Source organism: Paenibacillus alkalitolerans, from assembly GCF_016482785.1.
In the GTDB taxonomy this organism is placed as follows: Bacteria; Bacillota; Bacilli; order Paenibacillales; family YIM-B00363; genus Paenibacillus_AE; species Paenibacillus_AE alkalitolerans.
Genome location: NZ_JAEMXM010000008.1, coordinates 78,898 through 136,568, shown reverse-complemented (window position 1 = coordinate 136,568; position 57,671 = coordinate 78,898). Strand labels below are relative to the sequence as shown.

Annotated in this window: 54 protein-coding genes and 1 other annotated feature (1 of these 55 running past the window's edge); of the genes, 21 read left to right on the top strand and 33 right to left on the bottom strand. The window is 50.0% G+C overall.

All coding sequences use genetic code 11. The annotated features are described in order from the left end of the window. From JET16_RS14860 to JET16_RS14845, 4 genes are all read right to left on the bottom strand, one after another. Positions 1–922, bottom strand: partial view of a tripartite tricarboxylate transporter substrate binding protein gene (locus JET16_RS14860; RefSeq protein ID WP_199617073.1) — the 5' portion only. The gene continues 104 nt to the left of window position 1, outside the view; only the first 922 of its 1,026 coding nucleotides appear in the window; it begins with the start codon at positions 920–922; its stop codon lies beyond the left edge, outside the window. A gap of 546 nt (positions 923–1,468) precedes the next feature. Continuing rightward, positions 1,469–2,692 (bottom strand): response regulator transcription factor, encoded by a 1,224-nt coding sequence (locus JET16_RS14855; RefSeq protein WP_199617072.1) that lies wholly within the window; start codon positions 2,690–2,692, stop codon positions 1,469–1,471. Positions 2,693–2,716: 24 nt separating this feature from the next. Next, positions 2,717–4,528, bottom strand: a complete 1,812-nt coding sequence (locus JET16_RS14850; protein WP_199617223.1) for a cache domain-containing sensor histidine kinase — start codon at positions 4,526–4,528, stop codon at positions 2,717–2,719. 21 nt (positions 4,529–4,549) lie between these two features. After that, positions 4,550–5,560: a substrate-binding domain-containing protein gene (locus JET16_RS14845; protein ID WP_199617071.1), complete on the bottom strand. Its 1,011-nt coding sequence runs from the start codon at positions 5,558–5,560 to the stop codon at positions 4,550–4,552. Between the two features lie 242 nt (positions 5,561–5,802). Between JET16_RS14845 and JET16_RS14840 the strand changes: the two genes are divergently transcribed. Then, complete coding sequence (locus JET16_RS14840; protein ID WP_233531609.1) at positions 5,803–6,714, top strand: RluA family pseudouridine synthase; 912 nt, start codon at positions 5,803–5,805, stop codon at positions 6,712–6,714. Positions 6,715–7,037: 323 nt separating this feature from the next. Here the strand turns inward: JET16_RS14840 and JET16_RS14835 are convergent, their stop codons facing one another. Continuing rightward, the gene (locus tag JET16_RS14835) at positions 7,038–7,403 is read right to left on the bottom strand and encodes a hypothetical protein (RefSeq protein WP_199617070.1); all 366 of its coding nucleotides are present in this window, start codon (positions 7,401–7,403) and stop codon (positions 7,038–7,040) included. 188 nt (positions 7,404–7,591) lie between these two features. On the opposite strand from JET16_RS14835, the gene JET16_RS14830 reads away from it, so the two are divergent. Then, complete coding sequence (locus JET16_RS14830) at positions 7,592–7,777, top strand: YfhD family protein (protein WP_199617069.1); 186 nt, start codon at positions 7,592–7,594, stop codon at positions 7,775–7,777. 112 nt (positions 7,778–7,889) lie between these two features. Then, positions 7,890–8,351 (top strand): hypothetical protein, encoded by a 462-nt coding sequence (locus JET16_RS14825; RefSeq protein ID WP_199617068.1) that lies wholly within the window; start codon positions 7,890–7,892, stop codon positions 8,349–8,351. A 37-nt stretch (positions 8,352–8,388) separates the two neighbouring features. Here the strand turns inward: JET16_RS14825 and glpK are convergent, their stop codons facing one another. Together glpK and JET16_RS14815 are read right to left on the bottom strand one after the other, a co-directional pair. Then, on the bottom strand, positions 8,389–9,876 hold the full coding sequence (glpK, locus tag JET16_RS14820) for a glycerol kinase GlpK (RefSeq protein ID WP_199617065.1): 1,488 nt from the start codon (positions 9,874–9,876) through the stop codon (positions 8,389–8,391). A gap of 596 nt (positions 9,877–10,472) precedes the next feature. Next, positions 10,473–11,828, bottom strand: a complete 1,356-nt coding sequence (locus tag JET16_RS14815; RefSeq protein WP_199617063.1) for a dicarboxylate/amino acid:cation symporter — start codon at positions 11,826–11,828, stop codon at positions 10,473–10,475. Positions 11,829–12,059: 231 nt separating this feature from the next. On the opposite strand from JET16_RS14815, the gene JET16_RS14810 reads away from it, so the two are divergent. Next, entirely contained in the window at positions 12,060–12,947 is an 888-nt protein-coding gene (locus JET16_RS14810) for a serine/threonine protein kinase (protein ID WP_199617061.1), read from the top strand. Here JET16_RS14810 and JET16_RS14805 read toward each other — a convergent pair. The 3 genes from JET16_RS14805 to JET16_RS14795 are packed head-to-tail and all read right to left on the bottom strand — an operon-like array spanning position 12,944 to position 16,342. Then, positions 12,944–13,132 (bottom strand): hypothetical protein, encoded by a 189-nt coding sequence (locus tag JET16_RS14805; protein ID WP_199617059.1) that lies wholly within the window; start codon positions 13,130–13,132, stop codon positions 12,944–12,946. The genes JET16_RS14810 and JET16_RS14805 overlap by 4 nt on opposite strands. A gap of 50 nt (positions 13,133–13,182) precedes the next feature. Next, complete coding sequence (gene fdhD, locus JET16_RS14800) at positions 13,183–13,986, bottom strand: formate dehydrogenase accessory sulfurtransferase FdhD (protein ID WP_199617057.1); 804 nt, start codon at positions 13,984–13,986, stop codon at positions 13,183–13,185. Position 13,987: 1 nt separating this feature from the next. Further along, positions 13,988–16,342: an FdhF/YdeP family oxidoreductase gene (locus JET16_RS14795; protein WP_199617055.1), complete on the bottom strand. Its 2,355-nt coding sequence runs from the start codon at positions 16,340–16,342 to the stop codon at positions 13,988–13,990. A 248-nt stretch (positions 16,343–16,590) separates the two neighbouring features. Here JET16_RS14795 and JET16_RS14790 point away from each other — a divergent pair, with 248 nt between their 5' ends. Beyond that, on the top strand, positions 16,591–18,018 hold the full coding sequence (locus JET16_RS14790) for a S41 family peptidase (RefSeq protein ID WP_199617053.1): 1,428 nt from the start codon (positions 16,591–16,593) through the stop codon (positions 18,016–18,018). A gap of 241 nt (positions 18,019–18,259) precedes the next feature. Here the strand turns inward: JET16_RS14790 and mnmH are convergent, their stop codons facing one another. Continuing rightward, complete coding sequence (mnmH, locus tag JET16_RS14785) at positions 18,260–19,297, bottom strand: tRNA 2-selenouridine(34) synthase MnmH (RefSeq protein WP_199617051.1); 1,038 nt, start codon at positions 19,295–19,297, stop codon at positions 18,260–18,262. A gap of 751 nt (positions 19,298–20,048) precedes the next feature. Then, positions 20,049–20,849, bottom strand: a complete 801-nt coding sequence (locus JET16_RS14780) for a helix-turn-helix transcriptional regulator (protein ID WP_199617049.1) — start codon at positions 20,847–20,849, stop codon at positions 20,049–20,051. Between the two features lie 462 nt (positions 20,850–21,311). On the opposite strand from JET16_RS14780, the gene JET16_RS14775 reads away from it, so the two are divergent. From JET16_RS14775 to JET16_RS14765, 3 genes are all read left to right on the top strand, one after another. After that, entirely contained in the window at positions 21,312–21,992 is a 681-nt protein-coding gene (locus JET16_RS14775; protein WP_199617048.1) for a class I SAM-dependent methyltransferase, read from the top strand. Beyond that, a complete protein-coding gene (locus JET16_RS14770) occupies positions 21,979–23,235 on the top strand; it encodes a helix-turn-helix transcriptional regulator (protein WP_199617046.1) in 1,257 nt (418 codons plus the stop codon). The genes JET16_RS14775 and JET16_RS14770 overlap by 14 nt, the downstream gene beginning before the upstream one ends. 356 nt (positions 23,236–23,591) lie before the next feature. Then, positions 23,592–24,614, top strand: coding sequence for an ATP-grasp domain-containing protein (locus JET16_RS14765; protein ID WP_199617044.1), 1,023 nt, complete (start codon positions 23,592–23,594; stop codon positions 24,612–24,614). Between the two features lie 186 nt (positions 24,615–24,800). On the opposite strand, the gene JET16_RS14760 is transcribed toward JET16_RS14765, so the two are convergent. From JET16_RS14760 to pdaA, 3 genes are all read right to left on the bottom strand, one after another. Continuing rightward, positions 24,801–25,046, bottom strand: a complete 246-nt coding sequence (locus tag JET16_RS14760) for a hypothetical protein (RefSeq protein WP_199617042.1) — start codon at positions 25,044–25,046, stop codon at positions 24,801–24,803. Between the two features lie 69 nt (positions 25,047–25,115). Continuing rightward, positions 25,116–26,855, bottom strand: a complete 1,740-nt coding sequence (locus JET16_RS14755) for a glutamine--tRNA ligase/YqeY domain fusion protein (protein ID WP_199617040.1) — start codon at positions 26,853–26,855, stop codon at positions 25,116–25,118. Between the two features lie 239 nt (positions 26,856–27,094). Next, positions 27,095–27,877 (bottom strand): delta-lactam-biosynthetic de-N-acetylase, encoded by a 783-nt coding sequence (pdaA, locus tag JET16_RS14750; protein ID WP_199617038.1) that lies wholly within the window; start codon positions 27,875–27,877, stop codon positions 27,095–27,097. A 152-nt stretch (positions 27,878–28,029) separates the two neighbouring features. Between pdaA and JET16_RS14745 the strand changes: the two genes are divergently transcribed. Then, positions 28,030–28,854, top strand: coding sequence for a DUF2935 domain-containing protein (locus JET16_RS14745; protein ID WP_199617036.1), 825 nt, complete (start codon positions 28,030–28,032; stop codon positions 28,852–28,854). A gap of 642 nt (positions 28,855–29,496) precedes the next feature. Here JET16_RS14745 and JET16_RS30150 read toward each other — a convergent pair. The 3 genes from JET16_RS30150 to JET16_RS14730 form a co-directional block, all read right to left on the bottom strand. Further along, positions 29,497–29,835: a hypothetical protein gene (locus JET16_RS30150; RefSeq protein ID WP_325176696.1), complete on the bottom strand. Its 339-nt coding sequence runs from the start codon at positions 29,833–29,835 to the stop codon at positions 29,497–29,499. Positions 29,836–29,847: 12 nt separating this feature from the next. Continuing rightward, positions 29,848–31,044, bottom strand: coding sequence for a ParM/StbA family protein (locus JET16_RS14735; protein WP_199617034.1), 1,197 nt, complete (start codon positions 31,042–31,044; stop codon positions 29,848–29,850). A 198-nt stretch (positions 31,045–31,242) separates the two neighbouring features. Further along, on the bottom strand, positions 31,243–31,758 hold the full coding sequence (locus tag JET16_RS14730) for a DUF2179 domain-containing protein (RefSeq protein ID WP_199617032.1): 516 nt from the start codon (positions 31,756–31,758) through the stop codon (positions 31,243–31,245). A gap of 116 nt (positions 31,759–31,874) precedes the next feature. Here JET16_RS14730 and JET16_RS14725 point away from each other — a divergent pair, with 116 nt between their 5' ends. Continuing rightward, positions 31,875–33,428 carry a glycine betaine uptake BCCT transporter gene (locus JET16_RS14725; RefSeq protein ID WP_199617030.1) on the top strand — a complete coding sequence of 518 codons (1,554 nt, stop codon included), beginning with the start codon at positions 31,875–31,877 and terminating at the stop codon, positions 33,426–33,428. Here the strand turns inward: JET16_RS14725 and gntK are convergent. After that, positions 33,425–34,963: a gluconokinase gene (gntK, locus tag JET16_RS14720; RefSeq protein ID WP_407673147.1), complete on the bottom strand. Its 1,539-nt coding sequence runs from the start codon at positions 34,961–34,963 to the stop codon at positions 33,425–33,427. The two genes, JET16_RS14725 and gntK, sit on opposite strands and share 4 nt — an antisense overlap. A 128-nt stretch (positions 34,964–35,091) precedes the next feature. On the opposite strand from gntK, the gene JET16_RS30605 reads away from it, so the two are divergent. The 3 genes from JET16_RS30605 (at position 35,092) to JET16_RS14710 (ending at position 36,854) form a co-directional block, all read left to right on the top strand. Continuing rightward, the gene (locus JET16_RS30605; RefSeq protein ID WP_267908701.1) at positions 35,092–35,223 is read left to right on the top strand and encodes a hypothetical protein; all 132 of its coding nucleotides are present in this window, start codon (positions 35,092–35,094) and stop codon (positions 35,221–35,223) included. Positions 35,224–35,420: 197 nt separating this feature from the next. Then, complete coding sequence (locus tag JET16_RS14715) at positions 35,421–36,293, top strand: RNA polymerase sigma-70 factor (RefSeq protein ID WP_199617028.1); 873 nt, start codon at positions 35,421–35,423, stop codon at positions 36,291–36,293. 102 nt (positions 36,294–36,395) lie between these two features. Beyond that, the gene (locus tag JET16_RS14710) at positions 36,396–36,854 is read left to right on the top strand and encodes a carboxymuconolactone decarboxylase family protein (protein WP_199617026.1); all 459 of its coding nucleotides are present in this window, start codon (positions 36,396–36,398) and stop codon (positions 36,852–36,854) included. Between the two features lie 22 nt (positions 36,855–36,876). On the opposite strand, the gene JET16_RS14705 is transcribed toward JET16_RS14710, so the two are convergent. After that, the gene (locus JET16_RS14705; protein WP_199617025.1) at positions 36,877–37,260 is read right to left on the bottom strand and encodes a winged helix-turn-helix transcriptional regulator; all 384 of its coding nucleotides are present in this window, start codon (positions 37,258–37,260) and stop codon (positions 36,877–36,879) included. A gap of 132 nt (positions 37,261–37,392) precedes the next feature. On the opposite strand from JET16_RS14705, the gene JET16_RS14700 reads away from it, so the two are divergent. From JET16_RS14700 to JET16_RS14690, 3 genes are all read left to right on the top strand, one after another. Next, entirely contained in the window at positions 37,393–38,055 is a 663-nt protein-coding gene (locus tag JET16_RS14700) for an NAD(P)H-dependent oxidoreductase (RefSeq protein ID WP_199617024.1), read from the top strand. A gap of 176 nt (positions 38,056–38,231) precedes the next feature. Beyond that, on the top strand, positions 38,232–38,561 hold the full coding sequence (locus tag JET16_RS14695) for a PadR family transcriptional regulator (protein WP_199617023.1): 330 nt from the start codon (positions 38,232–38,234) through the stop codon (positions 38,559–38,561). Positions 38,562–38,578: 17 nt separating this feature from the next. After that, a complete protein-coding gene (locus JET16_RS14690; RefSeq protein ID WP_199617022.1) occupies positions 38,579–39,295 on the top strand; it encodes a pentapeptide repeat-containing protein in 717 nt (238 codons plus the stop codon). Positions 39,296–39,486: 191 nt separating this feature from the next. Here the strand turns inward: JET16_RS14690 and JET16_RS14685 are convergent, their stop codons facing one another. Next, positions 39,487–40,377, bottom strand: coding sequence for a LysR family transcriptional regulator (locus JET16_RS14685; protein ID WP_199617020.1), 891 nt, complete (start codon positions 40,375–40,377; stop codon positions 39,487–39,489). A gap of 109 nt (positions 40,378–40,486) precedes the next feature. On the opposite strand from JET16_RS14685, the gene JET16_RS14680 reads away from it, so the two are divergent. Next, on the top strand, positions 40,487–40,654 hold the full coding sequence (locus JET16_RS14680) for a hypothetical protein (protein ID WP_199617018.1): 168 nt from the start codon (positions 40,487–40,489) through the stop codon (positions 40,652–40,654). A gap of 24 nt (positions 40,655–40,678) precedes the next feature. Here the strand turns inward: JET16_RS14680 and JET16_RS14675 are convergent, their stop codons facing one another. Further along, entirely contained in the window at positions 40,679–40,981 is a 303-nt protein-coding gene (locus JET16_RS14675) for a putative quinol monooxygenase (protein ID WP_199617016.1), read from the bottom strand. A gap of 409 nt (positions 40,982–41,390) precedes the next feature. On the opposite strand from JET16_RS14675, the gene JET16_RS14670 reads away from it, so the two are divergent. Together JET16_RS14670 and JET16_RS14665 are read left to right on the top strand one after the other, a co-directional pair. Then, positions 41,391–42,638: a stalk domain-containing protein gene (locus JET16_RS14670; protein WP_199617014.1), complete on the top strand. Its 1,248-nt coding sequence runs from the start codon at positions 41,391–41,393 to the stop codon at positions 42,636–42,638. Positions 42,639–42,701: 63 nt separating this feature from the next. After that, positions 42,702–42,922 (top strand) — a binding site (T-box leader). A gap of 40 nt (positions 42,923–42,962) precedes the next feature. Then, positions 42,963–44,828, top strand: a complete 1,866-nt coding sequence (locus JET16_RS14665) for an arginine--tRNA ligase (protein ID WP_199617012.1) — start codon at positions 42,963–42,965, stop codon at positions 44,826–44,828. A gap of 32 nt (positions 44,829–44,860) precedes the next feature. Here the strand turns inward: JET16_RS14665 and JET16_RS14660 are convergent, their stop codons facing one another. The 4 genes from JET16_RS14660 to JET16_RS14645 all read right to left on the bottom strand — a co-directional run bounded on the left by JET16_RS14660 (position 44,861) and on the right by JET16_RS14645 (position 49,409). Continuing rightward, a complete protein-coding gene (locus JET16_RS14660; RefSeq protein WP_267908700.1) occupies positions 44,861–46,507 on the bottom strand; it encodes an MFS transporter in 1,647 nt (548 codons plus the stop codon). A gap of 3 nt (positions 46,508–46,510) precedes the next feature. Continuing rightward, positions 46,511–47,776 (bottom strand): RCC1 domain-containing protein, encoded by a 1,266-nt coding sequence (locus tag JET16_RS14655; protein ID WP_199617008.1) that lies wholly within the window; start codon positions 47,774–47,776, stop codon positions 46,511–46,513. A gap of 3 nt (positions 47,777–47,779) precedes the next feature. Then, entirely contained in the window at positions 47,780–48,511 is a 732-nt protein-coding gene (locus JET16_RS14650; RefSeq protein ID WP_199617006.1) for a dioxygenase family protein, read from the bottom strand. Between the two features lie 151 nt (positions 48,512–48,662). Then, complete coding sequence (locus tag JET16_RS14645) at positions 48,663–49,409, bottom strand: YceI family protein (protein ID WP_199617004.1); 747 nt, start codon at positions 49,407–49,409, stop codon at positions 48,663–48,665. A 205-nt stretch (positions 49,410–49,614) separates the two neighbouring features. On the opposite strand from JET16_RS14645, the gene JET16_RS14640 reads away from it, so the two are divergent. Together JET16_RS14640 and JET16_RS14635 are read left to right on the top strand one after the other, a co-directional pair. Then, a complete protein-coding gene (locus tag JET16_RS14640; protein WP_199617002.1) occupies positions 49,615–50,298 on the top strand; it encodes a response regulator transcription factor in 684 nt (227 codons plus the stop codon). Next, the gene (locus JET16_RS14635; protein ID WP_199617001.1) at positions 50,283–51,677 is read left to right on the top strand and encodes a HAMP domain-containing sensor histidine kinase; all 1,395 of its coding nucleotides are present in this window, start codon (positions 50,283–50,285) and stop codon (positions 51,675–51,677) included. The genes JET16_RS14640 and JET16_RS14635 overlap by 16 nt, the downstream gene beginning before the upstream one ends. Before the next feature lie 74 nt (positions 51,678–51,751). On the opposite strand, the gene JET16_RS14630 is transcribed toward JET16_RS14635, so the two are convergent. The 7 genes from JET16_RS14630 to JET16_RS14600 form a co-directional block, all read right to left on the bottom strand. Then, on the bottom strand, positions 51,752–52,258 hold the full coding sequence (locus tag JET16_RS14630; protein ID WP_199617000.1) for a tetratricopeptide repeat protein: 507 nt from the start codon (positions 52,256–52,258) through the stop codon (positions 51,752–51,754). A gap of 32 nt (positions 52,259–52,290) precedes the next feature. Further along, positions 52,291–52,440 (bottom strand): hypothetical protein, encoded by a 150-nt coding sequence (locus JET16_RS14625; protein WP_199616999.1) that lies wholly within the window; start codon positions 52,438–52,440, stop codon positions 52,291–52,293. A 101-nt stretch (positions 52,441–52,541) separates the two neighbouring features. After that, positions 52,542–53,453, bottom strand: coding sequence for a dihydrodipicolinate synthase family protein (locus JET16_RS14620; protein WP_199616998.1), 912 nt, complete (start codon positions 53,451–53,453; stop codon positions 52,542–52,544). 38 nt (positions 53,454–53,491) lie between these two features. Further along, on the bottom strand, positions 53,492–54,778 hold the full coding sequence (locus JET16_RS14615) for a TRAP transporter large permease (protein WP_199616997.1): 1,287 nt from the start codon (positions 54,776–54,778) through the stop codon (positions 53,492–53,494). After that, positions 54,775–55,269, bottom strand: a complete 495-nt coding sequence (locus JET16_RS14610) for a TRAP transporter small permease (protein WP_199616995.1) — start codon at positions 55,267–55,269, stop codon at positions 54,775–54,777. Before JET16_RS14610 ends, JET16_RS14615 begins: the two co-directional genes overlap by 4 nt. 65 nt (positions 55,270–55,334) lie before the next feature. Then, positions 55,335–56,405: a sialic acid TRAP transporter substrate-binding protein SiaP gene (locus JET16_RS14605; RefSeq protein WP_199616993.1), complete on the bottom strand. Its 1,071-nt coding sequence runs from the start codon at positions 56,403–56,405 to the stop codon at positions 55,335–55,337. 19 nt (positions 56,406–56,424) lie between these two features. Next, positions 56,425–57,489: a LacI family DNA-binding transcriptional regulator gene (locus JET16_RS14600; protein WP_199616991.1), complete on the bottom strand. Its 1,065-nt coding sequence runs from the start codon at positions 57,487–57,489 to the stop codon at positions 56,425–56,427. Positions 57,490–57,671 lie beyond the last annotated feature (182 nt).

Sequence of the window (57,671 nt, the reverse complement as noted above, 5' to 3'; positions counted from 1 at the left end):
TCATCGACTTGAGCTTGTCCTGGAACGCCGAATCCTCATGCATCTTCTGAATCGACGATTCCCATTTCTTCACTGCGTAGTCCGGAACGCCCGCAGGCATAGACACGCCGACCCAGAACGATGCGGTTACGCCCGAAATGCCTTGTTCCTCCAACGTCGGCACGTCCGGGAAGAACGGACTTCTCTTATCCGAAGCGATACCAAGAATTTTCAGCTTGCCCGCCTTCACGAGATTGGACGCTTCGCTCACGCCTTGCACGCCGAGGATGATATGTCCGCCGGCAACCTTCGGAAGCGCATCGGCCGAACCGTTCGTAACGACAAGCTTCGCCTTGGAGTAATCCGCCCCGATGCTGTCCATCCATTGGATGACCCCGAACGAAGCGATCGCCGTAGGTCCGTTGCTTGCGAAAGTGAGTTGATCCGTGTTGTTTTTCGCCCATTCGCTGAACTCTTTCATGTCTTTCCAAGGAGCATCCGCTTTTACAATGTAAGCGAGCGGGTCGTTCGTCGTTCTTGCTATGAATTGATAATCGTCTATCGTGAACGGCAAATTTTTCTGGCCGGCGATGAGGCCCGACACAGCGGAAACGCTTTGCACGATCACCGAATACCCGTCCTTCGTCCCTTGCTTCAGGACGGCTTGCGTCGCCGTCGCGCCGCCTGCGCCCGGCTTATTGACGACCACCAGCGGCTGTCCCCATTCCTTGCTTAAATACTCGCTCATGGCGCGCGCGTACAGATCGGTTCCACCGCCTGCCGCGAACGGTACGGTTACCTCGATTTGCTTCGTCGGATATTCCGGTTCCGCATTCGCCGGCGCCGCCGCCGTTCCTCCCGTCTTCCCTCCGGAGGCGCAGCCGATCACCGTGCTTGCCAGCAATGCCAATGATAATAATGCTCCAACCGCATTCCTCTTCATGCCGAAATCCCCCTATACATTTGTCGCTTGTGTATAAGCGCTTTCAGTAAGCGCTTTCACAACTCGTAATTTCAATTCTATTTCCTTTTGCGCAAATTACAATCCATTCGGTCATATTGTTACTTTTGGTCTTTTTGGTCGTCGTGGCAGCACACCCGGTCAGCGGCACCACGTTGAGGTGCAATAGTCACTTTTCCTGACAAATAAACATACTTGTCCCGACTAATTGTTCGGACTGGCTGACTAACGGGCAATTTCGGCGAGTAATTGGCGAAAATAAGCAGCTTGAGCCTGACTAATAGTCAGGAAAGGCGATTATTAGTACGGGTAAAGCTGACTAATTTGCAGCCAAAACGCCGATAACGAATGCATTAGTCGCCAAACCCGACAAATAAGACGAGTCAGCCTGCCTAATAAGCCGGTTTTCCTGACTAGCGCTTAGTCCGGTAAGCATCCGGTCCGGAAGGTACGGCTAAAAAATACAAGAGCCGTCCTAAAGTCACCTGGTGATGACTCTTAAGACAGCTCTCGCATCCTTCGCCTGCGCTAATCCGTGCCTTCCGCTCCCGCTGCCGGCCCCTTGCGGTATTGAATCGGCGGCACTCCGACCACCTTCTTGAATGCGGTGCTGAAATAATGCTGCGACTCGTAGCCGACCTGTTCCGCAATTTTGTGAATCGGCCAATCGGTCGAGTTGAGCAGTTGAATCGCCCTCTGAATGCGCAGCTGCGTTACGAACGCCACGAAAGAGACTCCCAGCTCGTTCTTGATCACGCGGCTTAGGTATACCGGAGACACGTTCAAAAGCTCAGCCAACGATTCCAAGGTGAGCGACGCATCATGCAGATGGGTCTGAATATACTGCTTAGCCCTCTTCGCCACCGGTGATATTTGCGTTCCTTGATATACCGCAGTCTTACAAGTTTTATAAGCAGCCGGAACAGCAGCGAGCCCGCCGCTCACCTTCTCGGAATGGAGCACGACCGACAGTTTAAGATAGCCTTGAACCGATTGCTCGATCCTGGTCAACACCTCCAGCGGGCACGGGCCCCAAACCATTATAAATATCAAGTCGGAATAACTGCGGAATATGACGGAAGGATAAGCTTCCAGCAGCTCCCCGGCAATATTCTCAATGGCGTAAAGGAGCAGCTGGCGATCCCTCTCCTTCATCAGCGATTGATTCGGACTAAGCTCCGGCCAACGGATGACGGCAAGGATGTCCGGAGCGTTGTCCGGCAAGCGCAAAAACTGCAGCTGCTCGCGAATTTCTTCGTACGACAAATGCCCCTCCATCCACTCCAGACAAAACCGTTCGCGAAGCATGTGGAGATTTTTCATAATCTGCTCCGAGGCCAGCTTCAAATGCCTGCTCTGGTGCATAGAGTTTTCCAGCTGCTTCACCGTTCTGGAGAGCACCGAATGCAGCTGCTTCGGCTGAGCCGGCTTCAGGATGTAGTCGTCGACTTGAAGCCGAATCGCTTCCTGCGCATAGCCGAACTCATCGTGTCCCGTAATGATGATGATCCGGCATTCCGGCAGCAGCTTCCGCACCTCCTTGATCAGCTCCATCCCGTTCATGATCGGCATGTTCAGATCGACAAGGAGAATGTGGATTTGATGCCGGAGCGCGAGTTCCATAGCCTCTTCGCCATCCTCCGCCTCCGCCGTCACTTCCATGTGCAATGCGCTCCAGTCGACGGCGTTGCGAATACCCTCCCGTATGATCGGTTCATCGTCGGCAATAATGACTTTCCATACCTTTTCCATGCAGACATCCCCTAATATTCGTCTCTATTCTTTCTTACGGTCCTTCTCCGTTAACAGCGGATGCAAAATCGTTACCGTCGTCCCTTGTCCTGCTTCACTCTCCATGGAAATGCCGTACGCGTCCCCGAACGTCAACTGCAGACGGGCATGAACGTTGCGAAGGCCGTATCCTGGCGGCGGCGGATAACTGCCCTCCCCTTTCATCGCCGTATCGCTTAATGCCGACCGCAGCTCCGCGAGCTTCTCCCGCGTCATTCCTTTGCCGTCGTCATGCACGCGAATGATCAGCCGGTCCTTCTCCTCTGCCGCCTCAATATGAATATGCCCCGGGCCTCTGCGTTCTTTGATCCCGTGGTAAATCGCATTTTCCACAATCGGCTGCAGCATGAATTTCATCACATGCCGATGCTGCACATTCGGCGCAATATCAATCGAATAGTTCAACTTTTCTCTATATCTTGTCTTCTGGATAATCAGATAACTGCGTACATGCTCGATTTCCTCCGCAAACAGGATCATGTCCTGCCCCTTGCTCAGACCGATACGGAACAGCTTCGACAACGATGCGATCACATCGGCCATGTCGTCCTGACCCCGGTTTCTCGCCATCCAGTGCACGGTATCCAGCGTATTGTACAGGAAATGCGGCTTGATATACGCCTGCAAGCTGCGCAGCTCGGCTTCGCGCTGCTGCCTCTCCTGAATCTTCGTCAGGGAAAGCAAGCGGTTAATTTGCGCGAGCATTTTGTTAAAGCTGCGGCCGAGCATCCCGATCTCGTCGTCCCGCTTCCCGATGTAGCGAATGGCCAAATCGCCGGACTCCGCCTTGTTCATGAAACTCATGAGCTGGCCGATCGGCTTGGAAATCGAGTAAGACAAGTAGAGTGAAGCGGTCAGCCCGAACAAGCAGCCGAAGAAGACGAAGCTTACGAGATAAAACCGGATCTCCTGCACCTCCGGAACGGACTCCCTGGCCGAAAAGACGCCGACCGTCGTCCAATTGGTGAACGGCGACGTCCGGTATATGAACTGGTACGTCTTGTCCGACACCTTCTTGGAGAACGTACCGGAAAAATGATCGCCGATCCATTCCCTCGGAATTTCCCGCACCACAGGGTCCTGAGGCAAGTAAATATTTTTGCCGCTCTGATCGATCACCATAAGATATCCGGTTTTCCCCAGATGAACGTCCTTTACCGTTTCCGCTATGACGCGCATCTTGAGATCGATAAGCACGACCCCAAGCACCCGCTGCCTTGACGTATCGTATATCGCCCGGACAACGGACACGACCTCCGTGTCTTTGTAATTGTTATGATTCGCCAGGTTTCGCTCCACAGGGTGGCCGATAATTTTGAAAATCCCCTTGTTCTCCACCGCCTCGCGGTACCATGAATCCTCCGTCAAGGGAGAATCGGTGCGGGCATACATTTCGTTGCTCACGTACTCTCCGTCGGCGTTCGCCAGCAGGATACCTGCAATTTCGGGATAAAGCGTAATGAAATTTTGCAGAAACTTCCGAAGCTCGTAACGATCGTCCTGCGTTAACGCTTCCGTTCCGTCCTTCATAAAGCGCTGCACTTCCCGCTTATTCGCAGTAAAGTACGTTACGTTTTGCATATTGCCGGCATGGAATTCCAAAGCTTTGTTCACTTTGCCGATCAATTGAAACGTATTGTCGTTCGTCTGCTTCTCGATAATTCTCGCGGTCTGCCAATCGACCAGCAAACCGAGACCGACGGCGGGAATAATGCTGACAAGCAAGAAGAAATAAATGAGCTTATATCGAATCGGCACATTGTTAATGTTGAATCGCTGCCATCTTTCCATCTGCATCAAGTCCGTTTCGTCCGCAAATTACCTGGCGTAAAATTGATCCACATTTTCCTTCGTCACGATCGTAATGCCCGTATCGGTGAAAGGCGGCACAACGGGTCCGCTGCCGGATGCCGCGCCTCCCGCATCTTGAGCGATCATGTGATGCAGGTGGAACAGCTGCAGCAAGGACCAATACCCCATATTCCAAGTGCCTTGCGCCAGCGTTGCCGAAATGACTCCCTGCTTTACGAGGTCCAATGTGCCCAAGTCCGTGTCGAAGCTGATGATTTTAATATTTTTGTTTTGCGCATAATACACGACGGCATCCCCGATACCGACGCCGCCGTTCGCTTCCGTCGCGAATACGCCGCCCAAATCGGGGTGCTTCTTCAGCGCCTCCAACACCGCGTCCCGTGACACGGCTTGGTCGCCTTTGCCGTCCAATACCGCCACAACTTCAAGACCGGGGAACTCCGCCGCGATTGTCTCCTTAAAGCCCTTCGTCCGTTCCTGATGATTTTGCTGATTCGGCTGCGTAACGACGGCCACCTTCCCCTTACCGCCTAACAGCTCCCCCATCTTCCGCGCGGCCGTCACGCCCGCATTGTAATTGTCGGTCGCGAGGAATGAGTAAGCCTTGCTGTTTTCCGCGCCGGAATCGAACAATACGACCGGTATACCCGCGTCCACCGCCTTGTTGATCGTGTCGGTCAACGCGATGGGATCGATCGCGGATAACGCGATGCCGGCGGGCTTCCTTGCAATGACCTGCTCGAGCACTTTAATTTGCTCATTTACGTCATAATGCGTCGCACCGCGGTATTCCACGGAAACGTTCAGCTGCTGCGCGGCGTCTTCAAACCCTTTCAAACAGCTTTTCCAGTAATCGATGCCTGCCTGGAACGTCACCATTACGTACTTCTCGTCTATTTCTCCGCGAAGACCTCCGCTTTCCCACCCGGTCGGCGCGGCCTCGCGGAAATGGTAGTTTAGGAAGTATGCAAAAAACGCGCCGATCAAAACTGTATATAGGACTATAATCCTTTTCATCTGTCTGTGACCCCCAATCGTTCATATCGGCGATGATAATGAATTCGCTTTCATGAATGGGATATCCTTTGTCAAAAAATGAAAAAGAAACCGACACGGCTCCCCGCATCGGCTCGCCTGTTTACCGAATAGCTCTCCAGTGCGGTTAGGTAATGATTGTCGGCTGCCCGTTCGATTTTGCACGCTTTTTGTTGTATCATGTTGTGCATCAAGGGGAATACGACAGGAAGAGAGTGGTTTCGTTGGCAAATCCGACTGGCGGATTGAATTTAAAGATGGCTAAGCGTAAAGGCGAGTGGCTGGAGCTGCGCCTGCCGGATACGCTTGCGGGTATACCGCTCGCGGGGTTGATGCGTCTGCTTCCGGTCCCGCAGAAGGTTGCGGGAAAGCTGATCGCCACGAACGGCGTCGTGCGGCAAGGCAAGCAGGCGCGGCTGCGGCTGTTTCCGCGGGAGCGTCCGGAATTTGAAGCCGAGTGGACGGAATTGAACGTGCTGTACGAGGACGATTTTACGCTCGTGGTGAACAAGCCGGCCGGCGTGGAGGTGCACCCGAGCCACAAGGGGCAGCGGGATACGTTGGCGCATGCGGTAGCCGCCTACTACGACACGACCGGACAAGCTTGCCGCGTCCGGCACATTCACCGGCTGGACAAGGAGACGACCGGGCCGGTGCTGTACGCGAAGAACGAGCTGGCTCATTACGTATTCGATAAAGCGATGCGCGAGAAGAAGATCGAGCGCATCTACTCCGCCGTGGCCGAAGGCGTGATCAAGGATAAGAAGGGCGTCATCGACGCGCCGATCGGGCAGGACCGCCATCACTCGACGCGGCGGCGGGTAAGCGACACCGGCGAGAAGGCGGTGACGCGGTATGACGTGATCGAGCGGTTCGCCGATCACACGTACGTGCGGCTGCGGCTGGAAACGGGGCGCACGCATCAAATCCGGGTGCACCTGGCGCACATCGGGCACCCTCTGGCGGGCGACGGCATGTACGGCGGCCACCGCGAATACATCAAGCGCCAGGCGCTGCACGGCGAGAAGCTTATCTGGTCCCATCCGTGGACCGGGGAACGCATGGAGGTCAAATCGCCGCTGCCCGACGATATCGCCGCCATGCTGCGGACGCTGCGGGAATCGAGGCAGAAGTAGTTGCAGCCGGTCGAACCATGCTGCAAGGAAATGATAATCCCGGAGACGTATTACTTTAAACCGCACTCCGGGAGATCCCGATGGTTCAACCCGAACCTGTGGGAAAAAACAACAATAGGGGACTTTGGAGTACTTATTATCTAGCGTATCAGTCGGTTCAATGGCACATAGGGGATTCTCGGGTGCTTATTTTATCGGAATTCATGGAATTCAGCCTGAAATCGGAAAAATAAGTACCCGGAAGTCCGCTATCGCTTCTTGCAACACAACCGTGCTGAAAAATAAGTACCTCAAAATCCCCTATTCCTGCACAAGCCTTACCGTTACCCCGTCATATCGTCCGCCGCTTCCCGGATCTCTTCGACGAGCCGGTCAAATCCCGTGCGCACCGCATCCGTCAAAGCCGCGAACTCCCGGCTGATACCGGATAATGCGGTATTTTGCTCCCGCAACACATCCGTTTGCTCTTGAATCGAACCGTTTACTTGGGACAACTCCTGCGAAATGCCGGAAAGCCCCCAAAATATGAAGACGGCGCTAACCGCTATAACGACCGACAAAATCGGCCACGCGCGGCCATACCAAGGTTTCTTGCGGGCTTCCTTGCGGCTTATATACACGGTGCGTACCTTATCTGCCGCGTCTCTATCTTGATTTGCCGTATTTTCATGAATCTCATGCTTCGTCATAGGTATTCCTCTCCTTTGTACGAAGTTTACAATCCCTCCGCCGCTTAGGCAGATATTATAATATTCGGAAATACCGGCGCTTTTCGGTCCGTCAAACGGATTATCGGGCCCATGCCTCATAATTAACGAACCGTCTCCAGATACTAATCCGGAAACTAACTTCAGACAAAACACAAGGAGGCGTAACGATGGCCAGAGGCCAAAACCGAAGAACGGTCGACAACAACGAATCGCAGATGCCGCAATCGCCGAAATACGAAATCAGGAAACGCGGCGACGACATCGAGATTGCGCAAGAACTGGGCGACAGATACAAGATTGAGCAAAAGCCGGGGTTCCCGCCGACAGGCGTCACCCGCAAAGACCGGGAATAACCCAACCACGCTACCGCAAAACAAAGGCGCTCTCACCCGCATATGGGCGATTGCGCCTTTTATTCATCGGACGACTCTCCCGCATCATATACTTACAGAAGGAGAGATGCATATGAGAATCAATGTGCAGTATATACCTCTTGAGAAGCTGAAGCCCGATTTCAACGGAAAAATGACGCGAAGCATCAAGAAACTTCGAAACGTGCTGTGGGATAGCGCGAATTTGTTGGCGGTCCGCAAAAACCGCAAAGACGGAACGTATATCATCGTCGCCGGTTTGGACCGCTATCATTATCTCCGAAAACATACCAAAGCCAAATCCGCGCCCTGCATCGTCGACTCGAAACACGAATCGCCTCTGCTCGAAAAATTCCCTTGCCTCAGGCCGAAGCGAATCACCCCGGCCGGTTGGTCGATCATCCGCACATTTTTGAAGCAAGAACCGAGGTTCCGTACTCTGTCCCCCTTGCAGCAGGCGAAAGTACTGTATCTTGGCGTCCGGTTTAAGAAAACTGTGATCCGTTCGATGAAATTGTCGGTGGATGAGTTCATCAAGAAAAAAGAGCAGCGGTAGAGAAGCCGCTCTCTTACATATTATATTTAAAACTTTCTCACGAAAATTGCATTGCCGCATGAACCGCCTTTTGCCACCCTCCGTATAAACGCTCTCTCCTCTCATCGTCGATGGCCGGCCGGTATGACGTTTCATGCTTCCATTGGCTTTCGATCTCCGAAGTATCGTTCCACACGCCTGCGGCGAGCCCCGCCAAGTATGCCGCTCCAAGCGCCGTAGTTTCATTTACGGTCGGCACGTCGATCCGCAATCCGAGAATGTCGCTTTGGAACTGCATGAGGAACCGGTTCTTCACCGCACCGCCGTCGACGCGCAAGGACGGAATCTTTATGCCCGTATCCCGCTCCATCACATCGATGACATCCTTCGATTGATACGCGATCGCTTCCAGCGTGGCCCGGACGAGATGCTCCCGCGACGAGCCCCGCGTCAATCCGAAGACGGCCCCTCGGGTGCGGCTGTTCCAATACGGCGTGCCGAGGCCGACGAAGGCGGGCACGACATACACGCCGCCTGTATTCTCCACGCTTCCGGCCAATCCTTCCGATTCCGCCGCGCTCACTATGACCCGCAGCCCGTCACGCAGCCACTGTACCGCAGAGCCGGCGACAAATACGCTGCCTTCGAGCGCATACGATACTTTCCCGCCGATGCTCCAAGCGACTGTCGTCAGCAGCCCGTGGTCGGAAAACACCGGACGGTCTCCCGTGTTTTTCAATATGAAGCAGCCGGTTCCGTACGTGTTTTTCACCATGCCTTCTTTGTAACAGGCTTGACCGAACAACGCGGCCTGCTGATCCCCGGCGATTCCGGCGACCGGTACGTCCAACCCGTGACTGACGGATGGTTCCGTGCGGCCGTATATGTGCGATGACGGTAACACATGGGGAAGCATCGGCTTCGGCACGTTCAAGAGCGACAGCAGCTCATCGTCCCAATCCAGCGAATGAATGTTGAACATCAACGTGCGCGAGGCGTTCGATGGATCCGTGGCGTGAACCGTTCCCCCGGTCAGTTTCCACAGCAGCCACGTATCGACCGTTCCGAACAACAAATCGCCGTTCTCCGCCGATTGTCTGGCGCCCGGCACCCGGTCCAAAATCCACTTCACCTTCGTACCGGAGAAGTACGGATCGATCACAAGGCCGGTCTTCGCGCGAAACAGCGGTTCATGCCCCGCCTCCTTAAGCTTTGCGCATATATCCTCCGTCTGGCGGGACTGCCATACGACGGCGCGGTGAACCGGCTTCCCGCTCCGGCGATCCCATACGACGGTCGTCTCCCGCTGATTCGTAATGCCGATGGCCGCGATCCTGCCGCTGATGTTCTCGCCGCCGGACAGCACTTCCCCGATCACTGACAACGTGGATGACCATATCTCTTCCGCGTCCTGCTCCACCCATCCGTCGGCGGGATAATATTGCTTGATCTCCCGCTGCGCCATGCGCAACAAACTTCCGTCGGAACCGAATAATATCGCCCTTGTGCTCGTCGTGCCTTGATCAAGTGCCAAAATGCAGTCCATTCCGTTCCCCTCCTCCTTGCGTTGAAAGCGCTGCAATAACTTTGTTTTAATCATAAATTACAGCCGCTCCGACGACAATGAAGATTATGGAAAAAGATGATGTGTGTCGCGAAACCTCGTTGAATTTAAAGGAATTTCTTGTGCCTAACCGAATCTTGATTGCATGAATAGTAATCCTTAACGGAATTATGTGTATTTAAAATGACCGACTTCCCCGATTTCCCGCCAAACACGACTCAATAGGTACATGATATTCCGTTAACGCGCCAAAACCGAGCAAGCCTTCCGGCTATTAGTACACGGTTTTCCGCTAACGTCGATTAGCGGCCGCTGAAGAACAATAAGGTATTATCAGGTACTTATATATTCAATGTTACCGCACGTACATGGGGATAAGGGATTTTCCGGTACTTATTTTGCCGATCACGGGCAACACGCTTCGAATCCTTTAATATAAGTACCCGGAAATCCCCTATACTGTCATCAATTCGCAATATAAATAGTAAATAAGCACCTGAAAATCTCCTATTTCATTTTCAGGGCAGGAGTTCGGCAAAAAAAAAGAGCGGCCCTCCCGGCCGCCCTCCGCCTCACACTTACACCAAATTAAGCTCCAATTGATCTTCTTCGTCGCGATTGAACGCTTCCCGGTCGAATTCCCCTTCCGACACGGCAACGACAAGGGACGATACCGTAGTACCCGTGGCGTTCACCGCCGTACGGCCCATATCGACAACCGCATCGATTGCGAGCACGAGGCCCAGCCCCTCGAGCGGCAAGCCCATCGCGGTAAGCACGACGGTTGTCGATATCGACGCGGGTCCCGGAACGCCGGCTACACCTACGGAAGCGACAATGCTGGCTAACACGATCAACACATAATCTGAAATATCAAGCGGAATACCGTATACGCGCGCGACGAACACGGCGACCACGGCCGGCCATACTCCGCCGCAGCCGTTCATATTGATCGTGGCGCCAAGCGGCGCAACGAAGCTTGCGATTTTATCCGAAACGCGCAGACGCTTTGTTATGACCTCTAAATTTACAGGCAGCGTTGCGTAGCTGCTTCGTGTCGTGAACGCAACGGCGACGGTCGGATACGCTTTTCGGAAAAACTTAACCGGATTCACTCTCGCGAGCAAGCTTGCCATGCCTCCGAACACGAATACGAAGTGCAGCAGGAGCGCGACATACGTCGCCAACACGAGTTTGATCAACGGCATCAGCGTATCCAGTCCGTAGCGCGCCGCCATGGCAGCAATGAGCGCGAATACGCCGTATGGAGTCAACCGGATAACGTACTTCGTCACTTGGAACATCACATTTTTGAACGATTCGACAAACTGCTTCACGGGCTGAACCGTTTCCGGCTTCCGCGATCCGAGCTGAACGATGGCGATGCCGATAAACAGCGCGAAGATAATTACCGGAACGACTTTGCCGTTCGCCATTTCATTCACCGGATTGGCCGGCACCAAGTCCAAGATGACCTGCGAGAATGTCGGCACTTCCCTCGCCTCGAAGTCCGCCGGCGGCGGCTGCGAAATTCCGGCTCCCGGATCGAAGCCGAGCGCTACGACCAATCCGATCACCGCCGCTATACCGGTTGTGATCAGAAACAACGCGACGGTTTTCACGCCGATCTTCCGGAGCTGCCCCACATTCGAAATCGACGTGACGCTGGAGATGATGGTTGCCGTTACAAGAGGTATCACAAGCATCTTGATCAGGTTGACATATATCGATCCGATCGTGGCCATCGCTTTAAAGTCATACTTGAAACTGTTGAGGAAAATACCCGCGGCAAGACCGAGACCAAGAGCGATGAGCACCCGGTTTCCGAAGCTTACCCGCTGTTTCGCCAAGTAATACAGGAAGCCGATAAGAACTGCCGCAATAAGAAGCGACACCCAGTTCGACTGAAACGCCAAGATCAAATTATTGTTCATAATTCCTCAAACCCTCCTTATTCCGACCTATTCAATCGGATTTGAAAGTAATAGTACTCCCGCACAGGCTGTCCTGTCAATAGCTAACTTTGAATGTCACCTTTTTGCTATGAAACACAGGATAAATAATAGGGTTATACTTTTTCCGAAAAATATACGGCTGCGGCCGAACGCTGGAAAAAACGCCGCCCACCGATTACACTCATAAATAAAGGCGGTGCAGACGCGCGTATGTACGAAAGATGGAAGAGACGATGGGCCGAGTGGAGGCGCCGTTGGGCGGAAAGACGGTTCGGCGAAGGCACGGTGGTGCGCGGGAGATATCGGATCGTTATGCCGCTAGGCGAAGGAAGCTACGGAGTGGCCTATCTGTGCGAGGATATCAAGAACGGCAACCGTCCATGCGTGATGAAGCGCGTGCAACCGATGCGGGGCGGACGATCGCGTGCGGAAGCCTTGTTTGATCTGGAAGTCCGGATGTTAACGCAGCTGCATCATGAGTCGATACCGGAGCTGTACGAACAATTTCATTACTACGGTTATTACTGCTTTACAATGGAATTTGCGAAAGGGGCGAGCCTTGAGCGGCTGCTGTTTGAGAAGGACACCGTTTTCTCTGAGGAACAATCCCTGACCATCGTGAACAAATTGCTTGATATAATCGGCTACGTGCATTCGAAAGGAATCGTCCACAGGGACGTTAGAATAGCCAATGTTATTGTTGACGGCGATCAGGTTCGTTTAATAGATTTCGGTCTGGCCCGAAGCTTTGCGGCGGAGCAACATGAATCCCCCGGGCCGCCGCTCGCGGATGACGTGAGCGATAACGACCCAATGGAAAAACAAATCCGCCGGAAAATTCACCCGAGCAGCGATTTTTATGCGGCGGGGCACCTACTGCTCTTCCTTCTCTACAGCGGTTATCCCGAACCGATGGAGAGCGGGGACGGCGACGAACGAAGCTGGGATGAGGAATTGGCCGGCCTTCATCCCATAACCAAACGGCTGCTCCGCCGCATGCTGCTTTCGGAGGAACAGCCGTATGAACAAGTTCAAGACGTACAAGCCGACATCTCGGCCGCTATCGATGCGCTTCAATCGCCGGACTCTTCCGCTTAGCTGCTGGAATAGCTGGAATAGCCTTTCTTCTTATAGTATCCGTGACCGTATTGGTTATGTTTCGGCGGGTGGCCGTAATGAGGTTTATAATGATGATCGCTGCTGCTGTATTTGCGGCCGTATTTGTAATGCCTCTTGGAAGAGAGCGAAGAATAAAGCAGTTTCTTAAGGATTTTCTTCAACATGGCTGAGTCCTCCTTTTCTTCTTTATTACGTTCGACTTCCTTTATAAGTTTCATTCTACGACGATTCGCTCCGGATGAGAATAGACGTTAAGGGACCGGTCACGGATAAACCCGACGGCGGTAATCCCTAGATCGTCCGCCAAATCGACCGCGAGCGTTGTAGGAGCAGATTTCGTCAAAATGATCCCAACCCCGATTTTCGCCGCTTTCAACAGCACTTCGGAGGAGAGACGGCCGCTGAACGCCAACACTTTGTCACGCATCGGAATTCGCCGTTGAAGACAGTAACCGAATATTTTGTCCAACGCGTTATGCCTGCCGATATCGGTGCGCATGACAAGCACATCATCCGCCGTGCACAGCGCCGCGTTGTGAACGCCGCCCGTCAGCCGGAAATCGGACGACATATCCCGCAGCCGGTCCATCAACGTGAAGCATTGGCCGACGGAAAGCTTCGTCTTTGCGGTGATCGTCCTCGCCGTCCTCATGTCGTTGTGGAAATAAAACTGCCTGCTCTTGCCGCAGCAGGAACCTATGAACCGCTTCGAGAAAAACTCCTTACCCGCCGCTTGTTTATTCAACAGCTCGACGTAAGCGAAGCCGCGCTGCCGGTCGATTCGGATCGCTTCGATCTCTCCGGCGCGCCTGATCAATCCTTCGGATGCAAGAAAGCCGATGACGAGCTCTTCAAGCTCCGCGGGAGTGCAAACCATCGTAGCGAACTCTTCGCCGTCTACGACGACCGTTAACGGATATTCCACCGCCACCCGGTCGGCCTCTTCCCTTATTCCGTCCCGGTTATACCGGACAATCGCGCGCCGTTCCGCAACGCGGTCGAATTCGAAATCGCCCATGTCAGCTCACGTCCATCTCCAGCTCTTCGATGCGCTTCTCGACGTACTTCGTATCCTTGAAAGCGTGGAACGTCTCCGCTTTCTCCACCGCAACGACCGTATTGTATTCGGGGATGCCGGCATGCGGTTCGTAGACGCCCTTCGGAACGAGCACATTACCTTCCGGCCAATATACCTGCACATTGCCGCGCCGCGTGTCGGCGTACTTCGCCCGGCCGTGGAACGTGCCGCACCGGTTATATACCACAACGGCCTCGCCGTCCTTAATGCCCGCCTCCCGAGCGTCTTCGGCATGAATAAGCACGTCGCAGCGGTCCGCGCCGTTGAACGGGTCGGTGTCGCTGTAAATCATCGAGTTGAACTGTTTTCCTCTGCGCGTCGTCAGATAGAATCGGCCCTCCGGCTTCCTCAGTTCAGGCAATTGAACGGGAATCAACCGTCCCCGCCCGTCTTTCGTCGGACATACGCCGTCCTCGCACAGCCACGCCCCGCCCCATTGAAAGACGTCGCCTTTGTTCTTCAAGTGCTGAATGCCGTCGTAATTCGGATTGGCGAGCGCGATCTCGTCGCGGACGTGCTGCGCGCTCGCGAACGAGATCAATTGCTTCTTCTCCGGCTTCACCCGCGCCGCAAGCTCGGTATAAATCTCCCATTCGCAGCGAGCTTCCCCGATCCGGGGTCCCATAATTTCAGGAGAAAAATACACCATGCGCTCAGTGGACGTCGACGTGCCCCCGCCCGGCTGCTCGTAACGCGTCATCGCCGGCAGTACGATAACGTCCTCCTTCGCGTCAACGAGCGCGGACGTATTAAGCATGATGTCCTGGTGAACGCGAAGCTCCACATTTTCCAAGCACTGTTCCATAAATCCGGGGTCAGGCATCGTCTCCAAGAAATTGCCGCCGGATGTGTACAGCACCTTCAGCTTCCGCTCATGCGCGTCCGGCAGCATCGCGTTTTCCAGCGAAACGCCGACGATGTCCCCCTGCCACCTCGGAATGTCGAAACCCCATATCGATTCAATGCGTTCGATCGTTTCCGCGTCGTCGAAGTCTCCCCCCGGCAGCGAGAACGGATCGGCGCCCATCTCGGACGACCCCTGCACCCCCGAATGGCCGCGGATCGGCATCACTCCGCAATGCTTGCGGCCGATAAAGCCGCGCAGCATGGCCAGGTTGGCGACCTGCGTCACATTGTCCGTGCCGAACCGGTGCTGCGTCAGGCCCATCGACCATACGAAGACGGCGCTCTTCGCCTTCGCGAGCAGTTCCGCAAACTCGCGCATCCGCTCCTTCGTAATTCCTGACGACCTCTCGAGAGCTTCCCAGCTCTGAGCTTCGATATGACGCTTCAGCTCTTCAAATCCGTTCGTATGCGCTTCGACGAATTCTCGGTCCACTGCCGAACCCGCGGCCGCCGCCTCCATCTCGAACCAAATCTTAATGACGCCGTTCATGAACGCGATGTCGCCGCCGATGTTGACCTGGTAAGCGTCGTCGACGAGCTTCGTCCCGAACAAAGCGCTTTCAGGAATGGACGGGATCCAATATTGTTCCATGGCAGGCTCGCGGTACGGATTGATCATAATGATCTTCGTTCCTTTCCGTTTCGCCGCGTACATATATTTCGTGGAAACCGGCTGGTTGTTGGCGGCGACGGACCCCCAAAACACAAGCACGTCCGTGCCGATCCAATCTTGGTAGCCGCAGCTCGACGCCCCGATGCCGAGCGACCGTTTCAAGCCGGTTTTGCTCGGCGAATGGCATATCCTTGAAGCGTTGTCTATGTTGTTTGTGCCTATAAACCGCGCCATTTTGCCTGCCGCATAATATGTCTCGTTCGTAATGCCCCGCGCTGTGAGGAAGAACGCGAGCTGCTTCGGATCGACGGCCCGAATTTTCGTCGCGATTCGGTCGAGCGCCTCGTCCCATCCGATCCGCGAAAACCGCGAGTCGACTCTGCGCCGCAGCAGCGGATACGGAATGCGGCCGAGGCCGCGAAGCTCGGTGCTGCATAATTTGCGCAAATCGGCTATGTCCGAATGGAGAATGTCCGGCTTAATGGCCGGCATCGTGTTCAGCCTCAGTACGTTAAGACGCGTCGTGCACAGATGCGGACCGGTCAACGTTTGATCCCGAAGGCCCGCAACTCCAAGCGCGCATCCGTCGCACACGCCTTGCGTCAATATCCGCATCGCATACGGCAAGTTATCGCGGTTTTCCCATACGGATTTCAACGTGTCCCTGATATGCTTCGGTTTCACTTTTCCCAGGCCGAACGGAACGGGACTCACCCACAGCTTCGGATTCGGAGTAAAAGGCAGCTTCATCGGACCTTCGTGTTTCGTTTTCCCCATTTCGCGGCACACCTCCAGGAGAGCTTCTTTTATTAATTGTACATCAAATCTTTCCGGAAAAAGCATTCTTCCTAATCTATCGAAATTATGCTATATTCAGGGCACTTATCATAAGAAAAACTTCTTCGTAGTAACTCTAGGAAGCCAGACCGCGATTAGAGGAAGTTTTTCTTGAAACATAAGAATTCACCTTTTCATGACCTGATATTTATAAATTCTTATGTTATAGGAAGGCGGTTTTTGCGTATATGAATTGGAGACGCATCGTAACAGGTTCCGTACTCGCCGCAGCCTTATTATTGGCACCCCTGCATTATATCGCCGCGGAAACGTCAGAGACGGATAAAAATAAAGAAACTTTGCTGAAAGCATATGAAGACTTATTGCAGCACTATTCGAAGCCCGGCCAAGAGAAGCTGGTTGAGGCCGCGATTCAAGGCATGATCGAATCGCTTAACGATCCTCATACCAATTATATGCCGCCGGACGATTATTCGACGTTCATCAATTCGATTAACCAAAATTATGCGGGTATCGGCATTGTGGCCGTTGCGGACGAAGAGCGCAAAGGTTTGGAGGTTAGGGAAGTTTTCCCTAATACGCCGGCCGAGAAAGCGGGACTTGCCGTCGGCGATCTCATCGTAAAGGTGGACGAAACTTTGCCGACACCGGGCAAAGTGCAGGAGCTCAACCGGCTTATCCGCGGTAAAGAAGGAACGGTCGTAACGCTGCATGTGGTGCGTGACGGTAAGAATATCGTCATTCAACCGACGCGGCAAATCATTCAACTTCCGCTTGTGAAACAAACCGACGCCGGCAACAACGTTCACATGATATCCATCTATTCTTTCGGTGAAAAAACAGCGGAAGAATTTCAGAAAGCGTACGATGAAGCGATTCTTTCGAATGCCAAAGCACTGATTCTTGACTTAAGAGGAAACGGCGGCGGTTATGTCGACAGTGCGATTGAGATCGCGGATTTCTTCTTAAAGAAAGGGGATATTGTCGTATTTCACGATAAGTCGGGCAACGACCAACCGGTCGCCGCCGATGCGCAAGGAACGGATATTCCGCTTGCCGTCCTCATCGACGAGAACTCGGCCAGCGCATCGGAAATATTGGCGGGCTCGCTCCGCAAAAACAATAGAGCTCTCTTGATAGGAACCACTTCATTCGGCAAAGGCACGATGCAAACTACAGTGAAGATGCCCAACGGCGCCTTCATCAAAGTTTCAATCGAACAATGGGAGCTGCCCGACGGCTCGATCATCGACCATAAAGGAATTCAGCCGGATATCCGCTTGTCCTACCCTCAATTGTTCGTCAATGCGGCCGTTCAAGCTTTGGTTCCGAACCGGAAGCAGGAATTGACGTATTCCCAGGGGCAAGGCGCGGCAATTCTCAACGGAACGAAATTAGCCGATTCACCTGTGCTCATCACTCTTAACGGCAAAGTGTATATCCCGTTGCGTTTCACGGTCGAAGCACTCGGTTCCGCAGTGAGTTGGGCGAACGGTGTTACGTCCTTCAACCTTGGCGGCAAGGAAATTGCCGTGCCTAAAGGACAAGGCACAGCCCTCACCGGCGGCGTAACGTATATTGAGGCGGGAGCCTTCGCCAAGCTGATCGGCAAGCCGATCGCCATCGACAAAGATAAGGTAACGATACGGTATTAAGTAACCGCGACCTCGACGAGAGGATATAATTTGAGGATAATGATTTACGGAATTTCATGTACTTAAGTTTTTTCTTGATTGGCTGACAACAAGACTTAACGGAATTTTGTGTACTAAAAAGCGGCCGCAACTTATGAATAATGCTCAAACCTTGTCCCTCGATAGCATTTTTTTATCTTAAGTACCCGCGAGTCCCTTAGGCATCCAGAAGCTTTCCAAATGATCTCCAATCCATCTGCTTTTATGTTTTATATCTATCAATTATCTGTTTCAAATCATTTAACGCTTCGCCGATATTTTTCACTTTCAAAATAATTGGTTCAGACTCATACTCCTTTAACGAATGCTCATATTTTGGGTCGTAGTAATACTCCAAAAGCAATCGGAAAGCCTGCTCAAATGTTCCGGTTCTTAAGTGTTCCTCAATATCTTTAGCGATCGGTGTATGGATGTGTCTTTTAATTTTTTGGAAGGCTTCAATAAACTGTTCTTGATACTGTTGGGGATTATAATCATTAATAATATTTCGTACACGTTCTTCACGCGGCATGTCTAAAAAAATATGCAGACCTTTCTTCTTGGAAGAAAGCAGAAATTCAGGAACGGTGATCTTTCCTATCCGTTTACTCTCAGCTTCCATTATAAAATAAGGGTGGTTTTTATGTTTAATCAGCTCGTGTATTAAAAGTGAATCGAATGTTTTTTGATTGTTTGCTTCGAGCCCGATTCGTCCGAATACCGATCCGCGATGCCGGGCCATGCCCTCTAAATCGATTACCGGCTCACCTTGTTCAGCCAACATCTGTAATATTTTGGTTTTCCCGGATCCTGTTAGACCGTTAATAACTAAGCATTTCTGCGTTATAACGAAATTGTCGAGTTCATTGACAACCCATTGACGATATGAGCGGTAACCCCCTGACAATCGTTTTGACTTAACATTCATAAGATCTAGAAATGTTGCAGTGGCTAAACTCCTCATCCCTCCGCGCCAGCAGAACACCACTTTGTCCTTCTCTATCGCTTGGAATTGTTTAACGAATGCAGGAAGTTTTGCGGATACGATTTCCAAGCCTTTCTCTTTAGCTTCTTTTATCCCAACCTGCTTATATATAGTCCCAATTACTTTTCTTTCTTCATCATCAAATATCGGAATATTGATACTTCCGGGGATGCTTCCCTCCAAAAACTCCGAAGGTGAACGCACGTCGATTAATTGCAGATTTTCATGATGTGTTTGTTGTTCCACTAATTGCTGAATAGCTATGTCCGTTACCATTTCGAATCCCCTTTTACCATTTGAGCTTCTACATATTTTATCATTGTTTCCAATGAACTCAAGAATGAGTATAATGTATACACTTCTTTGGAGTGGCCGCGCCCGATCCGCTCGGATCCTTATCATCATTGAGAATGAAAAATGCCGCACCTCTTCCATCATCGGAAGTGAACGGCAATACTTAATCCGAAATGCTCCTTCAGGCCTTTCTTGTAGATAATTCGACGTTTATTTATTAAGCGGTGAGGTATCGTCACTTGTATCTAACCGTATCATTATTGCATAAACAATAGTGAAAAAATTAACTGAGTCCCCTTGAAAAAGTTATAACTACATATTCCAGTGGTGAGGGATGAATATGTCTCGAAAAATATTGCAAAGTAAGTTTAATTATGTGTTAGGCATCGGCTTTGTTCTAGGGATTACCTCGATATTTCACCCGAATGCAGACAAAGGTCTTTTCATTGGATTGATTTTGCTTTTTTCGTATTTAACCTACGCTTATGTTGTTTTAAATAAAAAAATGGTTCGGCCGATGTTACTGGTATTCTTGATTTTTTACTTTTTTGTCAATGTGGATGCAGTACTTCCATATGGGATTGATTTTGGAAACGATCGGTTCGGATCGGTATTAACTGTAGTAAGTCTGCTTGGAGTAATACTGGCAGTTATCATAAGTTTTTATATATATTCCAAAGAAAACAATCGAAAATTATAAGGTCTATTCTCTATGATATTTCTTGTCTATTCCTCAAACTAAAAATTTCGTCATAAACTCCCCTTTACTGTGTACTTTTGTCTTAGCGTACACCTTCTTAATCATATTGCGAACGGTCCCTTCAGTTATAAACAAATCGGCGGCGATTTTTACGACCGATTCGTTCCGTAACCAACGGATACCGACCTCCTTTTCTCGGGCGGTTAGGCCGTAGTTATCGAGAAATTGGAATCCTTCCTCAGGTGCCGGGATTTTCGGGATGGACGCTATTTTTGCTTCTGCATTCGAAATAATCTGATATAGCAGCAGCGCCGGAAACATGACGTTTTCACCCGCTCCGAAACAGAGATCCAAATATCCAATGATATTCCCGCGCAATCGAATCGGCGAACAGATCGAACTTCGTCTCTTCAACAGCGGATGTTGGTGCTCCGAACCTGACACCGCGACAACTTCGCCCAATTTTATCGAAGCGGCTGCCGCGTTAAAGCCGGCGTCTTTCATTGCAAGGGAAGCGCCTATTCCGAATTGAATCCCGTCTTTCCATTGCTGTTCTTTACCGGATATCGAATCTACGATGACCCCATCTATGTCGATCAGGAGTACAGCAACCTTGGATGAAAAATGTTTTCGCAAACGAGACACTTCACCGCGAACAATGAATATCAACTGATTGATTTTGTCCATCTTTCTTGCTTGAGCTTGTCTATATACTACAGCCCCTCCTTTATATTCCTTCTTCCAGTCTCTCAAGATTTCCGGTGCTACATCCCTCGCTTCCACCCAAAACCTTCCGTCTGTTTCTGCCAACTCAGCGGCAACCGAATCCATCATCTATATCACCTCAATATGTTTCACATAAAATATTGCTGCTATGCTCAAATATTGATGCTTTCTATAGCGCATTTTCTATTGTCAATGATAAAATAAACGCGCGATCATATTAATACTTTTGTACTGAAAGGCGAGTATTTTAATCCGAAAGGCAGACGGCGAATACACAACGGTTAACGCGGAGCCTTCAAATTAATATTAAAAGTCTGTCTAACGATGAAATTAATGCCGTAGTCAAAAAAACATTTAACTAACCTCCTCTACAATAAATAATTAAGTAACGATTTTATTATGTACCGGTTAATCCAATAACTTGTCCTTGATTCCAAATTATTCGATGTTACGATCGTCGTCATCCCCTAAATTTTGTAACATCATAAATAATTTTGTGACATGATAAAAGGTTGTAATTCGGTTTATCAGGAATTTACAACGTTTGGTGCTAAAGTGAGGGAACTTATTATGATGAATGATGTTTATAGCGGAGCTTGGTGGGACGAATTCAGTAATTTTTTTTCTAAGGAAGAATTATGGGATCGGGGAAGTAGAGGCCTCTTATTAAAGTATTTTTCCAAGTTTACCCAAACAGGTTCAGGAAATCGGGTGCTTGATGTCGGGTGTGGCCCAGGGATTAGTATAAAGCGGTTAAATGAGATGGGATATAAGGCTGTAGGTATCGATATCTCTCCGAAAATGATTGCAAGTGCAAGAGAAAAAGGTTTGGAAGCTTATTTGACGGACTGTAATCCTATTCCCTTCAATAATGGAGAATTTGATTACGTCTTTTGTTGTACAGTTGTGGAATGGGTACAAAATCCTTTCAAGCTCATCACTGAAATGGTTAGAGTAACTAGACCTGGAGGTGGGATCGTGATTGCTTGCCTTGGTCCTAGAAGTTTACCTCATGAAGAAGCATTTAAAAGGCTGCGTGGTGAACAGACCAATTACAATATGTTAATGCCGGTCGAGTTGCATAAATTATTGGTGGACGTCGGATTAAAGATACGGTCCATGACAGGAGTTAAAAATCAGAGCATCCCTTCTGAGATTTACTTAAATCTGGACTGGATCACGAAATCATACTGCAGCAACCTATGGATTATAGGTGCTGATAATGGAAGTGATCTCAATGATCCTGAATAACTTTGGGCAGTTCGTTCGTACGGGACGTGAAAGCATCAATTTGCTGCAGAAAGAACTTTCCGATGGAATTTGTACAAGGAGCATGATTTCACGGATTGAAACTGAAGACTATTTCCCCCATATTACCATCGTTGAAAAATTACTGGACAGGCTTATGGTTCCGATTCCTGTTTTTTTGGAAGAGCTATGCAGAGAGGACAAAGAACAAAAAGCCTTAGGGATTATCATTGAGTTTTTGAATGAGAAATACGAGAAGGAAAGAGACTTTCAAACCATCCAGAAATGGATTCAAAACATGCAGGAAATCAGGTTTGAGATGATAACAATATTCCGGGCCCATATGCACTCGCTTCGTGCCTTCGTTGAGGATGTAAAGCAAAACTTCGAAGAAGCGGAAAAAGAATACAAAAAATTTATTGAGTTAGCAAGGGGGCTTAATGATGTTTCAATGCTGGCGTCGGGTTTAAATAGGCTTGCTTTCATGTATGTAAATATCGATCTTGATAAAGCATCCGAATTTATCGAGGAAGCCTATTCATTAGCAACCCTGCACAGTATTCCAACTGAGTTAACCATATCTATAAACCTGACTTTATCCGCCTATAAGTATGGGATTGGGGAGTATCATACCGCTATACAAATTCTTCAAGCCGTCAAAAATCGTAAAAGGTTATCCCCTGTCTTTAGATTTCGCTCGCATAACCTATTAGGCAGGTGCTTTCATGCAATTGGGAAATATACGGAAGCGGAACAAGAATACAAGCAGACCCAAAACTATTTTAAGTATAGTACCAGCGGTGAATTGATATTTAACAATAACATCGGTAACTTGTATGCTGATATGGGCAAATATGATTTGGCTTTTAAGCATCAGAACAGGTCCATAGAAATTGCACTAGAAACAAATCAACCATATTTTGGTGAGATTTGTCGACTCCGTTTGGCGAAACTGCATAACTTGACTGGCAGAAATGGCGAAGCTGAATTGATATGTAAAGAGATTATCGAAGAAAGTTGGAATCCGCGAAACATCAGTATTGCTAAGCTGATTTTATCGGAATCACGCTTTGAACTGAATAATGAAGACTGTACCGAAATGATATGTGACGTGATTAATTTCTTCAATGAGCAAGGTGGAAGGGATGATGTACAATACCAGAAAGAAGCGTATAAGCTGTTAGCCAAAGTAAAAATGCCCAAGGATCATGTAAACTTATTTCCCGCACAATTGCTGATCTATTGAAAAGGTTGCGTCGAGGTGCCGACAGTTACAAGGACGGCACCTTTTACCTTTGGTGGAAGAATGCCGCAAGCGTCCGATCCACCAATATTATTTGTCCCTATGTAATAGGTGTTACAACGGACATGGAACGAATCAACTCAATTCTGCAGCTTGAGTTACAGGACCTAGGCTTACGTATGGTAGTATATACTTTTGTGACGATCCTGATACTGTATACTATATAGGGATTGGCTTAACGATTGTTAAGGAAAAAGTAATGAAGTTACAGAGGTGATATCTCCGTGGTAACACCTGAAGAACATTGTATTGAGTTTCGGGTTTCCTTGCCCTTATCCGCATAGTAGGAGGAATGCATATTGCGCGAAGTCACCATCATATACGATTATGCCGGCTATATTCGGGAAGATTTCTATCCCGCTTGCGGAATTGACATCCCTACAATAAGAAGAGCATTTGAGAATAAAAATTTCTCTGTGAACGAGTACAGTTATGATGATTTAATAAACGGAAACGTGCAAATTAAAAATAACTATATTGTATACTCCAGTTCCCAGAAACCGGAATATAAAGCCTATATCGACGATTGCTTGTACCAGCTTTCAAAGAATAACGTGCTTCTCCCCCGCTATGACATCTTCAGGGCCCATGAGAACAAGGGGTTTCAAGAATTACTTAAAAAGGAACTCGGTATACGCTCTTTATCGTGCGTGTACCTTGCTACTTTGAAAGATATCTATAAACATCGCGATAAAATTACTTATCCCGTCGTAATTAAAAAAGTGAACGGCGCGATGAGCTCGTATGTGTCGAAAGCCGACACGGAGCAAGATTTGATAAAACAAATAAAATCGATGAACAGCCCGGTCAACAAACTGCTTTATTTCCTGGATAAATATTTGGATCAACATATCTTAAAGAAAAAATATATCCATTACGACAGGGAATGCGATTACTTCGGCAGATACGTGCTGCAGGAATTCGTACACGGTCTTCAAGAAGATTGGAAAGTCGTAATTTGTTATGACAAATATTATTTGTTTCGGCGCAAAGTTCGGCATAACGACTTCAGGGCGAGCGGCAGCGGGAAGTTTGATTTTCTTGTCCAACCGCCCGAGGGTTTGTTGGATTTTGCCGAGCAAGTTTTTAATATGTTGGATGTACCTTTCTTATCCGTCGACATCTGCTTTTCGAATAATCAATTTTATTTGATCGAATACCAAGGCACCCATTTTGGTCCAATCGCGGTCATTAATTCTGAAGGTTATTACACTAGAACGGATCAAGGCAGTTGGACGAAAATAAAAACTAAATCTGTTTTTGCCGAAGTGTATGCCGATAGTCTGATCAGATACGTTGAAAAAATGGAAAATAATGCGTGAACGGCATCGCTCCGGGAAGCAGGCGCACCGCACTAACGGCCCTTGTTTCACTTCGGCACTTCGTAGTTCATCCGTGAACCACATTGTTTCACTCTGGAACAAGCGCAACCGTTCAATCGCCTCCTGTTTTACTTCGGCACTACGTAGTTCATCCGTGAACCACAGTGTTTCACTCTGGAACAAGCGCTACCGTTCAATCGCCTCTTGTTTCACTTCGGCACTACGTAGTTCATCCGTGAACCACGTTGTTTCACTCTGGAACAAGCGCAACCGTTCAATCGCCTCCTGTTTCACTTCGGCACTACGTAGTTCATCCGTGAACCACGTTGTGTCACTCTGGAACAAGCGCAACCGTTCAATCGCCTCCTGTTTCACTTCGGCACTACGTAGTTCATCCGTGAACCACGGTGTTTCACTCTGGAACAAGCGCAACGATGATAATTACCTAAGCTTAAAAAAACACCCCGCCAAAGCCAAAAGCGGGGTGTCCATCCCTAGCGATCAAATCTCGAACGAGCTCTTCAGCGACACGATCCGGTTGAACACCGGCCGGCCCGGCTGCGAGTCTTTCGGATCGACGTTGAAGTAGCCATGACGGAAAAATTGGAACTTCTCCTGCGCGGCGACATCCTTCATGTTCGGCTCGACATACCCGTGCACGACTTGCAGCGAATTCGGATTGATTCGCAGCTTGTCTCCCTTGTCCGTTACCGCACTTTCGCTTTCCAGCGCATCCGCCGGTTCCTCGTCAACATTTTCAGCGCCTTCTTCATCAAGCACCAACGGCTCATACAGACGAAATTCCGCCGGCACGCCGTTCTTCGCATCGACCCAATGGATGGTGCCTTTCACCTTCCGGCCCGTAAATCCGGTTCCGCTCTTCGTCTCCGGATCGTACGTGCACCGCAGCTCTACCACATGTCCGTCGGCATCCTTCACAACTTCCTCGCACTTGATGAAGTACGCGTGCTTCAAGCGAACCTCGTTGCCCGGGAACAAGCGGTGATATTTCGGAGGCGGGTTCTCCATGAAGTCGTCCCGTTCGATGTAGATTTCGCGGGAGAACGGAATTTGCCGCACGCCCATCTCCGGATTTTCCGGATTCACTTCCGCATCCAGCAACTCCGTCTGATCTTCCGGGTAATTCGTAATAACCACCTTCAACGGATCGAGCACGGCCATCGTCCGGGGCGCCTTCAACTTCAAATCTTCTCTAATAAAATGTTCCAGCATCCGCGCATCGACCGTGCCGTTCCCCCTGGAAATGCCGGTAGCCCGAATAAACTCCCGAATCGCTTCCGGCGTATATCCGCGGCGGCGAAGTCCGCTGATCGTCATGACGCGAGGGTCGTCCCAGCCGTCCAGCACGCCTTCTTCTACCAACTTCTTGATATGGCGCTTGCCGCTGATCGAATTGGTGATGAACAGCTTCCCGAACTCATATTGGCGCGATACATGCTCCATCTCGCATTCGCGTATGACCCAATCGTAGAACGGGCGTTGGTCCGCGAATTCCATCGAACACAACGAGTGGGTGACGCCTTCGATCGCGTCTTCAAGCGGATGTGCGTATGCGTACATCGGGTAGATGCACCATTCGTCCCCGGTATTGTGATGCGTTGCGTGAGAGATCCGGTACAGCACCGGGTCCCGCATATTTATATTCGGAGAAGCCATATCGATTTTCGCGCGGAGCACTTTCTCCCCGTTCTTGAACTCGCCTTTGCGCATACGTTCGAACAAGTCCAAGTTTTCCTCAACCGTACGGTTGCGGTATGGGCTATCGATGCCCGGCTGACTCAACGTTCCTCGCGTTTCCCGAATGCGGTCAGCCGACTGGTCGTCAACATAGGCTAATCCTTTGCGGATAAGCAGCAATGCGCGGTTATACATCTCTTCGAAATAATCGGATGCGAAGAATAGGCCGTCCCATTCGTACCCGAGCCACTTGACGTCCTCTTTGATCGCCTCGACAAACTCCGGGTCTTCCTTCACCGGATTCGTGTCGTCGAAGCGCAGATTCGTGCGGCCTTTGAATTCATCCGCGATCTCGAAATTGATGAAGATCGCTCTTGCGTGGCCGATGTGCAAATAACCGTTGGGCTCGGGCGGAAACCGGGTGACGATCTCCTTCACGCGTCCGGCTTTCAAATCGTCGACTACAATGGATTTAATAAAGTTCGAGGTTGTCGTTCCGCTCTCCGGGTTAGTAACCGTCGTTGTTTTATTGTCGTGTTCCATCGGCAATTTCCTTCCTTCTTCGCGTGTGCTCGATATACCCAGTCTGTCCGCTTTTCCCATAATGGTACCACAAAACGATGCTTTCTGAAAATTTCGCCAAGGATAAACGGCTTCGCCGTCCTCTTCGAGGTCGGCGCCGTTTACCGTTGATATATAAGCCAAGTATAGATGTGAAACTTATACTTTCTTATATTTGCACAAAAACAGGACACCGTGCCGGCGCCCTGTTTTCTATCGGTTTAATAGCTCCTCACCTGAAGCTCATCCAACCGTTTAAACTCGTAGCCTTGCTCTCTTGCGCCGTCAATGATGGCGGCCATCGCGTCCGCGTTGTCTTTGGATACGGCATGCAGCAATATTACGGCTCCGGGATGCAGCTGCGGCATCACTTTATCGTATGCGTACCGCCAGCCTTTCTGCTTCTTGGTGTTCCAATCGGCATAAGCGAGCGACCAAAATACGTTCGTGTACCCGAGCTCTTTGCTCACATACAGAGTACGATCGTTGAACAGCCCTCTCGGCGGCCGCATGTACGCCATCCCATGCTGCCCGGTGACATTGGCCACTTCAATTTTTACCTTATCCAATTCCTCCTTTATTTTTGTGTTGGATAAGCGCGTCATGTCCGGATGGGACCACGTGTGATTGCCGATCAAGTGCCCTTCGGCGACCATTCGCTTTAGCAGCTCCGGTTGATCCTTCACGTAATGTCCGGTTACGAAGAAGACGGCCGGCACCTTCTTGCTTTTCAAGACGTCCAAGATTGCGCTGGTGTGCCCGTTTTCGTATCCGTTATCGAATGTAAGGTACAATTCTTTCTTCGTCGTATCGCCCAGGAAGATCGCTCCGTGCTTTTCAACTATGTCTCTAAATCCTTCCTGGTTAATCGAAGGGAGCTTGCCTTCCTTGCTCTTCTTGAAACCGAAGCTGTACGGCGCCTCCGCCCGGGCCGTTGCCGCATTGTCTATAAGGAAGCTTCCGAGCAGCAAAAGCACCGCGAGCAACAGGGAATATCGTTTCAAGTGAATGATCACTCCTTCTATGGTTGTACTTTCTTTATTAATTTTCCATTTTCATTGAAACGTTATGTACTTTATCTTCGAGTAACGCACCAGGTATTCGCCTATGTCATACACTGAAGAAGTCATTAATTCACTTGGAGGTAATTAGACGGATGAACTTTCAAGAAGAAGCGTTGTTTGAGTTGCGTTTTTGGATGCAAATATTGGGTGACCACAGCCGTTTCATACACGATTCGTTGGCAGCGGAAGAAGTGAACCGAATTGCGGCAGCGAAAGCTTTTATCCAACTGTTCGATCAATTGCTTTACCGATCCAGACAGCCCCTGGACGACCGGCAGCTTATGACGTTATTGCAGGAAGCAAGAGCTGCAAGCGATCAAGTCCGCGCGTTTAAGCTGTCGCTTCTAAGTGAACATCTGGTCGGGAGTATAAAGACTTCTCTCCCGCCCACTTTCCTCAATCACATGGTGAACGAGACGGAAGAAGCGCTCAGAGTGCTGACCCCGCTTTCCCAAGGGCAAAAACCTCCGGTTGTTCACCCGCTGCACCATGACCTTGTGTGGCTTTTGGATGCCGTGGGCCACGCCGGGGCGATCAACGACCGGCTTGATTTAACGGAAAAGAACTTGAAACAGCTCAGCCATCAATATGCCAAAGAGTGGGAAGAGTTTTATCTGAAAGCAGTCGAGTTGGCGGGTTACTTGCGAACAAATATTACACATTTCCCCGCGTTGGCGAAGTTTCATCGGGACATCGAGCTTGAAATGCTCATGTTCATGAAGTTCTTGAACGAATTGGAGGAGATGAAGCTGGATAAAGAGGTATTGGGAGTGCTCACTCCGTTAATGGCTGACCATATGGCCCGCGAGGAATGTTACTATTTAATGAAACTGTCGGAGACGACGAAAGTGAAAGCTCCGCCGTGCGATCCGACTAAGCCGAGAACGGAAGAGGCTGCTGCCGCGAAGAAAGGCTAGACGGCAAAGACCATCACACCGCCAACAGTATGATATGGCACAGCTGCAAACGGGGTCCCGCTCCGAAATTGTCCGAATAGGTGATCTTCACGAAACTTATTTTTCAATCGTGTCGTACATTTGTCCAGCGAATGATCATTATGGCAACGGAATGTACGCAAACGGTCGTTGCTATGTATGTCTATCGGGTATATTTTTTCGTACTTCTGCGACTATGGCAATAGTGTGTGCGTAATGTGTCGTCTAAACAACCGTTTATGAACAGAGTATTGCCATAATAGATCCCGGTCGTCGGAATTCGCTACAATTATGGCAATCCGACGACCATTTGTATACAATCTATTTCCATAGAAGTTATCCGACTGCCGCACGACTCCGTCGACATATCGCTTTGGCAACGGAATGTACATAAACGGTCGTCATGAAACCTTTGCGACACTCCCCATCGACAGTCTCTTATTAACCATCCGCAGCACGCCACAACAGAACCAACACTCGTTTTGCGACGTGTAACTGCTCTACAACTGCTGCTTTTGACGCACGGTCGTACTGCCAGGCGTCACCCGGCATTGCCCGGAATCGCTTCGTATCGCTCAGCAATACTTAGCAATACCCGGTAATACCCAGAGCCGCCCGATTCGCCTACATCCAAGATTCAATATCCGCATCGTCGATTTCATCGTCACGCCTTACCGCATCCGCAACATTCGGCTGATGACCGGCAAAAACTCTCGGCTGCTCCAAAGCTGACGCAACTTCATTATTAAACGGCGGTAGCGGAGAGGAGACGAAAGACGGTCTTTCGGCGGGTATCGTCAGCTGCAAATTGCGCACCCCATTCATGCGTATTTCGTTCTCAATCAAATAACGGATGGAGTCCATTAAATTCGTTTGACTGTTCAACCATTCCATAACCGCCGCTGATTCGTTCTTTTTCGTTTTCAGACTAATATTTTCACCTGGCTTCTTCCATTTTTTCACGATTTACCTCCATTATGCGCTTTGCAGAGCTTTATTTTTTAAAGTTTCGTAGATTTTCCCGCGGACAAATGCATCAAGTCCTTCGGCATTCATCGTAATCGAGTATTCGGCAGGGATGTAAAGAAGCTTAATTTCACGTTCATCGCACAATTGTTTAAGCATCGGATACAGGATCGGACGCATTAGTATACTTCCTCCTCCGTACACGCAAATCACATCGATTTCATTTCTTGCTTTTGTCAGCTGCTTGCGGATATTTTGAAGAATTTGCTTTGCTTGTCCCTCCAGCGGGCGTGTGAGCGTCTTTATCGCTTTAGAGTAATACTTGTGATTCGGATTCTTGATCACGTCGCTGAAAAATTGTCTCGGACTATCCGGCAAGTGAATGAGCCGATTGAAATCGCCTAACGCCTCTTCTATTGCATGCCCGGCTCCGTGATGGCTGCCGTGCACAAACTGCCGCAGAAACTTATTTCCTTCCGTAATCGGATATTCCGTCGACCCGTCTCCAATATCGGTATGTAGAATGCGCTTGTCTTTAAAATAACCCCCGTTTACATTCCCCTTCAGTCCGTATGTTTCAACGAACTCACGCAGTATATCCCCTTCCCTCCACTTGCCTTCGGAATCCTTCTGGAGTGCGAATATTACCGGGGTAGCTTCCGGTATCGCTTTGGTGAACAGAAACTGCACCTTTACCGTTACCCGTTGTTTCCCAAGATGAACCGTCACATGATGGGGGCCATCCACAAACTTCTTCTCGAACTTGGCGGAAGACTCGTCGCCGTATTGGGTAATTGGCAGAGCGGTTGCCATATCGACTTGAACCTCGATATGTTCGACAATCTTCTTCTCTTCTTCGTAAATTCTTTGCACGGCCGCGGCGGCAATTTGCGCCAACGTGTTGACAATCGGCAAGTCTACGTCGCATTTCACGTCCAGACCGACTTGCATACTGTCGAGAATTTCGCCGCTATCCAGAGCAAACTTGCCTATATAATACATGCCCGGTCTTGCCGCAGGAGAGTCGATCGTGACGATTAACTGGTCCTGCAGGTTCCTTATAAAGCTTTCCGCAGATTGCTCATCGCTCCACGGCAGCTTGTCGACCATACAATTCACATTCGGCTGACGGATGAGCTTTCCGTCAATGATAATATCGTGCTCGCTGTTTCCGTTATCGTTCCCGACAAAAAAATGAAGTGTCATCGCGCTTCCTCCCGAACGAAGTATTATTAGGTAATACACGATATTCGAAAAAAAATATTACCCCGTGTTACGAAATCATAGTTTCTGAGCTCTCGCAGGTAACTAGTACTATTTTATTGAAAAGATATGATCAAACTATGAACGAATAATTAAATATTTTGTACAATTGCGAAAGGACAGCCGCCGCCGGCTGACCTTTTACCTTTTTATGACTTTTGTCCAAAATCCCCCATGGAACTGTCTAGGCTCAATAGTAATTACGAATGCCTTGGGATCCAACGCAAGAATCGAATTGTAAAGCTTATTGTGATTTTTTCGCTTGGCGAGTATTTCCATCACCACGCGCTCCCCGTCGCGTCCGAATCCGATCCAAGAGGTAACGCCATACCCCTTGTCGCGCAACGACTGTGCGATCTGTCCGCCCGATTCGTTGCTGATGACTTTGACAGTAACGTAACCGAGAGCGATTTTTTCCTCAATCCACGACCCGATCAAAATCCCTAAAGCGTAACCGAGTGCGTACACCGCCAGGCTGATAAATTGATTCAAATATTGCAGCACCAAATTTAATCCAAGCACATAAACCGTTATCTCAATCGTGCTTATCGCGGCGGCTATGTACTTTTGGCCCTTCAACGTCAATATCATTCTTAAAGTAAAAGCGGTGACATAAACGATCTGAATAAGAAAAATAGAGAGTAAAATGACAGCCACTGCCCGTAACACCTCCCGAGTTTATACTGCACCCGATGTGCACGCCATATTACCTTGTATCTACATAAATCGGCACGAAAGTTGAAATACTGGTCTGAAAGGAGGCATTGCCCGAAATGAAAAAAGTTTCCACCGTATTTTGGATTTCCGTGCCGATAGCCGTTGTTTTTGTGAGTTGGGGGGCCTTTTGGCCCGATATTCTCATTGGCTTCATGAGCGGGTTGCAATCGTTCTTCCTGGAACGGTTCGGATGGTTTTTTCAATTGTCGGCTACCTTCTTCCTTATTTTCGCAGTATTTCTGATCTTCAGCCGCTATGGGAAAATCAGATTGGGCAAGGACGACGATAAACCGGAATTTAACCGCGCCACTTGGTTCGCTATGTTATTTAGCGCCGGAATGGGCATAGGCCTGCTCTTCTTCGGAGTGTCCGAGCCTATTTCCCACTACGCCAGTCCGCCCGTCGGAGAAGGCGGCACAAGCGAGAGCGCCAGACTGGCGCTGCGGTACACGTATCTGCATTGGGGTTTTCACGCTTGGGCCATATATGCGACCATCGCTCTGGCTTTAGCTTACTATAAGTTCAGAAAAAATCTACCCGGCTTAATGAGTGCGACTTTATATCCATTGCTCGGAGAAAGAACGAAAGGCCCGATCGGTATGCTGGTCGACGTATTCGCCGTGTTTGCGACCGTCTTCGGCGTTGCCGCATCATTGGGTTTGGGCGCTGCCCAAATAAACGGCGGCTTAAGTTACTTGACCGGCATCCCGAACACAATTGCCGTACAGTTTATTATCATCGCCGTCGTTACCGTTCTGTTCATTCTCTCCGCCGGAACCGGAGTGAAGCGGGGCATCAAATATTTAAGCAATACCAACATGGTGTTGGCCGTCGTTCTGTTCGTCTTCTTCCTTTTCCTCGGACCGACCGTATTTTTATTGGATCTGATCACGACAACCTTCGGCGGATACGTCCAGAATTTGATTGTTATGGGTTTGCGGCTGGCGCCCTTCGACGAACAGCAAGCAACTTGGCTTAGATCGTGGACCATCTTTTATTGGGCGTGGTGGATTGCGTGGGCTCCTTTTGTAGGCACCTTTATTGCCCGCGTGTCGAAAGGAAGAACGGTAAGAGAATTTGTCATCGCCGTTCTTGTAATTCCTTCCGTCGTTTGCGCGGCGTGGTTCGGCGTATTTGGCGGGACAGGCATATATATGGAGCATGTATTGGGACTGCCGGTATCGGCACAAAGCCTTGAAACGGCGCTATTTTTCGTGTACCAGCACGTCCCGCTGTCCACACTGCTGGCGGTCGTCACTTTGATTTTGATCGGCACCTTCTTTATTACTTCCGCCGATTCGGCCACCTTCGTATTGGGAATGCAGACGACGCACGGCAGCCTGAATCCGCCAAACTCGGTCAAAATAATTTGGGGACTTATTTTATCCGCGTCGGCCGCGATATTATTGTACTCCGGGGGACTGCAGGGCTTTCAAACGGCGATTATTGTAAGTGCCTTTCCGTTAGCGGTCGTGCTGATCGTCATGGCCTTCTCCTTGTTGAAATCGTTCAGCTCCGAACAGCGTCCAAAACCGGGGGAACGTGCAAATATAGAAACCTCTCCGGCGGAAGAACGCGAAATAAAACCGTTCCGGCAAAAAGCGCGCTAAATCCATTTGCGCTGGAAAGCCGCAATGCTTGCGTAATCTTCCTTCAGCGCCTTGAACACATGAACATAAATTGGAATCAGCTCTTGGTATATGCGGACATTGTCTTGATTCGGCCGGTGATGGTACGAAGCGCCCACCATTTGCGAAACGATACGGAGCGAATCCGCCTCTCCCAGACTGTATAAACCGAGAATGGCGGCGCCCAAGCACGAGCTTTCAAAGCTTTCAGGCACGTATACGTCTTTGTCAAAGATGTCGGCCATCATCTGGCGCCACAGTTCCGATCTTGCAAAGCCTCCGGTAGCGTGAATTTTGTTCGGCGCGCCGATCAGCTCTTCCAATGCAAGAAATACGGAGTATAAATTAAGTATAATGCCTTCCATAACAGCCCGAATCAGATGCTCCTTCTTATGGTGCAAACCTAGCCCAAAGAACGATCCGCGCGCGTTCGCATCCCAAATAGGCGCCCGTTCCCCCGACAAGTACGGATGGAACAGGAGCCCGTCCGCACCGGGCTTCACTTGGGCCGCTATGTCCGCAAGTATCTCATACGGGTCTTTCTTCAAGCGCTTGGCGGTTTCGATTTCGGAAGCGCCGAGCTGATCGCGAACCCAGCGTAAAATCATTCCGCCGTTATTGACCGGACCGCCGATGACCCACTGTTTTTCCGTCAGCGCATAGCAAAAGATTCGCCCCTGAGGGTCAGTCACCGGCCGGTCCGTCACTGTCCGGATCGCTCCGCTCGTGCCGATTGTAATGGCTACGACTCCGGGGTCTATGGCGTTTACGCCCAGATTGGACAACACTCCGTCGCTCGCTCCCACGACAAACGGCGTGGAGGAGGGCAGATTCATCTCTTTGGCAAAAGACTCGTCCATTCCCTTCAAGCTGTACGTCGTCGGGACCGGCCCGGAAAGCTGATCCTCCGAAATTCCGGCGACCTCAAGCGCTTCCGCATCCCAATGCAAAGAAGTTAAATTGAACATCCCCGTTGCGGAGGCAATCGAATAATCTATCACATATTTCTTGAAGAGCTTATAGAACACATATTCTTTGATTGAGATAAACTTATAGGTGTTTGCAACGAGCTCCGGATGTTCGTTTCGAAGCCAGGTTAATTTGGATAGAGGCGACATCGGATGTACCGGCGTGCCGGTCCGCATATAAATGTCGATGCCGTTCATCTCGCTGTTTATTTTATCGGCCCACGCCGAGCTTCTCGTATCCGCCCAAGTGATCGATTTCGTTAAGGGGCGACCCTCTTTATCCATCGCAATAATGCTGTGCATAGCCGAACTGAATGACACGCAAACAATATCGCTGGGGTTTACTTTACTTTTCTCAATAGCGTTATGTATGGTTTTGATCACGGCTTGAAAAATCTCTTCCGGGTCTTGCTCCGCTATCGCCGGCGCCGGGGAATGCAGCGGATATTCAATGCCGTCGGTTGAAATTACGGAGCCGCCGGCGGAAAACAATACCGATTTCGTACTGGTCGTGCCGATATCCACTCCGATTACGTATTTTGCAGTCATCAGCCTGTCCTTCTTCCTCAACGGTTTTACCTTTGATTGTATACGATTACAGGAGGAAGTAAAACCATCAACGTATATTCTATCCGCATTCCGAAATACTATTTCAAACAAGACGGGAGGTGCCGAGCATGAATATTATGGATGGAATGGACGCCGCGAGGTTTAACTCCGCCAACCCCGACCAAAAACCCAAGGAAAAGGAAAAGAAAAAAGAAGATAAGGAAATGCCGATGGTGTTAAGGAATTTGAATAATAAATAAGTCTGAAGAAGCCGTCAGCGGCGATAAGTCGTCCTTACCGCCGCTCACTTCAACCGACCCCCTCCCGCAAATATAAGGTGTACCGTTAAAAGCCACTTTTTGGGCGCTGCGGAAGCGCGACATTGATTTTGCCGCAAATTTCCTTTCTAATAGACGTAACGGGTTTCATTTCGTCGGAGGAAAGGAGCGGTGGGAGCATGGATTTGGAATTGTTGTATAAGCAGTACTATCCGCTGCTCTTCTCCATTGCATACCGCATGCTTGGCTCGGTGGCCGATGCGGAAGATCTCGCGCATGATGTGATTCTTCAAGCCGAACCGCTCGACGCCGATAACATAACGAATATGAAAGCGTACTTAACGAAGATGGCCGCGAACCGATGTTTGAATCTGTTGAAATCTTCCCGCAAGAACCGGGAAGTTTACACCGGCCCATGGCTGCCCGAACCTCAGGTAAGCTTGCATGAGGAAAGCCCCTTGGAGACGGTGGTGAAGAACGAGACGATTTCTTACGCCCTTCTTGTTTTAATGGAGCAGCTTACACCTGTGGAAAGAGCCGTGTTTGTCTTAAGGGAAGCCTTCGAGTATGAATATGGAGAAATTGCGGAGATATTGGAGAAATCGGAAGCGAATTGCCGGAAAATATACAGCCGTGTGAAGAAGAAGCTGCAGCCGGGTGTCCCGCAGCTTTCGCGAAGCGCGGAACATATGGACCGGTTGGTGAAGAAATTTATCGACGCGTCAAAAACAGGAAACTTCAGTGATTTTATCGGCATGCTGACCGACGACGCGGTGTTGATTTCCGATGGTGGCGGCAAAGTGCTTGCCGCAATCAATCCGATCGTCAGCAAAGAGCGTGTGGCCGCGTTTTTGGAAGGTCTTGCTTCGAAAGGAGGCTTTCAAGGGGATATTCGGCCGGCTTTTGTCAGCGGACAAAGCGGAATCGTGCATATCAAAGACGGCCGCCCGGATAAAGTCATTTGTTTTGATTTGGATGAAAGCCGAAAACACGTCAACCTTATTTATCTCGTAAGAAATCCCGATAAGCTTAAGCGCATTACGGTGCCTTAATTATGTATAGAGCCACAATGAGGCTCTTTTTTTGTTGTCACAAATAGAACCCGGTAATTGTCTTAGTAGAGAAATAATTTTTTTTTACCGGAGGAGATATTCATGAAACAACGCATTAATTACACACGTGTTGCCCCAGAAGCGTTCAAAGCGATGCTGCAATTCGAGGAATATGTAAAAACAACGGACTTCGATAAAAAACTGATTGAACTGATCAAGATCAGAGCGTCTCAAATTAACGGCTGTGCGTATTGTTTGGACATGCACACGAAAGATGCCCGGGCAATCGGCGAAACCGAGCAAAGAATCTACTGTTTGAACGCCTGGCGCGAGAGCCCGTTCTATACGGACGCCGAGCGTGCGGCATTGGAATTGACCGAATCGGTGACTCTTGTTTCTGCGAAAGGAGTGCCGGATGAGCTGTACGAGCGCGTCCGCCGGCACTTCGACGAGAAGCAGTTTGTCGATCTCGTAATGATTATCATCGCCATTAACGGTTGGAACCGGTTGTCGATTTCAATGAACAATATTCCGGGTCACTACAAACCAAATATACACTAACATACAAACGGGTTATGGACTTTTACTCCCTAACCCGTTTTGTCGACGAAGGTTCCTTTCTGACGATTTTACTTTTGTATTCTTCTCCCCACTGTTTCATTGAAAGAATAATCGGCGCAAGCGACTTGCCGAACGAAGTGAGAGAATACTCGACTTTCGGAGGAATCTGATGATACACCTCCCTGTGAATTATTCCGTCTTCCTCCAATTCCCTAAGCTGCAAGGTCAGCATTCGCTGGGTTATCGCAGGACATATTCGCCGAAACTCGTTAAACCGCTTCTTACCGTCGATCAAATGATAAAGAAGAACCCCTTTCCACTTCCCGCCTATCACATCCAGGGTAAATTCTACCGGGCAGCCTTCAGCGTTACCGCTTGCCCCATATCCGCTTTTCCGGTTTCTCATTTTCGCCCTCCACAGTATATATTTTGATACTACATAACATAAATGTGCGTACTTATTGATTATATATTATTTACGATATAATCAACATTGGATGTGGAGCAACTGATAACGCCGGAGAACGGAGGAACCAAAATGAATAAAGAGCAAATTCTTAACGCTTTTCACTTTAGACACGCCTGCAAGGAATTTGATCCGGAGAAGAAGATTTCCCGCGAAGATTTTGATTATATTTTGGAAACGGGCCGGCTTTCGCCAAGCTCTTTCGGTTTCGAGCCATGGAAATTTGTCGTTGTGCAGCAGCCGCTTCTTCGTGAAAAGCTTTTGCCGGTTACTTGGGGAGCCCAAAAGCAGATTCCCACCTCGAGCTACTTTGTAATCATTTTGGCAAGGACTAAGAAGGATTTGGTTGCAGATGCAGACCATATCCGGAACATCATGGAGAATATCCAACAATTGCCGGAAGAAGTCGTCAAGCGCAAGGGGGAAATTTATCACCGATTTTTGGAGACGGATTTTAAGATTCTGGACAACGAGCGCGTCATGTTTGAGTGGGCTTGCAGGCAGACGTATATCGCCCTGGGGAACATGATGACCGCGGCCGCTCTGATTGGAATCGATTCCTGTCCGATTGAAGGATTCGACAAGGATCAAGCCGAGAGTATTTTAAGGGACGAGGGCCTCTTGGAAGGGGATCGTTTCGGCATCTCCTGCATGGTCGCTTTCGGATACAGGGTTAAAGAACCCCGGGATAAAACAAGGCAGCGAATCGAACAAGTTGTCGAATGGGTTCAATAAGCCGCTGTCTAAAAATTCATATAGCTGACTGATGCCAGCGTATGTGACTGTCGACAACATTACCGTCGGCAGTCTTTCTTTTTGTGCAAAAGTATTGTTTTGGATTGTTACGCTCATAATATTACATTGACAGTCATAGTAATTTGATTTACATTGTACTCAAGGAGGTGAGGAGGGTGGCCGACAATAAAATCTCATCGGATCTGCTTAGAGGACACACCGACACCATTATTCTCAAATTACTGATGAGCGGCGATAAATACGGATATGAAATCAGCAAATTGGTGCATTCGGGATCCGGAGGCGAGTATGAACTGAAAGAAGCGACCATGTATTCAAGCCTCAAGAGGATGGAGCTCGAAGGAAACATTACCTCTTACTGGGGGGATGAGACCCAGGGCGGCCGCAGAAAATACTACCGCATTACGGACAAAGGAAAGAGAACGTATGTTGAAAATAAAAACAACTGGGAGTATGCGAAATCAATTCTAGATAAATTAATTTGAGAAAGGCGGAATCATGGATGAACGATAAATTGACCCGGTATTTGGACAGCGTGTTTTTGCCGTATGAGGACATAAAACAAATTAAGGAGCTTAAGGAAGAACTGAGGAATGATCTGCAGGAGAAATTGAGCGATTTAAAAAACGACGGCTATGACGATGAGGCGGCGTTTCATAAGACGATCGAATCCATTGGCGATATTTCCGAGCTTATCGAAACCATCAACGCAAAGACAAGAGAGCTTCAGCAAATAGTCGGAATGGATTTTTCCAAGAGCAACTTGAAAAACTCGGATTTTGTGGCCATAAAAATTCGTAACGGAAAGTTCAACTACAGCAATTTGCAGGGCTCCGACTTCAGCCATTCCGATTTAACCGGGAGCACCTTTAAGTGCAGCAATCTGGATAACGCGAAGTTTGACGGAGCCAATCTTACAGGAGCAAATATCGTTAAATCAAACCTGAGAGGAGCGAGCTTTAACAATAGCGTGCTGCATTTCGCGGAATTTCGTTATTCGGACTTAAACTGCGTGTGCTTTGATCATCTGACTTTCAACGGCACCGTGTTCGATCACTCCAGCTTAAGGGGAACTTCTTTTAGAAATTCCATATTCACAAATGTATCCTTCAAAACCGACGTTAAGAAAGCGATATTTGACGGTGCGACGATGGATAAACCGACTTATGCCATTCTCAAGGGCTTTAAAGCAAACCTGGATAATGTGACCGTAATTTAAGGGGGAATTGTAAAGAGTGCCACTAGGAAAAACAAATCTCGGTCTCGTCGTGGCCGGCCTCCTAATAGGTATTCTCGTTTCGGCTATGGACAACACAATCGTGGCAACCGCAATGGGACACGATAGTCGCCGATCGGCTTGCCGCGGCAAGCCCCTTTCAGTTATTAGCTTACCGCCGGCTTCCCGAGAAACTAATCCCGGGTGAGCCGGTTTGTGATTTCCATAAAAATTCTCAACGCCGGCGAAATCCATTTATCTTTATGCCAAGCGAGCTGCGTGACAACTGAAAGCTCATCGCCCGCCCATCGAAGCGCAGCCATGCGGCCCGACTCGATCTCCGTTCTTACGGCCATTTCAGGAAGCACCGCGATACCGATCCCCGCCATCACATTTTGTTTAATCGCCTCGACGCTTGTAAATTCAAGCTTAACCCCCGGACGCACTTCTGCCGCATGCAGCTGCTGCTCAAATAATAGCCGGTAACTGCAGCCTGTCTCGGTTAAAATCAGCACTTCGCCGGCGAGGTCATCGGAAAATACGGTTTCCAACTCGGTCAGCGGGTGATTGGGCTCCGCAATGACACATAACCGTTCCTTTAGTAAATGCTCAATATTCAACGTATCCGATTGGAACGGTTCATCAAGCAGCAAAGCCACGTCCAGCGACCCTTGCATGACTGCTCGTCTAAGTTCGCTGCAAACCTGCCCCCGCTGGAAATCAAGCTCCACCTTCGGGCAACGCGTACGAAACTCCCGCAATATCGGCGGCAGCCGGTAAGTAAACAAGCTTTCCGGAGCCCCGATCCGCAACGTTCCGCTCGGTTCGTCGTTTCCGGGCACCACGCTCCTCGCTTCGGCTTCCAGCTGCAGCATTTTCTCCGAATAATACAACAACCGCTTCCCCGCTTCAGTCAAGGTGACTCGTTTTCCCAATCTGTCGAACAGAGGCACGCCGAGCTGCTGCTCCAAATCTTGAATCTGCGCCGTTACACTCGATTGGGCGTACGACAATACTTCGGCAGCCCGCGTGAAGCTTAACTCGGCCGCAACTGCGCGAAACGTTTTCAACTGCTTAAGCTCCATCTCGAAACTCCCTCCGATCGGAAATGCCGATTAATAAAATCGGTATTATCGTATGACACGATTATACCTTCTGTTGTAATTTATGAGAAGAGAGATTGGAGGGATTCGAATGATTAAGAAAATCGGTTTGACTTTCGTTTTGTTGTTTTTGCTGATTGGTTTATTATCAGGCTGCGGAGGCGGACGGTATGCCCATGAATCGATTCTCGGAATGCCGGATAAGCCATTCGGCAAATCGACATCAATTCAAAATATGACGCACTGCGATTCTCAATAATGACGGCAAGCTTTCTTTCCGCACTCAAACCCCTTTGCCGCCGACAACTTGCAGCTTGACTCCGTCGATGCCGGCAATTATCGGTCTGGCCCGTTGAATAAGCTCCTTTGTCGACTCTAGAGCGAGGGAAGCCGCGTGATCCGCCTGATCCCGCCACAACTCCATCACATACACCGAATCAGGATCCGACTCTGAAATGTTCACGGCATACATCTCGCAGCCTTCAACCGAATGCATCGCTTCCGCGGCTTCCAATAAAATTTGCAGCAGCGCGTCGCGTTGCCCTTCGAGTGCGGTTATTTTACCGCTCATTCCGAAATTAGCCATATGCACCATCCTTTTTTTTGGCAGTTGCACTTATTGTACAAATTATTCCCTGACAATTACAGTCAGTTAAGTCCCCTGCTGTTGAATGAAGACGCCCCGGACAAAAGAGCACCGGGGCGCCCCAGCTTTGCCTGCACGACGCTACTCAGTTTCGTTTTTCCAGTAACGCATCGGCAAAACGCTGCAAATTATAGAATGAGTACTTCATCCCGCGATCGGCGTATAATTTCGGCGACGGTTTCCGCCGGCGTCAACTTCAGTAGAATCAAGCCACATGCCTCTATACCTTGTTGCAAAATGGCGTGCGCTTTTACAAATATCGGTATGTTTTGAGTAATTTGTTGTCCGAATCTATCGATTCTGTTACATTCATATAGTAATTAATAGAAGCAGATAGAGGAGAGAAACGATGAAACGTTGGGGAAAATTGTTGGCGTGCGCGATGCTTGCGCTGGCAGCAGTCCATGCTGCAGCGGCGCCGCATGCGGCTTCGGCAGCAGCGGGGAAGATCGGCATCATGCTTGACGGCTATCCTCTGCCTTTCGCCGCGGAGCCTGTCGTGGAGAATGGAACAACGCTCGTGCCGTTCCGCTCCATATCGGAAGCGCTTGGAGTGAACGTCGTTTGGGATGCCGAACACAAAAGCATTACCGCAACTAAAGATACAAAACAAATCGTGTTGAAGCTCGGCGACAAGAAAGCATGGGTGAACGGGAAAGAGGAGCTTCTCGCCGTCGCTCCGCGTTCGGCCGGCGGGCATACATTGATCCCGATCAGCTTCTTCAGCCGCCAATTCGGAGCGATAGTCGAATGGAACGGAGCAGCCAAAACAGTGACGATCGTTTCGCCCAAAGAACCGATGTATACACTGGGTTTCTACGCGATTTCTTCCTTTTCGGAACGTTCTTATATTTCGAAATTCGACTCGGTCGCGTTCGGATGGAGCAGGCTCGATGCCGGCGGAAGTTTTACGCTGGAAGGCAACGACTTCAAGTGGCCTCAACCGGCCGGCGACTACACGCCGGAGCGGTTGGTTGAAGATACGTACGCTAACGGCTCGACGCCATACCTAATGGTGTTCTCAGGGGATGCAAATTTGGAGCTTTCAGGCGTGCTGGCCGACAAGGAAAAGCAGGAAAACCTGATCAACCAGGTAATACAAGCCGCGACCGACAACGGCTTCAAAGGCGTATTGCTCGACTTTGAGGGACTCGGACTCACCGGTGACAAAACAACGGTTAGAGCGGAATACAATGCTTTCGTTAAAAATGCAGCGGATCGCGCGAAGCAATCTGGACTTAAACTTGCGATAGCGGTCCATCCTCTGAACGGACCATATAAGGGCTACGACTATGCCGCTTTGGGGAACCTCGCCGACGAATTGATCATAATGGCATATGCTTACGAAGACGAAAAAAGTCCGGAACCCGACAACAAAGTAGATGAAGCAATCAGGTTGGCGTTGAAGGAAACCGCGAAAGAAAAATTGGTGCTCGGCATTTCGTTGGCAAGCGAAAATGTGAATTCGGTCCACGTGAAGACAGGACTCGCCAAGCGATACGGCTTGAAAGGTATCGCCATATGGCGGCTCGGGCTGATCGGCAGCGACGCAATGAGCCAAATGGAATCGTCCATCGAATTTGGTAGGATGAAATAACTTTTCGCTGCATTTTTTTAAATTGATTTTTTTTCGATTTGGTTATAATATTGACAAAATATCGCAAATTCGATGACCGGGAGAGTAGCTGTCGGCATAAGTTCAAGCGAGCCGGGATGGTGAGAGCCGGTACGGAGCTAACAGTGAAGCGGGCCCATGAGAATGGCTTCCGAATGTCACAGTAGGAAGTCACGGCTAAGACCGTTATCTTAATGAGTGGTTAAACGCAAGTTTAACAACAAGAGTGGTACCGCGAACGGAACGGATGAGCCTTCGTCTCTTAATGGAGACGATGGCTTTTATTTTTTTCAAGGAGGTTTTTTAATGATCAGCCTGGCTATTATCAACGGAATAGAGAGAGCGGTGGAAAGTCTTTTTCACGAACTGGGTCTCAAATTTACCGCTGACATAAAAATCAATGTGGAACAACCCGCTCACTTGGAGCACGGCGACTATTCGACGAATGTTGCCATGCAACTTGCCAAAGCGTTGCGCAAGGCGCCCCTACAAATAGCCGAAGCGTTGAAGAGCAAACTCGAACAACAAGGCAGCATTGATAACTTGATTGCAAAAATCGAAGTCGCTCCTCCGGGATTTATCAATATGCATCTCGATTGGAAGCAATGGGCTCAACGAGAATTCGCATTGCCTGCAGGTACCGGTGAAAAGGCGGTCGTTGAGCATACATCCATCAACCCCAATAAATCGGCTCACATCGGACACCTAAGAAATTCATGTATCGGCGACACGGTGGTGCGGCTGTTAAAGAGATCCGGATACAACGTGGAAGTCCACAATTACATCGATGACTTGGGAAATCAGCTGGCTGACACTGTTGTAGGTGTATTGAACATTCCCCACAAGAAGGAACATTCGCGTTTCGGCGACTTTTGCTGGGATGTTTACTCTAAAGTCAATAAAGAGTATGAGAATAATCCCGAGCTGCTGGAGCAAAGGACTAAAGTGCTTCACTCGCTTGAGGAAGGGAACGAGAACCTCTCTTGGATCGGGTTCATTGCAGCTGAACAGATTGTACGCGAGCATCTCGAAGAGATGAACGAGTTCGGAATCAACTATGATTTGTTGGTGTGGGAAAGCAATATTGTGAGAGAAGGATTCTGGGCTTCTGCTTTCAGCCTGCTGCAACAAACTCCGCAATTTTATCGGGAAAGCTCCGGAAAGCTGGAAGGGTGTTGGGTATTAAAGCAGCCTTCATCCGAAACGGAAGAGAACGATAGTTCCGAACACAGCACGGACAAAGTGCTCGTTCGCTCCAACGGCATATTGACCTACACGGCGAAAGATATCGCCTATCATCTATGGAAATTCGGGCTGCTTGATAAAGACTTCTTGTATAAACGATTTTCGGACGGTTTATGGACGACCCACAGCAGCGGGACTGATTCATCCTTCGGGAAAGCGGATATCGTGATCAATGTCATCGACCACAGGCAGCAATATCCGCAAGCGATGGTCAAACAGGCGCTTGAAATCTTAGGCTATGCGCAACAAGCGGAGAAGCTTCGCCATGTGAGCTACGGCGTCGTTTCATTAAGTCCGGGAGCGGCGAAGGAGCTTGGAATAGACACCTCGGACGGCAAAGCTTCATACGCCATGTCCGGACGGCAAGGGATCGGAATTAAAATATCGGATTTGCTCGACATTATGGAAGGTGTCATCGAAAATAAGCGTTCGGATAAAGACGGTTTAGCGAGCAGAGCGATTGCCGCCGCCTCGATCCGTTATTATCTTCTTCGCTTCAGCTTATTGACCGAGGTTGTGTTTGACATCCAGCAGGCGACCGAAGTAACCGGCAACACGGGCGTTTACTTAATGTATTCCCACGCCCGGGCGGCAAATATAGTAAGCAAAGCCGCAGCCGAACACAATATGAAGCCGGCGATACCCGATGAGATCAATCAATTGGATAAATCAGAGTATGCTTTGCTAAGGCATTTGGCTGCTTGGCAGGATACTTTATATACGGCCTGCATCGAACTGTCTCCCAACATTGTATGCAACTACGCTCATGAGCTGGCAACGCTGTTTAACAACTTCTACGCGGCTTGCCCGATTCTGAAAGCGGATGGAGACAAGAAGCAGTTAAGGCTTTGGCTCGTCTCCAAATTCAAAGAAACGCTCGGAGACGCATTGAACGTGCTCGGACTCCCGGCGCCTGACCGCATGTAAAGGGCGCCCTGCGGTACGTTTCATAATATTTTTCAGTCATCGTCTTCCAGCAGCTCCGCCAGTTCCTCGCGATCCGCCTGATCGGCCGTCTTATGGATCGTTCCGTACGGGTGCTCGGCCGGAGCGTAAATGCTGTAGATTTTGAGCGGTTTACTGCCGGTGTTGATGACGTTATGAAACATCCCGGCGGGAACCATAATGGCGCTGTCAGTTTGCGCATGCCGCTCGAAAGAAAGCTCGTCTTCGCGCGGTCCCATCCGCACGATGGCCTCTCCATCCTCAATTCGCAGAAATTGATCGATATTCCGGTGCACTTCCAGGCCCACTTCTCCGCCTACGGGAATCGACATGACCGTCACCTGCATTTGCTGGCCGGTCCAAACCGCGGTGCGGAAATTTTCGTTTTCAATCGTCAACTTCTTTATATCTTCCACGTACGGTTTGCGGCCGAAATCCGTCATGCTGTTATAATCACGTTGATTTGTAAGAAACAGGTAAGCCGCGAGTGCAACCGCCAGTAATCCTGTAACGGCAAAGACGATTTTAGCGCCGAACCCCGTCCAAGCGAAACCGATCGCAAGCGTTCCAATAAGTGTGGCGGCTGCCTGAAATGCCATCATGACGCCAAGTCCCGAGGCGCGGTCTTTCTGCTTTATATGCAGCGAAATCCAGGCGCTCGTTAATCCTTCGTAGACGCTTTGGAACACCGCATAGATGATGAATGCGGCAAAGACGAGCAAGAGCGGCAGTTCGTTTTGGCTTAGCAGCATATACGTCGCGGCGAGCGACAATGCACCTACGGCAAAAGTTTTCGCAAACCCGATCCGATCGCCTAGCGAGCCAAGGTAATAGATAATGAATGTGCCTGTCAGGTTATAAACTACGTAAGCGCTAATAATCAGAAGATCGCTCAGACCGAGCTCGCGGGCGCGCAGCAGCAGGTAAATGTCGGTGCTCTTAATCAACGTAATGATCGTAATAAGATACAGTACGCGTTTATAATTGGGCGAAGCCGTCCGGTATTGCGTCTGCAATCGGCGGTACAGCCCTCTCATACCTGCCTTCTCTACGGCAGGCAGCTCCGTCTTATTGCCCGGTTCTTTAATAAACCAACCGGCAATGATTGCCGCAACGCCCGGAATAACCGTCAGACCGATAATCAGCGTAATGTTTTCGCTATAAAAATACATAATCGCCAATGTAATAAGCGGACCGAGCGTGGCGCCGAGCGTATCGGCGGCGCGATGAAAGCCGAATACCCGGCCGCGATTGACAGGGGTGGATGCATCGGCGAGCAAAGCGTCACGCGGTGCGTTGCGTATGCCTTTGCCAAATCGATCCAGCAGCCTGAAGCCAAAAATCGCCCAATAAGTCGGGAAGAGCGCCATCAGCGGTTTGGCGAGCGCCGAAATCGTATAACCGGCATTCACCAGGCCTTTGCGCCGCTGCAGGTGGTCGGAGTACACTCCGCTTGCGAGCTTGATCACACCGGTGACAAGCTGCGAAATGCCTTCGATCAAACCGATTAGAATGATTCCGTAACCGATATCGCTCAGGTAAAGCGGCATTATGGGATAAAGCATCTCGGTTGCGATATCCGTAAAAAAGCTGACAATCGATAAAATAATGACATTACGGGATAAAAATGCGGCGGTTTTTCGTTTTGCGGTTATCCTCATTTTTTAATAGGCCAGAATGAAGGCCCCTCCTGCTATAATTTGGCTTTCATTCGAAAGATTTGTGAGCATCGGTGTGGAATTGTAGTCGGTCGCAGCAATTCCGGGCGCCTGATTGTTTTTGTTCACACCCCATGCCCAAACGCGTCCCTCTTCGTCGAGCGCAAGGGAGAAGTCGTGTCCGGCGGCAATGCTCGCAATCGCCGGCAGTCCCGCGACAGCTTCGGGTTCAAACACTCCTTCAAGGTTGCCGAGATCTTTTCCCAGCTGCCCGGAGTTATCGGCACCCCACGCCCAGACCTTGCCTTGTGCGTCAAGCGCCAAGGAGTGTCGTGTACTGGCCGCAACCTCCACAATGTCCGTCAGCCCCGGTATCGTCTCGGCCGGTACAATGTCAGCCGTCGGATACCCCAACTGTCCGTACGCATTACAGCCTTTGGACTTGACCGTGCCGTCGGCCTGCAGTGCCAACACATGGCCGAAGCCCGCCGCAATTTGAGTGCTTCCGGCCAGTTCGGGAATTTCTACCGGCGTCAGGCTGCTCACGGCGACAAAGCCCTGAAACTCGCAAAGCTCTTGCGTGTCGCTGCTGCTTGGATCCGCATTGGCATCGACATAGTAACTGATTCCTGTGGCAGACTGGCCGATCAGCTGCAACAGTTCGGCAAATGTCCGTTTGGTGTCTTGTTTGCATTTGGCGCCCCAGCCGTATACCTTTTCATTATCAAGCGTCACTAATGAGAAACGATGCCCGGCGGATATACCGGAGGCTGTGTCCGGCAAGCTGATTTTTACCGGTTTCCGGCGGTCGCCCCGGTCGCCCGTGCCGAGCTGTCCTGCGATGTTATTGCCCCAAACCCAAACATTCCCGTCCGCGTCAAGCGCCATGCTATGGCGGAACCCTGCGCTGATTTCCGTAATGAGCGGAAGCCCTTCAATTTTTTGCGGACCGCTGACAATTCCCTTTGCGCTGTCTATGCCGACTTGTCCATACGTATTGTCGCCCCAAGCGTACACCGTGCCTTTCTCCGTCAGCACTAACGCATGGTCAAATCCGGCCGCCGCCTGCGACACCTTTTCAGAAATATCAATCATGCTGCTCGTGCCGCCGGTCGAATAATTGCCCAACTGCCCGTGGGTATTTCTGCCGCTGGCCGAGATGACAGTCTCGCCGGCGGCTGTTTTCGGAAACAGGGCATAAATGACGCCGGCAACCACCGCAACAGCTATAACGCCGAAAATAATCGTATGCGGAGCTATGTTTTTTCTCATATGCTAGTTCGCGGCGAGTCTGTAATTAAAAGTAGTCATAGGCACACCGTCTACATCGGTGAACGTGACTTGGTTATATGCCGGCAAGCTTTGGGCGATATTGTCCTGATCGGCGGTCATCCGGTCGCCATCCAGATTCGGAATGATCAACTGAGTAATCACGCCCTTATAACCGTCCGCCGTAGTATTGGTATGAATGTGCCGCGTACGCCCCGTGTACTCGCCAGGGTAAATCGTGGTGTATTCGTAATATCCGTTTTCGTCGGTCAGCACATAGCCGCGCAGCGATATCTCATCTTCACTATAGTTGCCGGCCGGGCCGTTGTTGTTCGGATGGTAATTGCCGCTGTCGTCGGCATGCCATATTTCGACTTTGGCGCCCGCGATCGGCGTTGTGCCCGTTGCTCCCGCATAGACGTATCCTTGCACTTTGATCTTTTCGCCCGGCAAGTTGTCATAGTTCAGATTGCCGTCCGTCAACTCACCGGTACCGGTTACGTAGTAGGGACCTTGAGTGGCTTCCCGGGTCAACCCGGTATCGTTGGTTGCCGTTGCAGTGTCAGTCTCTGCGGACTCGTTATCGTCCTCTGAGGTGCCGGTTCCAGCCGACTCGTTATTGGCTGGCGGCGTATCGCTGTCGCTTGGCGACTCGGAGGAACCGCCCGTAGAACAGCCCCCTATCATTAATAGAGCTGCCAGTAACGAAACGACAAGTAGTTTGTGTTTTTTCATCATTCATCTCTCCTCTCCATTATCCGGAATTATACACGCCCGGCGGTTGATTGTTCCTGAAAACTCGCTTAAAGTTTTCATGTTTCGAGAGCGGACATTTTTGCCTATCATATTATAAGGGCCTCGTCTAGAGGCCCTCATTGTTGTTTGCATACTATGCTTTATTCAATACCAGTTCTAGCTGCACCGTAAGTTCGTTCTCTGTCTCTAGAACGACCGTATGCGGGCTGGTCATGCCGAAGTCGGCAAATGTCACCTTTGTCTTGCCGGACAGAAGGAGTTGTCCGTCCCGGTACATCGCTTCCGAATCGAACGTCACTTCTTTTTCTTTCCCTTTCACGACCAAAATTCCTGTAATCTGCAGCGGTAAAGCGGTTCCCTCGATCCATTCCGCCGGGAGCGCCGAGAAGGTTGCTGCTTTGAACGTCGCCTGCGGGTATGTCGCGGTATCCAATAAATCTTCTCTCGTCTTCACATGATCGTCGCGTGTGCCGTTTCCGGATTGAAGCGCGGTCATATCGAGGACGCCTTCGCCTGTCATGGCCGCCGCGTCGTTCAGATCAACGGTCCAAGCGCCTGTGACCGCTTCGTTCACGAAGTTGACCGTTTCTTTCGACGTTGTGACCGACCAGTATACTTTCGAGCCGTCCGCTATGCTCCATTGGCCGTTTACGTCTTCAGGCGCTACTGTTGCGGCGGCTGTGTCCGTCGCTTCTGCTCCTGCTTCCGTTGCTCCGGCCGCTTCGGCTGTTTCGCCTCCGCCTGCCGTCTCTTCGATTGGAGCCATTACCGATTCAATGTCCACATTGTTCCCTACAAAGCGGTCAAAAGCCGCATATCCGCCGATTCCAACTACTGCCACAATCATTAAAACCAATAAATAAATTTGTTTCCTCTTCATTTCATGATTTCCCTCCTGTATATTTGCCGGACGCCCGTCCCGACTATCGCCAGAATAGTGTATCAGCTGAATATGTCCAACATATGTCGAAAGGAGAAAAATGTAAATGTCGAAACTCTAAGCGTATCCGGACGATATGAGGGCTATTGCCGGGGTGACATTCGGTTGCTACAATGGGGGCATCACGCACGAAAGGAAGTTTCCGTTGAAAACGATTCTGGTTGTCGAAGACGAAGCTTCTATCGCACGCGTGTTGTCCGCCTATTTGCGGAATGCCGGTTTCGGCGTTACGCCGGCAGCCGACGGACGGCAAGCGTTGGAGTTGTTCTCGAAGGAACCGCCTGCTCTCGTTATTCTTGACGTGATGCTCCCTCATATGGACGGCTGGGAGGTGCTTCGCCGTATTCGCGAATCGAGCAGCTGTCCCATCATCATGCTGACGGCGCGAGACGGGATCGACGACAGGCTCACCGGACTGAACGGCGGCGCGGACGATTACATGCCGAAGCCGTTCGTTCCCGAAGAAGTCGTCGCCCGCGTTCAAGCGGTGCTGCGGCGCCCGGCGCATTGGACGGACGGCGGGAGGCAAAGGCGGTTCGGACGCTTGAGCATTGATTTCCTTGCTCAGCGCGTCTCCCTCAACGGCGCTGAAGTCACATTGATGCCTCGCGATTTGGCCGTGCTGCTCTTTCTTGCGGAATACCCGAACCGGACGTTTACCAGGGAGCAGCTTATTGAATATGTATGGGGTGCCGATTATGAAGGAAGCGATCGAGCGGTCGATTTGTCGATCAAGCGGATTCGGCAGGCGCTGTCCCATTGGCCTGTGGAAGAAGGGGAAATTCGGACGCTTCGGGGAACGGGGTATCAATTTTGGATCGAAAGCTGAAGCAAACCTCCATATTGTCGTACTGGACAATACGATATTTTGTCATTCTGTGTATCGGACTGTTGGCGCTTGCCGCCGCTTCGGTTTGGTGGACACAACGGGAAACATTGGACAGCCGCCTGCAAACGGTCGCGCTGCTTGCGCAGGAAATCGCCGACCGCGTCGGCGGTTCGAACGCAATTACGGTGCCGCCGGACCTTAGTGAATTGATCGATAAACGTACTCGCTCTTTCAAGCTTGGACGGGTTTGCGTCATCGTCACCGACAAGGCCGGCAAGCTTGTGTACTCTAACGATCCGATCACGCAAGCGGATTTGCGGAAGAAGCTGAACGACAGTCTAGACAAGGCGCGCGAGCCCGGAATCAAGGCGGTTACGGCTCCGATTGAATATAACGGCACCAAGCTCGGACAAGTGGCGCTGCTGCAGCCTACGAAGTCATTGACCAACATGCCCGAAGTAAGATGGGCGCTCGGCTTGCTGCTCTTCAGTCTTACCTTGCTGGGATGGCTGACGATATATTTGCTCTCCAGAAAGCTGGCGCGCCCGATCCTCAATGTGGCGTCGGCCGCCCGCGAGATTAGCCTCGGACATTACGATATTCGGCTGCAGGAGAATGCGAAGGAACGCGAGCTCAATGAGCTGATCGGATCGTTCAAGGAGATGGCGGGCAGGCTGAAGCAATTGGAGCATTCCCGCCAATTTATGCTAGCCGGCTTGACGCATGAGTTGAAAACACCGGTTACATCCGTCAAAGGCCTCGTCCACGCGGTCAAAGAAAAAGTAGTGACAGACGAAGAAGCGGAAGAATTCCTCGAGGCCGCGCTTCAAGAAACAGGCAGACTGGAACGGATGGTCGCCGACCTGCTTGATTACAACGCATTGGCCGCCGGGCACATTCAAATTCGCCGTGAACATATTGAGGCGTCCGCACTGATTTCCGAAATCGCCTATCAATGGTCGCTGCATCAAGGCCAGGACGTCCGCGAACCCGAGCTTTCGCTCCCCAAACAAACTATAGAAGTGGAAGGCGATCCGCTCCGCATCCAACAAATATTGGTCAATCTGCTCAATAATAGCGTACAATCCAAGCATCCGGACCGCCCGCTCGATATCCGCATCGCCTTGCGCGACCGGAACGACGGATACGCCGAAATCGTCGTCAGCGACAACGGGTGCGGCATCCCGCCTTCCGAGCGGAATTTCATATTCGAGCGGTTCTTTCGAGGGGAGAGCAAGAAACGGGCCGTGCGCGGCCTCGGTCTCGGTCTGGCTTTCAGCAGGCTGCTCGCCGAAGCCCAGGGCGGTCAGCTGGTTTTACTGGAGAGTTCGGAAGAAGGAAGCTCGTTCGCTCTGACGCTTCCGGTTGCTGAACAGTAGGACTTACAAAGAAAACAGGCCATCCATTGCGGGATGGCCTTTAATTTGCGGTTAACTTGAATGTATTAAGATTATTACCATGTTTCATCAAGGTGTTGCGAATAGAATACAATCGGCCGTTTGAAGTACTGAAGTTTTTCGTCAGAGGTGGTCTCCATTAAGTTGGCCAAAAGAAGTTCCGTCGACTCCTTATAGTTCTTAGTATTGTACAAAGCAATTGAAAGAAATACTTGAAGTGCCCTATTATCGGGAAACTCTCTCACGCCCCTGCGCAATGTTTCTTCCGCTTGCTCATAATAGCCTAGATAACGGTACGTGCTTCCCAGTCCAAGCAGGGCGCGTTCCAGATCAGGGCCGGCGAGCCCTAGCTCGAGAGACCGTTCATAGAACGGAATAGCTTCTCGTCCTAAACCCGAATTATCATGCGCCACCGCTGTCTGAAAGTTGATCTCGGCGTCATCCGGGTAAGCGGCAACCAAGTCTAACAGGAGCGTTCGAGCTCTCTCCAAAATAGCTTGATCTTGCTTCGCTCGTCCCTCTTCACGCAGTTGAATGGCTTCTGCTAAACGATCCCGTAACATGGTTTAATTCCTTTCTTGAATCAAATAATTTTTCATTTTTTGGCGGCAATCATTTTCCTCCGCATTGTTGCTATGACCTGATCGTGTTCAATCAACTCCGCTCCTTCAGCAACCTGCTTTTCCGCAATCAGAAGCTTGGACTGCAACATGTTACGAGCTTCCATTTTGTCGGAACACTTCATCACTGTTCACCTTCTGCTCCATCAATCCCTCACCCTTCACAGTCCTCAATTCAGTATCCTATCTACATGAAACTCACATATTCTTGATTATGTCAATCCCCCTAAAGATCAAACACCAACCGCACTTTCTCATTAAATCCCGCTAGTGTCGTTTCCAGATCCCGCGCCTCCTCTTCCGTTAAATCCAATTGGGGAGCCCGCATATGCCCTGCGTCTATCCCTCTCAGCTTCAGCGCACTCTTAAAGAACGCCATGTTGCTTCCGTTCCTTAATGCTTCGCAATATTGAATGGCTATCTTCTGCATTTTCCTTGCCTTTTCAAGGTCATTTTCTTTAAAAGCGTCATAAACGGCTACAAAAGGTTCGGGATACACACAGGAAATGCCGGATATCGTCCCGTCGCACCCCATCGCCAGAGCGGGAAGAAAGAGCCGGTCGGTGCCATGCATCACGGAAAAATTGCCCCCGTTAATGTCAAGATACTCGTTCGTTCTCAAGAAATCGGGATAGCTGTATTTGATTCCGATGACGTTTGCAAATTTGTCGGCCACCCTTTGTGCGACCTCCGTTTTCAAATCGTTGGCCGCGCATTGCGGGATATTGTACAGGTACATCGGGAAATCCGCCGGAATGCTCGACGCTACCGCCGCATAATACCGCTCTATTTCACGATCGTTTGCCCCGAAGAATGCCGGCGTTACGGCGCCGATCCCGTCCGCCCCGACTTCCGCGGCGTGCCGGGCCAACTCAACGGTGTCCTCTTGCGTCATGGCGCCTGCATGAATGTATACCGTTACGCGATTAGCCGCAGTTTTAACGACGGTTTCCGCGACAGCTTTTCTCTCGTCCACGGAAAGCTTGAACATTTCTCCCGTCGTGCCGAGCGGGTACAGACAATGAACGCCCTTCGATATTAAAAATTCCGTAAGCTTCTCTACCCGTCCCAAATCTACCCGTCCGTTATCATCGAATGGAGTTACCATTGCAGTCGTTACACCGTATAGATGCTTCATAGCGGTCATCGTCTCCTTACTTCCATGTGTGCGAGCTGTTAAAAGCCTAATAACCTTGGAACGAACAGAACAATTTCAGGGACATATGCAATGAGGAGCAGTACTCCTATCATGACATAAACCATAGGCATCGTTTCTTTAATAACTTCTTTCAGCGGCGTTCCGGACACTCCTGAAGAAATAAACAGCAGCATTCCAAACGGCGGAGTGGACAGGCCGATCATCATGTTGAGCACGATCATGACCCCGAAATGCACTACATCAATCCCCATGCTTGTAACGATAGGAATCACGATCGGAATAAACACAAGCATAATGACGGACGTATCCATAAACATGCCGAGAATGAGAAACAAAATATTGATAATCAACAGGAAAAGGTACGGATTGTCCGTAATGCCCAAGATCAGGTTCGAAACCATGCCTGGAATATGTTCGGACGCGACGATGAATGAAAAAGAATACGCCGCCCCGACCAATAACCCCAAATTACCCACCGTAGCTACCGTCTCTTTCAATAGCCGGCCGAGCGCCTTAAAACCCAGCACACGGTATACGAAAATGGAGATAAGCAAGGCATAGAAAGCGGCTACGGCACCCGCTTCGGTGGGCGTCATGACGCCTCCGTAAATTCCGCCCAGCAGAATGACCGGAGCGAGCAAAGCGGGAAACGCCACTATCGTATAACGGAGGAATTCAGCCGGCGTAAAGCGTGTGCCTCCCGGATAGTTTCTTTTCCTTGCGATATACACGATATAAAGCATGAGCGCAATGCAAATGAGCAGACCCGGAGCGATCCCGCCCGCAAACATCGCGCCGATAGAGGCCCCGGAAAGCATGCAATATATAATCATCGGAATACTTGGCGGGAAAATAGGGCCTACCGTCGCCGAAGCGGACGTAATCGCGCAGCTGAACCCGCCGCTGTAGCCGTGTTTTTTCATGTGCTCGATTTCCATCTTCCCAAGTCCCGCGGCATCTGCAACCGCCGAGCCTGTCATACCGGAAAATATAAGAGAGTTAACGACATTTACATGGCCGAGCCCGCCTCTATAACGCCCGACCAATGCGTTGGCGAACGTAAACACCTTGTCCGAAATCGCACCGTTGTTCATCACATTCGCGGTAAATACAAACAAAGGAACGGCGATGAGTACATAGGAGGAGTACAGGCTGTACATAACGTTATCTACAAGCAACCCCATGTCTTTGCCTGTCAATATAAAGTAAGCCACGGCGGTTGCGATCATTCCAAGCGAGATGGGAACGCGGATTAAGAAGCATATGACAAACAGCAGCAGCGGAATCCCGATCGCCATACTCATATCTGTTCTCCCTTTCTAAGTTGACATAATGAATCTGCAATATCGCGGAGGGAATGTCCGATCATCAGGAGCATCATGATGAAGAACGGAAAGAAAGCGATATTAAACGGGACGCGCAATATCGTTGACTTCTCGATTTTCAGAAACTGAATATAGTCATATACGGGATACAGTGCCGCAGCTAACCCGACCGCCACGATTACGTTTCCAAAGATATTCAACATATACCGCACTTTCTTGGGGAACATATCGAATACGACGGCAAACTCCACCATTTCCTTCCGCCTGCGGGCATAGCACGCTCCAAGAACAACGGTCCATACGAATGCAATCACGCTCACTTCATATGGCCAACTGAGGGGATTGTTGAAGAAATAACGGGTAACGATTTGCAAAATGAACGCAAGGAACATGATCACGAATGTAACGGCGGGAATATAGATCTCAAACAAATCGAGCAAAAATTTGCCCAGTCTTCGGAGTTTCGTCATAAGAAGCACCTCCAATATAGGAGGCATCCCCCGCCCTATAGCGGAAGGATGCCCGCCAACCCGTACTATTTCGCCATGTCTTGTACTTTCTTGTAAAGATCCATGTCCCACGTGGACACCATTTCTTCATTCTCAAGATATTGTTTCTGGACATGCGTCCTGAATGCTTCCACATCCGGAGTGACCACATTTATGCCTTCCGCTTTAAACTGATCGACAAGCTTTCCCTCAGCCTCCAGGTTCGTTTCATCGCAAAATTGTCTGGCCTTCTCTACCGCTTCGAGCATTTTGCTTTGCAGATCCGGGCCCATTTCCTCCCAAACCTTCTCGTTGATCGTTGGCCAGACGGAATCCACCACGTGACCGGTTAAGCTAATGTTCTTCGCGACTTCGTAAAACTTCGCGTTCAACACGGTCGGCAGCGGATTATCTTGCGCATCTACCGTACCCGAGCTAAGCGCCATATATAATTCCGAGAACGCGACCGGAGTCGGATTGCCGCCAAGGGACTTGCCCAGGAAAAGCCACGACGGCGTATTCGGCATTCTCAGTTTGACGCCCTTCAAGTCTTCGGGCTTCATGATGTCTCTGCCGATGTCTTTGTAGTTCAACTGCCGGGATCCGAGATAGAAGGCTCCAAGAGGCCGCATTCCGGTTGCTGCGGCAACGTCGTCGAACACCTTCTTGCCGATTTCTCCGTTTAATACCTTCGTCATATGGTCGTAATCTTTAAAGACGTACCCTGCGGTAAACATGGACAAATAAGGGACTTGTTCCGACAACCATGGCGCCGATGTGTAGGCCATATCCAGGTTGCCTCTTTGCAATGCTTTACCTTCATTATCCTGGTTAAAGAGAGAGCCCGAATGGTGTATTTCAATTTTCACTTGGCCGTCGGTGCTTTTCTCAACCTCGGATTTCAATACTTCAAGCGCTTTCGTATGGGCGTCATTAGGAACGCTCTGAGTGCTGAATTTTAAAGTGAACGTTTTGCCCGTATCTTCCTTGGTATCCGTTCCGGCAGCCGGTTGCTGTCCGGCATCGTTGTTTACTTTGCCCGGACTGCCTCCGCAACCTGCCAAGACGAGAGCTGCTATGATCACGCCGCCGAGAATTTGCAATCCTTTTTTCCCCATATCCGTGCTCCCCCTAATGTTAAATATTTAAGTCAATCCTTTCAGCCTGCAACACACTCTTCTCACCCGATAAAAACCCCCCGCATGTGTCCCGTACAACCAGATACGGCTGAAACATTTGAGACACCGCCGGCTGAATCTCATGTCTTAATAATTTCGCCAGCATTTGGACGCTAGCCGCCGCCATCTCGGCGACGGGCAGGTTAACCGTGGTCAAGGGAGGCACCGCAAACCGCGCATTCTCGTAATTGTCATGTCCGACAATTTCAATATCGCGGGGAACCTCGATGCCATGCTCCCTTAAGGCGAGCAGCGCTCCGACAGCCATCTGATCGCTGAGGACAAATATGGCGGTAGGGCGTTCCTTTGAATCGAGCACTCGCTTGGCCGCCTGATAACCGCCTTCTTCGGAAAATTCATCTTCAGCAATGTGGTCCGGATCAACGCTTATCCCGTACAGTTTGACTGTGTCTAGAAAACCTTCTTTTCGGTTGCGGATAGCCCTGGAAGAAATATCCGGACTGATCAAACCGATCCGGTTGTGGCCCCTTGAATGGAACAACCTCATCACTTCCTGCCCGGTGCGGTAATTATCGACGTTCACCGAGCAGTATTTGTCCGAGTTCCTTTGATACAAAACAATCGGAACGTTTATTTGCGCGTCATTTAAAAACCGTTCATCCTCTTCCGAGGCATTGGCGATAATGGCTCCGTTAAACCGCGTACCGGTCAGCAAGCTGTTCACTTCATTAATTTTGGAACTTACATAAGGCTGGATTAACAGCTCGTATTCCGAATCCAATGACCGCATTCCCAATTGTACTCCTTTAAGGAAAGGCCCGATTAGCGATGCTCTTGTATCTAACGTCCAGAACAAAGCCAGGACGGGCGATACCGTTTCTCCTTCGCTTCGAAGCCGCCTTGCCGAAATATTGGGACGGTAATTTAACGTGCGTGCCGCCTCGAGGATTCGCTGCTGCGTTTGAGCTGAAATTCGGTATTGGTCCCCCTTCCCGTTAATAACTATGGATGCGGTGGTTAAAGACACTTCCGCCAACTTTGCAATTTCTTTAATACTGGACATTTGCTCGCGCTCCTAGTAAGCTATTCAGCTTGCTATAACGTTTTGCTGTAACGTTTAGCTAAAACGTTTCTTCAAAATCATAATACACATATGTAAGCGTTGTCAATGGTTTTCGCACAGCGTAGTTCATCCGTGAACTATCGTGTTTCACTGTGGAACAAGCGCACCTGTTCAATCGCCTT

Coding starts and splice junctions, on each gene's coding strand:
- JET16_RS14660 (WP_267908700.1), bottom strand. CDS start 46,507: ATGAGGATAACCGCAAAACGAAAAACCGCCGCATTTTTATCCCGTAAT.
- JET16_RS14830 (WP_199617069.1), top strand. CDS start 7,592: ATGGCCAGAGGCCAAAACCGAAGAACGGTCGACAACAACGAATCGCAG.
- JET16_RS30605 (WP_267908701.1), top strand. CDS start 35,092: ATGAATATTATGGATGGAATGGACGCCGCGAGGTTTAACTCCGCCAAC.
- JET16_RS14625 (WP_199616999.1), bottom strand. CDS start 52,440: ATGAAGTGTTCCGACAAAATGGAAGCTCGTAACATGTTGCAGTCCAAG.
- JET16_RS14600 (WP_199616991.1), bottom strand. CDS start 57,489: ATGTCCAGTATTAAAGAAATTGCAAAGTTGGCGGAAGTGTCTTTAACC.
- JET16_RS14620 (WP_199616998.1), bottom strand. CDS start 53,453: ATGAAGCATCTATACGGTGTAACGACTGCAATGGTAACTCCATTCGAT.
- JET16_RS14685 (WP_199617020.1), bottom strand. CDS start 40,377: ATGGAGCTTAAGCAGTTGAAAACGTTTCGCGCAGTTGCGGCCGAGTTA.
- JET16_RS14775 (WP_199617048.1), top strand. CDS start 21,312: ATGATGAATGATGTTTATAGCGGAGCTTGGTGGGACGAATTCAGTAAT.
- JET16_RS14755 (WP_199617040.1), bottom strand. CDS start 26,855: ATGGAACACGACAATAAAACAACGACGGTTACTAACCCGGAGAGCGGA.
- JET16_RS14780 (WP_199617049.1), bottom strand. CDS start 20,849: ATGATGGATTCGGTTGCCGCTGAGTTGGCAGAAACAGACGGAAGGTTT.
- JET16_RS14665 (WP_199617012.1), top strand. CDS start 42,963: ATGATCAGCCTGGCTATTATCAACGGAATAGAGAGAGCGGTGGAAAGT.
- JET16_RS14700 (WP_199617024.1), top strand. CDS start 37,393: ATGAATAAAGAGCAAATTCTTAACGCTTTTCACTTTAGACACGCCTGC.
- JET16_RS14715 (WP_199617028.1), top strand. CDS start 35,421: ATGGATTTGGAATTGTTGTATAAGCAGTACTATCCGCTGCTCTTCTCC.
- JET16_RS14670 (WP_199617014.1), top strand. CDS start 41,391: ATGAAACGTTGGGGAAAATTGTTGGCGTGCGCGATGCTTGCGCTGGCA.
- mnmH (WP_199617051.1), bottom strand. CDS start 19,297: ATGGTAACGGACATAGCTATTCAGCAATTAGTGGAACAACAAACACAT.
- JET16_RS14735 (WP_199617034.1), bottom strand. CDS start 31,044: ATGACACTTCATTTTTTTGTCGGGAACGATAACGGAAACAGCGAGCAC.
- JET16_RS14650 (WP_199617006.1), bottom strand. CDS start 48,511: ATGATGAAAAAACACAAACTACTTGTCGTTTCGTTACTGGCAGCTCTA.
- JET16_RS14810 (WP_199617061.1), top strand. CDS start 12,060: ATGTACGAAAGATGGAAGAGACGATGGGCCGAGTGGAGGCGCCGTTGG.
- JET16_RS14710 (WP_199617026.1), top strand. CDS start 36,396: ATGAAACAACGCATTAATTACACACGTGTTGCCCCAGAAGCGTTCAAA.
- JET16_RS14655 (WP_199617008.1), bottom strand. CDS start 47,776: ATGAGAAAAAACATAGCTCCGCATACGATTATTTTCGGCGTTATAGCT.
- JET16_RS14630 (WP_199617000.1), bottom strand. CDS start 52,258: ATGTTACGGGATCGTTTAGCAGAAGCCATTCAACTGCGTGAAGAGGGA.
- glpK (WP_199617065.1), bottom strand. CDS start 9,876: ATGGACTGCATTTTGGCACTTGATCAAGGCACGACGAGCACAAGGGCG.
- fdhD (WP_199617057.1), bottom strand. CDS start 13,986: ATGGGCGATTTCGAATTCGACCGCGTTGCGGAACGGCGCGCGATTGTC.
- JET16_RS14705 (WP_199617025.1), bottom strand. CDS start 37,260: ATGAGAAACCGGAAAAGCGGATATGGGGCAAGCGGTAACGCTGAAGGC.
- JET16_RS14790 (WP_199617053.1), top strand. CDS start 16,591: ATGAATTGGAGACGCATCGTAACAGGTTCCGTACTCGCCGCAGCCTTA.
- JET16_RS14645 (WP_199617004.1), bottom strand. CDS start 49,409: ATGAAGAGGAAACAAATTTATTTATTGGTTTTAATGATTGTGGCAGTA.
- JET16_RS14850 (WP_199617223.1), bottom strand. CDS start 4,528: ATGCAGATGGAAAGATGGCAGCGATTCAACATTAACAATGTGCCGATT.
- JET16_RS14725 (WP_199617030.1), top strand. CDS start 31,875: ATGAAAAAAGTTTCCACCGTATTTTGGATTTCCGTGCCGATAGCCGTT.
- JET16_RS14835 (WP_199617070.1), bottom strand. CDS start 7,403: ATGACGAAGCATGAGATTCATGAAAATACGGCAAATCAAGATAGAGAC.
- JET16_RS14805 (WP_199617059.1), bottom strand. CDS start 13,132: ATGTTGAAGAAAATCCTTAAGAAACTGCTTTATTCTTCGCTCTCTTCC.
- JET16_RS14605 (WP_199616993.1), bottom strand. CDS start 56,405: ATGGGGAAAAAAGGATTGCAAATTCTCGGCGGCGTGATCATAGCAGCT.
- JET16_RS14675 (WP_199617016.1), bottom strand. CDS start 40,981: ATGGCTAATTTCGGAATGAGCGGTAAAATAACCGCACTCGAAGGGCAA.
- JET16_RS14855 (WP_199617072.1), bottom strand. CDS start 2,692: ATGGAAAAGGTATGGAAAGTCATTATTGCCGACGATGAACCGATCATA.
- JET16_RS14795 (WP_199617055.1), bottom strand. CDS start 16,342: ATGGGGAAAACGAAACACGAAGGTCCGATGAAGCTGCCTTTTACTCCG.
- JET16_RS14770 (WP_199617046.1), top strand. CDS start 21,979: ATGATCCTGAATAACTTTGGGCAGTTCGTTCGTACGGGACGTGAAAGC.
- JET16_RS14610 (WP_199616995.1), bottom strand. CDS start 55,269: ATGACGAAACTCCGAAGACTGGGCAAATTTTTGCTCGATTTGTTTGAG.
- JET16_RS14745 (WP_199617036.1), top strand. CDS start 28,030: ATGAACTTTCAAGAAGAAGCGTTGTTTGAGTTGCGTTTTTGGATGCAA.
- JET16_RS14825 (WP_199617068.1), top strand. CDS start 7,890: ATGAGAATCAATGTGCAGTATATACCTCTTGAGAAGCTGAAGCCCGAT.
- JET16_RS14615 (WP_199616997.1), bottom strand. CDS start 54,778: ATGAGTATGGCGATCGGGATTCCGCTGCTGCTGTTTGTCATATGCTTC.
- gntK (WP_407673147.1), bottom strand. CDS start 34,963: ATGACTGCAAAATACGTAATCGGAGTGGATATCGGCACGACCAGTACG.
- JET16_RS14680 (WP_199617018.1), top strand. CDS start 40,487: ATGATTAAGAAAATCGGTTTGACTTTCGTTTTGTTGTTTTTGCTGATT.
- JET16_RS14845 (WP_199617071.1), bottom strand. CDS start 5,560: ATGAAAAGGATTATAGTCCTATATACAGTTTTGATCGGCGCGTTTTTT.
- JET16_RS14815 (WP_199617063.1), bottom strand. CDS start 11,828: ATGAACAATAATTTGATCTTGGCGTTTCAGTCGAACTGGGTGTCGCTT.
- JET16_RS14690 (WP_199617022.1), top strand. CDS start 38,579: ATGAACGATAAATTGACCCGGTATTTGGACAGCGTGTTTTTGCCGTAT.